The sequence below is a fragment of the Verrucomicrobia bacterium CG1_02_43_26 genome (assembly GCA_001872735.1).
Lineage (GTDB): Bacteria > Verrucomicrobiota > Verrucomicrobiia > Opitutales > CG1-02-43-26 > CG1-02-43-26.
Map to the genome: position 1 here is coordinate 1 of MNWT01000025.1, position 44,099 is coordinate 44,099.

A 44,099-nucleotide genomic window follows, 5' to 3' on the forward strand; every position below is an offset into this window, starting at 1 on the left:
TATCTTCCTGACAACGCCCGTTGCGGCGCACCTAATCGGCAGAACTGCCTATTTATTAAGAATCCCTATGTCCGCGCACACAGTACTTGACCAGTGGAAAGAGCATAGGGATCAAAAGGAAGCCAATCAGAATGCCAATGCTTCTGAAAAATAATTAATAGATTTCTCCCCTAAAAGAGCATAAAAGAAAGTGCCATAACAACCGTTGGGAACAACGCGCTCAAAAGCAACTTTAACGGAGAAACACCCCCCTCAAAATAATGGCTTAAAATGGACTGACCAGCCGGGTTCGGAGCATTAGCAATCACCGTTAAACCACCGCCCGTAACAGCGCCAGCCACGATCGCTTTCTGTAATACAATATTACCTTCAAAACTCGGTACCAATGTGGCTAAAAACGTAATAGCCGCGTTATCATTAAAGGCCGTTAAGACAGTTGCTCCAATAAATAATGGCAACTCACTCAACCCATGTAAAACAGGCTGGATCCACCATTGCTGAAGGCCACCATGAGTGACGAGACCAGCAAGGAACAAACCTACTAACAAAGGACCACGAATGTGCAATTGATTCTGATGGTTCATCGTCACTTGCGTAAACGCGAGGAAGAACAAAAACCCACCAATAAACAACGGAGGATGATGAAGCGTAAAGACTGTCCATGCCAAGAAAATAACGTGAACAAAAGAAATGAATATGGGTACTGGCACTTCCTTTTTATGAACGCGCTCTCCTTCCACAAAAGGGGCATTTGTGCCTCGCTGGTGTCTTACCTTTTTATCTAATTCTCTAAATTCCTTACGAAATACAAAATAGTAAACCGCAGTCGCAATTATGATGCCCGTAACAGCTCTATCTCCAAAATGAAGAAACATAAAGGGGGTATCCCAATTCCAGACATTAGCCACCATTAAAACAGGAGGTGCCGCAAAATGGGTCAATGTACCTCCCACTGAAATATTAACAAATAACAAACCCAAGGTTGCGTAGCAAAAATGCGCAGGCGGCTTTAAGTTATAAAACTGGCGCGCCAAGAGAAGAGCCGCAATCGTCATAGCAGCAGGCTCGGTAATAAATGAACCCAAAAGAGGTGCTATTATTAGTATGGATAACCACCAAGCCCCTGAGGAACACTTCCCTATTTTGGCAAAGATCTTCAAACAGTTTTCTGCCAATTTCAAAATCGGGCGAGTTGAAGCAATCGCCATAATCACCACCACAAACATGGGCTCAGTATAATTCACTTTGCCATCAATGTAGCCGACAAGACTTTTCCATCCAAAAAAGTATATAATAACAATAACTAAGGGAACGAGCCAAATAGCAAAGATAGCCTCAATCTCACCAAAAAAATGACATAGCTCTGATTTGAAGCAAACACTGGTATTAACTTCATTCTCACGGCCACTAGCAATCAGCATATTTTTATGTTTCTTTTTAAAAAACCCCGCTAATCGCTCAAATCGCGTTGCCATAAAGGTATGAATAATAGCACAGAAAAAAATCAATGTCGCAATTAAGTTAAAGGGGTTCACCTCCACACGGTGTTTTAGTATATTCCACAAGTCCGTAATTTGGGCATCACCATAACTATGAATATGCAATGGAAATTCTATTGTTTGTGGGTTCACTTCCTCACCATGACAAGCAACCAGAATAAATACAAAGCTACCCAGTGTTAGCAAAATCCATTTAATATAATTTGTAATCTTCATTATTTCTTATTACTCAAATTCATAATATATTACAGATTTTGAACGGCATCGGCTGCCTTATTCAAAACCTAGACTCACTAAAAAGTCATTAACGACTTTGCTAAATATGTCAATCGATTTATACTTTTGAAGTTTCCAAAAAGCAGGTACAAAAGAGGCAGAAGAGAGCAAACAAGGCAAGTGAAAGGTTTTTAATAGCGTTTTTTACTTGTAATTTAGCCATGCTTACGGTTGTATAATTAGGAACGATTTCAATTGTCATCCCCAAAAACAACCGGTTTTCAACCCTATTTTTTCGCCGTACATAGTTGCCACTATCCTGAATGATTAAAAATAAATCCAGCGGCCTCTTCCTGGAACTCTCCGGCCACTCCATAAAGGTGATCCGGACGAACTCGTTTACCCCACCCATAGTGATTGAAGAGATCTGCGAGTGCGACCCTAGTAACGAAGCCGAGGCTAAAGAATTTATTCACGCTATGATGGGGACCAAAAAGGGTCAGTTTTCCCGGGCCCTCTGCTGTATCTACCCCCCAAGTCGCTTTGTTAGAAAAGTCACTTTAGAAAATGCGCTTAGAGCGAAGGAACCCAATTTCTTTCCTAATTATATTCGCGAGCAACTCCAAATCGACCCGTCAAATTATAAAATCGCTATTCTTAACGCCAAGAATGGTGAAATGTATAACCCGGCTGGCATAATTCAAAAAGATTTGATTTTTTGCGGAGCATTGAGTCACGAACTCTCCGACCTGCAAAATCAATTACTATCCTATGGGGTTTACCCAGAGCGCGTTGAGATCGCTTCGCTTTCAATACTCGGTGGGCTCACCCGCTATAGTACCATCGACAAAAGTCCAACCCTGGCCTTGGAAATTACGCCCAACAGTGCGTCCGTTTACATTGTTAAGGATGATCACCTAGACCTCTCTCGCCCATTAGCCTATGGTCTGAATAGCATGGTTCCTTTAATCCAGAAGCAACTTGGGCTTAAAGATGAATCTTCCGCGCAAAAGCTCCTTTACGCAAATACGTTCGACTTTACAGAAAAAGGCCCCGTACTTTTAAATAAACTCATCCGAGAACTTCAAGCGTCTATCGGTTTTTATGAGGTACAAACTGGCCAGACGCTAGAAACCTTTTTCTTATCCCCCTTGCCTCCTAACCTTGACTGGATCAACCAAACGCTTGTCCAATTTCTGGGCATGAATGTCTTTTCGCCCAATATCGCAAAATGGCTCGCTTCCTTTCAAATTACAGCAAGTGAGCATGTCGACTTAAGCAAACTAGACTACCATTGGTTTGGCCCCGTAAGCCTGCTAACTTCCATCACGCCTCCTCCTGTTATTTCAGAAAAAACTAGTGCAAAAAAGAAATAAAAGTAACCCGTTTTCCAGCGTCCCCTGGCACCCGAATTTCCGAGATACTGAAACGCTCCCGGATACAAAGGTCATACGTACTGAATTTCTGGTTAACATATTCGCGATCACAATCGCACTGCTCCTCCTTGGCTTCTATATTTTTGAAGAAATACAAGCAGGTGTTATTCGCAATGAAAATGAACTTTTGGAAACAAGAATTCAGTCTCTCTCTTTCACAAATAGGCGTTTCCTTAAGACCAGTAGCGAATTTAAACAAGATGCCATCCTCACGCAAGAGCTTCAATACTTCTTTCACCCATCTCTTGACCCTCTCGCGCTATTAATGGAGCTTTCTGAAACAAAGCCAAGCGATATCGTGTATGATTCTATTGCAATTCTCGAAGATCAGCTGGTCACCGATAAAGAGATTAATCGCGTCTACACAGTTAATATAACAGGTGCCGTAAAGGGTGCGTTTGATGAAGCCCTGGAAGCCATGAACCGCTACACTGATATGTTAAAACTTCAACCTGGTTTAATGGAATATCTTGTGAGCATAGAAGTGGTCTCCCTACAACGTGATGCTGCTTCCGAATTATTTAACTATTCATTGAAATTGATTCTGGATCCTTCGCTTCCTCCGCTCAAATCAGAGAAACAGGAGCCTGAAAGCACAAAAGATTCGAGCATTTCCGCATGAACACTCAGCAACTCATTTTAAAAGCAAAACAATACCCTTTCGCCATTGGAGCCGGGCTGCTTTCTCTTATCATAATTCTATTGATTTACTTTCGCTCGGATAGTGTCCCTGAGCTAGAACAACGTTACGATTATCTAAAACGCCAAAATACGATCCTGGATTCAAATAAGATCAATTCACAAGGTTTGGAAGCAGACCTCCAAAAATTAAATACGATCTTGATAAATATCAACGAACGTATGCTCAATCCTTCAGATCGGGCTCGTAACTACCATTATTTCTTTAGTCTCGAGCAAGCTACTAAGGTAAAACTAAAGGATCCTCGGCAAGAGCTTGTAGAGCCTTTTGTTACTCCCGCTAGCAAAAAGAAGAAAAATAAGAAGGACAACAAAGAACAAGCTTTTGTGAGCAACTATTACATCGAAGCCTCGGGTACTTTCCCTGAACTTTTGGAGCTTATTTATCAACTTCAGGTTGGCTACTTCTTCGCAAGAATTACCCGTTGCGTTATATCTCCAGACTCCTCAGCCGATCCTAGTAAACTCAAAATACAATTAAACATCGGCTTCTTTAGCAAAAGCGCAAACTAATACCCATGCGATTTCATCTCTCAGTCACGTTAACCATTCTGCTACTGCCTTTCTTAAGCATGCAAGCCGCCGCAATCCCGTTTGATGCCGCGGGGTTTGAAAAGGTGATCAGCATTAAAGAAAGAGAGGCTATGCTTGCTGAAGGAAATCGAAATATTAATTTGCAAGACCTTCAACCCTACCCTGACTTCGCACTATACCCAAACCCGTTTGTCTTTGAAGCGGTTCGTTATAAAAAAAACCAATCGCAAACTCAGCCAAAGGATATGACACCCGGTAAACAAGGCCCGCCGGATGATGAAATCCTCAAAACCATTATTAGCCTGGTCAACCCAACCGGTTACATGATTCGTGGCGATTATAAAGTTCTCATTTTTGATAAAAACAAAGTAGCGGAAGGAGAATCTTTCATCGCAACCGTAAACTTCCGCCCCTACATTATTGTTGTTGAATCAATCAACAAATCAAATTATATTTTACGTTTAAATAAAGCCACTATTTCAAAAAAGCTCGGCCCCGCAACCCAGGGTACAGTTCGTCTGTCTAGTGAAGATACCCATGATGTTAACATAAACTTTGATAACCCTTATATCAAAAGAGCTAAACCGGAAAATAATAATACCTCAACAGAAGCAACTACCCCTCCCGAGCCAAAACCCGAGCCCGACCAACCCGAAATTTCTAAGCCTTAATGACCTTTATGCGAAAACTCATCCCCTCTCTGGCACTTTTTGTCTTAACGCTTCCTCTGCTCGGCCAGGGATTGCAAAGCGATGAAGAAGCACAACCGGAAATCTCCCCTTCAGTGATCGATTTTTCTTCCGAAAATCAAGCTCCCCTAGAGTCGAAAACAAATTTTCAAAACATCCCAGAGCTCTTTCCTCAACCCACGAGCACAAGTGGCGTCACTCTAGAATTCCCATCAGATACCACGACTCAAGAACCAACTTCTATATCAGATGATGAATTGATTTCCGTTGACTTTCCTGAAGAGGAAATTCGTACCATCATCCGTAATGTCTCAGACCTTTACGAACTCAACGTAATCATCCCAGACAGCCTCATCGGCAGTACTTCCATAAAACTGCGTAACGTCACCTGGCGCCAAATCTTTAAAATCGTCCTGAAACCCGTTGGCTTCACGTTCACTGAGGATAGAAACATTATTTATATCGTTTCCCTCGATGAGTTAAATCAGGAGCCCATGGCTCTGCGCACTTACAGTATTAAATATGCTACCGCAGAAGAGGTTGCCACTTCGCTCAGGCCTCTTATTGAAGGTGGCGGTGGCGGTGGCCAAATTCAGGTCGATAAACGCTCCAATTCCATAATCATTCGTGACCGTCCTTCAACCTTGGCCGAGATTGAACAACTGCTCGCAACTTCCCCTCTCGATAAGCCACGCGAACAAGTGTTAATCGAAACTAAGCTTGTTGAAATGAACGATAACGATGACGGAGCCCTGGGCTTTGACTGGAGTTCTCTTGCCGCTCTAGATGTCTTCAAAACAGGTTTTGATTACCTCTACGAACCGGTTAATGTTGGCTCAAGAACAACAACGAATGCTATTCCGAATTCTCTGATCACCACCCCGATTCCACAACCCAGTGGCACACGCGCACACATCGCTTTCTTTAACGCGAACCAATTTAACGTCCTACTCAATGCCATAGAAACAAAAACGGACAGTAAGCTCGTCTCTAACCCAACTATTATCACCCTTAATAACCAAACGGCCACCATGTTGGTTGCAGATAAATACCCGGTCATCACAACCCGTTTCAATAGCCAAACAGGTACCTACGAAGCTAGTGACCCGATTATTCTCGATCTGGGGTTGACACTAGAGGTCACACCATTTGTTAACATGGGTGCGGACTTGATTACCCTCCACCTTAAGCCAAAAGTGAGCCGAAAAGGAGCAGACGTTGTTTCTTTAGGCGTGACTTATCCGATTGAAGAAGCTCGACAATTTGATACCTGGATAAGTGTTCGCAACGGTTACACAGCTGCCCTGAGCGGTTTCATCCGTCGTGATATCCAAGATGTCGTTAACAAAGTTCCTATTTTTGGTGACATTCCTGGATTAGGAAAACTCTTTTCCTCAAAAGCCAAAGTACATAATAAGCGTAACTTAATTATGTTCATCACCGCCCGAACATTGAGCCCGGAAGGTGCTACGTATAAGGACATTATTGATCCTCGCCTCTTCAACGCTTTAAAGCTCAATGCTAGCGATGTACCCGGCTATGCCTTTGATAATCAAGTTCCCGGTCTAGAGCGCATGTCTCCCGCAGAACGCAAGTTGATCGAAGACCTTCAAAAAGAGCGTAATAAAGAATCTGATGAAAAAGCTAGACTCCAACTGGAAACAAATCTGATTCGTGAAAAACAAGCTTTTGCTTCTGAAATGAAGAAAGTGAAAAACGAAAAAGACAAAAAACGCTCACGAGAGGCTCGCAATAAGAAAAACAAAGCGCAAACCCTCTCCGGCACAGATAGTACAAGTACCGATCAAACCACGGAAACATCCACTTCAAGCCGTTCTCGCAGAAGTCGCAGTCGCTAGGTTTTTACACAATTGCCAACAACAAAAAAGATCATGGTATATACCATGATCTTTTTTTGTTCTTATGAAAGAGCCTAATTATTTCCCTCTGTTGCATTTTGTTGTCCTACAGGGGATTTAAGCAGGTCAACAAACTTCTTAACAGTTCCTTTTATTTCATGGCTTACCTTCTTAACATTCTCATCGAAATCTTTGTTAACATTCCCCCATCTCAAACTCGATTCTTTGCAACAATAATAAAAGGTAACATCCCATATTACAATCCCCCCTTTCATTTTTTATCGCAATTCTCATCCCATTCCGCCATCGTAAATGTTTACTTTAACAAAACATGGCAAACGCATCTCTCGTAGCAAATTCACCCAGAAAATTAAGCTTTACGGATATTATAGGCTCGATTGAACCTCATTTTAAAGCACTCGATCATTTTCTCTCCGCACAGACAAATGAAATTGAGCCCGAGCTTCATGAACTTGCTCAATACTGCATCAACCTGTCCGGTAAGCGTATACGCGCCTCTTTAGTTTTTCTAAGTGGTTGGACTTCAGATAATATTGTATCCAGTGATCTCGTCCATATTGCGGCCATAATCGAATTAGTCCACTTGGCAACTCTTGTCCATGATGATATTTTAGATAAGGCCTTCATCCGAAGGAACAAAGCAACACTGTCTCAAAAATTTGGCAATAATGAAGCCATATTGTTCGGAGACGCTCTGTTCTCACACTCGCTCAAAATAGCGTCCGATTTCCCCACAACCCTCGTCTGTCGATCCATCGCAGAAGCCACTCGCCGCGTTTGTGCCGGCGAAATAGCCCAAACGTTTTTTAAAAACAACACACCCATTTCTCTCACCCAATACTACCGTATCATAGACCTCAAAACAGCTGAGCTCTTTCGCGTAGCCTGCGCTCTGGGAGCTACTTTTTCATCCGATAATCAAGCCTTTCATGAAGCTGCCGCTAACTTCGGCCGCTCACTCGGTATTGCCTACCAAATTTATGATGACTTAATCGACTTCTTTGGTGAAGAAGATACGATCGGTAAAACCCTCGGCACCGACCTCAATGAACGCCGCTACACACTTCCCGTTATTTTGTTAATGGAGAACGTCGCTCCCGAAGACCGCAAGCAACTCCAAACCCTTCTTGCATCCCAGGAAAATTGTTTCGAGCACGTGAAGGCCCTCATGGACAAGCATCAGATTAAGGATGCCGTTGTCCAGTCATTATTACAAGAATTAGAAACGGCGGAAGCGAGCCTCAAACCATTTGAAGCTCTTCCCGCAGTACCAAAGTTGCTAGCGATTAAAGCCTTCCTCCTTCAAAAGGTCCAAGACTTATAAACGAATACTATTCCTCAGTTAGCAAACTTGGATCAATATCAAAGTTTGTGTGTACACTTTTGACATCCTCTAAGTCCTCAAGCTTTTGAAAAAGTTGTAACACTTTTTTCGCCATCTCGGGGTCCGTTACCGCAACTGTAGTATTGGGTATATAGACTAACTCAGCAGCCTCACAGCTTATTTTATTATCTTCAAAAGCCTTTGCTATTTTATCAAAATCATTCACGGCGCACAGCACTTCAAAGTGATCTTCTTCAACTTGAATATCCTCAGCACCCGCTAACAAAGCCACTTCAAACAAGCGCTCTTCATTGACCTTTTCGGCATCAATCAAAAATTGGCCCTTGTGTTGAAAATTATAAGCCAACGCCCCCGCTCCGGCAAGGTTACCCCCAGCCTTAGAAAAGGTGCTGCGAACTTCGGAAGCGCTGCGATTCTTATTGTCAGTCGTCACTTCAACAATAAAACCCACACCACCCGGGCCATAACCCTCATAAAGGAGCTGCAGAATCTCAACGCCTCCTAGCTCCCCAGTTCCTTTTTTAATAGCACGTTCAATATTATCGGCAGGCATATTCGCTGCCTTGGCATTGTTAATCACCGTACGCAAGCGCGAGTTGAACTCGGGGTCGCCCCCGCCCGCACGCGCTGCTATTGTGATTTCCTTGCCGTATATGCTAAAGAGTTTCCCCCTTTTCGCGTCTATTGCTGCCTTATGACGTTTTGTCGTCGCCCACTTACTATGACCAGACATATATTTTAATACTTTAAAAGAATTACTTTTTCTTTGACTTCAGACCTTTTGTCTTCGAATTTTTCCTCTGAGACTTTGTATCAAGCACCACAGGAGCTACTACGACAGGATCCTTCATCTTTTTCATCAGGCTCTGCTGTAGGATAGTCAACAAGTTTTGAACCGTCCAATACAACACCAAACCTGAAGGGAAATTATAACAGAAAATTAGGAAAATAAACGGCATAAGCTGGAATATCTTCTTCTGCATATTGTCCGTTGTAGGCGTAGGCGTCGAACGCATCTGCCAGAACATAGACAACGCCATAATAAACGGCAGTATATTTACAGGGAAGCCCGATACAAAGCCAACGGTATCCGGTACAGAAAGGTCATGTATCCACAGGAAGTTCGCAAAGCGAAGTTCTGAAGAGGTACGTAACATAAAATACAAGCCCAAGAAGATCGGCAACTGCACCAATAATGGTAAACAGCCCGCTGCAGGGTTCACTTTATTCTCTTTGAAGAGACGCATCGTCTCCGTCTGTATTTTCTGAGGGTTATCCTTATACTTCTCCTTAAGCTCTTGCAAAGGCTTTTGTATCTTTGCCATCCGGCTCGCAGAGCGCACTTGTATAGCAGTCAACGGCCACAAAATTAATTTAATGATGACGGTTACGAAAATGATCGTTAAGCCCCAGTTTGGCACAATGCTATGTACCCACTTCATCATCACAAGCAATATCTGGCTTATATAGCGGAAGAAACCAAACTGCATAATCAGGTCTTGCTTCTGCCCCATCGCCTCAAGTCTTGTATACTCCTTAGGCCCTACATAATATTCCATGCCTATCAAGCGGTCTTTGCCAGACTCTATCTGCCCGATGCTAAATTCTAAACTTCCCATCAATCCTTCTTCATAAGAATCCTTACCAAGGTCGATTGTGCTTACATAGATACCATTCGCTGGTATCTCAGGTGTCAATACACTCGTAAAGAACTGGTTTTTAATGGAGCCCCAAATCACCGGACGAACGGATTTATAAACTTCCGTTGCAGCAGATTTCTTTCCAATTCCAAAAAACCCTTTTGAATCATGAAAAGTACCTATTTTGACAAATTCCGCATCATGGCCGTTATAATAACCAAAATTCAAATACTCACCAAAGGTATCCCCTTCCGTTGGAGGGTAAGCACCAATCGCAACAAATAAACTCTTCAAATCAATATCGTCAGAGCTTTTATTAACAAAACGCGTCTCGTGCGACACAATATAAGGATCATTTTTGTCCTCGTTATCAGTAATGCTATACCCGCGATAAATCTCTATGCCTTCCGGGGTTTTTGCGCCAAATAGTATCTTATCGTTGCCTTGACTAATCAATTCAAACTGCGGCGCGTAATCTTTTAAACTACCGTCACTTCCTAGGTAAGCTAAGGCCAAAGCCGCTTTCTTACTGTATTTATTAAATACATACGGATCCGGATCCCCCTGTGCTTCAGGGTATTTCTTAAGCGCAATATCCTTAATGCCGCCACCTCTCGTTGTGAAGCGTACATTTATAAAATCATTCTCTAAACTATAAACCTGCTCTGCAACCTCGGGGAACTCTTTTGCAAGCTCCTTTTCTTCCGAAACCACCCTAAACAAGCCGTTTTCTTCGTCTGTTGGTTGGCTGATTTTCGTAAACCGTTTTCCTTCTCCGGTTAACTTCGGCTCCTTGTCCGTCTCAGTATATGTCTTTATCTCTTGTTCTTGGCTTACCAATGCGCGAGACTGCTCTGCACGTTCGGTTGTTACTTTGCTCTGCCAAAACATGAGTCCAAATGCTGCTACCAGCAACACTGCCCCAATTAAACCATTCTTTTTGTCCATAATATTCAATAAAGTGACTAGTTAACTTCTTTTTTTTAAAAATGTAAAGGTTTTAGGTACCGGATCCTCTCCTCCTTCATGAAATGGCTGGCATTTTGATAACCGTGCCACCATTAGCCACGTGCCTTTTAAGAAACCATGCGCCTTATATGCCTCAATCGCATAGGTGGAACAAGTGGGAGTGAAACGACATCTCACAGAAGCCCCAAATACAGCCACAATAGCAGGAGAAAGCACGTACTGGTACCCCCGCAACAACAGCACCATTATAAATGCCATTGGCTTGCGAATCATGAAGGCATATCCTCATCATTTGGCTTCATCTGCGATGCTTCTTTACTGATGCGGTCACACGCTTTTAAAAAACGCCCTTCAACTTCGCTGTAGGCAGACTCCGTCACCCCGGATCTAGCAATCACCAAGAGATCACAATGCTTAGGCAACTTTTCCTGGTTTAAACGAAAGATCTCCCTAAAAATCCGTTTTGCTCGATTTCTGACAACAGCATTCCCAACTCGGGAAGACGCAACCAGCCCCAACCGTGGCAACCCCGTTTCTTCGGGCCTCAATTGCCACAAAACAACAAAAGACCCACAATTGATCCGTTTTCCTGAACTTTTCAGGCTTACGAAATCAAGTGCACGCCGAATATGTTGGCAATGCCTAAATCGCATTAACTTACCGCGGAACCGCGATTGGATCAAACAGGAGATGCTGCTAAACGAGCACGTCCCTTACGACGCTTATTAGCCAATATCTTGCGCCCAGCGCTTGTCTTTAAATACTTACGGAACCCACATTTACGTGCGCGCCTTAGCTTTGATGGATTATATGTCGGTTTCATAACTTTCTATAAATCTTATTTAACAAATGAAAATACCTATAACAACAGAATTTCGTCGTTTGTCAAGCATCTTATCAAATAGATTCTTAAGTCTTAAAAATGAGCTAAAACAAACCAACAACGATCAATCATCTATCATTTTACCCAATAAGCTCGCACCAAAATCAGTTTCATCTTCCTCGCAAGAAACCACCCTCTTTAGAAAATCTTGCATACTCACTGTTCCCTGCAAAAACCCGAAAATATAGTCTGAATTAAAACGTTGCAGTGCGTTGTCCGCTATTTTACCAGCATCTTCACCATCCAAACCCGTGGCAGTACAAATTTCTTGGCTCACACGCGACTTAGCCCATTCTTCGGCCGTTAAACCCCCTTTAACCTTTTTAGCAAAATAATTCACCACAAAGCTCAAATCAGCATCGTCTTCTTCGGAATCTGCAAAAAATGAACTATCGTCATCGTAAATACCTGTATAAAAATCTGTACTGCAAGAGGAATATGTTTCTTCTTTTTTCTCTTTTAAAACATTCACCGGCGAAACATCTACATTCAATTGCAGATCCGACAACTCCTCAGCTGAAGCATCAAATCCAGAAGCACTTAAGGAAACATTCCTACTCGACATACTTTTCATTTCTGACTTTTCGTTGTTTCGCAAACTGCCAGAAGCAAGCAATCTTCGTGTTGATTCTCCCCTTTCCCTACTTCTACTTCCACAACAATATGAAAACAGACTCAAACTAACACTCCTAACACTAATACCACCAATAACCATATAATATATTTTATTTGCAATTAATATTAAATTAAAACCAAACAATCACCAAGTGTCAACAGGAATAAATACGCAATTGGACTCCCACAAAAGAGGTGAATAGGAATATGAAAAGGCTCCAGCTTTTTTGGTTGACGTTTTCTTTTAATACGCAAGAATAGGCAATTCGAAATGGGGACGTAGCTCAGTTGGAAGAGCGCCACAATGGCATTGTGGAGGTCGTCGGTTCGATCCCGATCGTCTCCACCATTTATCTTGATCTACTCCATTCCATGCAGTAGGTTAAAAGATAGATCCTTTTAATATCCCCTTGAAAGCCAATAAAGCTAGAATAATTGTTGTTGATGATGATTTTGCAGGCTTGGAATTTATGTCCATCAGCCTGGAAATGCTTGGGCTTGATGTGAGTAAAGCCTGTAGCGTAAAAGAAGCTAAAAAGATCATAGAAAAATCTGGAATACATACCTTTGAGTGTGTGTTAACCGATTTTCGCATGCCGGAAGAAAGTGGGCTTGATTTACTGGAATGGGTACAGTTAACAGACCCCGCGCTATCTACTATCATTATTACTGCGGAAGGGGAAAAAGATTTGGTACAGCGTTCTCTACGTGGAGGAGCCCTAGATTTTTTGGAAAAGCCAATTAACCGCAAAGCACTTCAAGAAGCTATTTCTAATGCGATTGAAACCACGCGAAAGAAGCGAGCCACGGCCAATATAACCCAGGGAGTAAAAGAAGCCGGGCAGTATGACCAGATATTCAAGGCGATACGGGCGAGGGAAGTTGAACATCTTCTGAAGTATTTTTTTCACCCCTTATCCGATGTGGGCGGGGACTTTATCAATGTGCTAAAAATAGCAGAAAAAAAGTTTTTGATTCTCGCAGGAGATGTATCCGGGCATGATATACGGGCTGCCTTTGTGTCCGCTTACTTTCAGGGCCTAGCACGCGGACTGTTAAAGAAGTCTGCATCTATTGAAGAGATTGTATCCTATTTTAACACGATATTAAACCGAGAGTGGGCAAACAGTGCTGACCAGGATCTCCCCAGTACTTTTCCGCTATCGGCATCTCTTTGCATATTAGCTTCCACAGTAGATTTTGAGGCAAACACGCTACAAATACTTAATTGTGGCTTTCCAGAGCCTTTTTTTATCGACAAAAACGGGCTAATACAACCCTTTAAGGTAGGCTACCCCCCCCTTGGCTGGATCGAGGGAGAGTCTTATAAAGAAGCGAGTGTAGACATACACCCCCTTGCGTACTTACTAGCAGCAACGGATGGCTTAATAGAATTGGCCAATAATCTGCAGCTCAACTTCATGAGTTTATCCTACTACCTCCTGAATCATTCCTCAGAAAAGGCTAACAGTATTTTGAAAGTTTCTACGGATGATGTGTTGATCTTTAAATTTCAACTAGCGCCAGAACTCACGAAAACAGAACGTTACTTTCCGTTAGTCTATGAGGTGATACCGGGTAATGAATTTCAAATTATTGATTTTTATCAAGAGAAGTGGGAAAAAAGCCTGAAGCTGATTTTTGAAGACAGGTTAGGCGCAAAGTTAGATGATATACTGCACGGCGCACGGGAAGCTGCTCTCTTATCCCTAACCCTTTCCTGCGAGAAACTACAGACGAAGCTTTGTAGCCTCCAAATGGTTTACTGCGAAGCCTTAAATAATATTACAGTTTATGTACGTGATCCCGATGCCCAAATAACGGATCAGGCTAAAAGAGCAGAGCGTATTGAGGCAAAACGCAAGGCAATTGCTTCGTTAATGGAATTTTCAACTTGTTCTATCGAAGAAGCTTACGCCTCAATTAAAATGGAATTTCAACTCGATTTACTCCACCAAAACACCTAAACAAGAGTATATGATACAAAGCAAAATTATCCCCGAATCTCAGCACCTGTGTATCACAATAGATGGCGACTTATTAAGCACAAATGTAAAGACCTATGGTACTTATATCAAAAGAACACTTGATGAAGAAATAGGATATAAGGCTGTGGCTGTCGACCTGAATTCCGCTGAGATACTGGATTCTGTGGGCCTTAATATGCTCGTTAGCCTCGCAAAAATTCTTGCCGAGAAAAGCGTTATCCTAAAAATATTTGTTTCTAGTCCTTCTATCCTTAAAGTAATGCGCTTTTCACGAATAGATAAGGTTGCTGAAATTGTCTATGCAGAAAGAGTGAGCTGAGGGTTTATCTCTGATTTTTTCGCAATCAGCATATCAACGAATCGTTTCATAGATGGGCTTAATACCCTCCCCTTTTTGTAAATAATGGCGAGTGGGCGAGTGAGCTTTTCATCTTTGATTTGGATTTTCACTAACTGCCCTTGATTAATTTCCTGTTCAGCTGTTTTCTCGGGAATAAATGCTATACCGGCGTTGATCTCAACAGCTCGTTTAACGGTCTCAACGTTATCAAATTCCATAACCGGCTGGATATCCAAGCCATGCTCGCTAAACAATTCATCCGTAGCCTTTCGTGTGGGGATATCTTTATCAAAGGCAACAATCGGGTATTCGTATAAATCCTCAACTTCGGCACAAACACAATTTGCCAGCGGATGTTCCGGGCTGCAGACCACTATAAGTTTATCTTCTGAAAATGGTATGGTTTCCAGTAAACGATTTTTCACAGGATAAGCAACAAGGCCAATATCAGCCGATTGGCTTAAAATATCCTCATAAACGAGGTTAGATCGGCGGAATTCTATACGGATGTTAACCGAAGGATATTCCTGCATAAATTGCTTCACATAGGGATGAAGCTCGTGCAGTCCAATGCTGTAAATAGTGGAAATATGAATTGAGCCGCTAATAATCTTTTGCATCTCTTGCAATTCGGCCACCAAGTGCTCATACCGGTGCAAAATTTCCTGAGAAGCTTCGTAGAGCTTTTTGCCCTCAGATGTCAGCTTAAAGTTTTTTTGGTTACGATCTACGACTAAGATGTTAAAATGCTTTTCAATGGACCTAAGCTGTTGGCTCACTGCTGATTGCGTAATCGAGTGAAGTTTTGCCGCCTTAGAAAAGCTTTCGCTCTCTACAAGATCGCAAAAAACTTTTAGATTTTCTATATGCACGGTCTATTGTATAAACATAGCTTATCATCCGTCAAATTATATTTTAGAAACGCTTATAGCAGATGATTTCATACACAGAATTTCAGGAAAATTTAAAAGATCTCAATCAACAGATAGTAGATGCTTGTGCAGCCTGTGGCCGAGAGGCAAGCTCTGTACGCATATTGCCGGTTACCAAAACGTTTCCTGTTGAGGCTGTTGAGTATGCTTATAAAGCCGGCTTCCTTTCAATTGGTGAAAATAGAGTTCAAGAGGCCATTGCAAAGAAAGAGGGCTGTAATGCTTCGATAGAATGGGAACTGATCGGCCATTTACAAAGTAACAAAGTGAATGCCGCCGTGAGTCTATTTGACCGAATACAATCGGTTGACAGCCTAAAACTGCTTTCTAAAATAAACCACGCAGCTGAACTCGAGGGCAAAACAATCCGTATCTTAGTGCAAGTGAATGCAGGAAAGGATCCGGCTAAATTTGGGTTATCAATTAGGGATACCAAACCTTTTTTTCAGGAAGCGCTCACCTTCCGACACCTTAAAATAGAGGGCTTGATGACCATTGCGCCGCTAGATGAGGATCTTTCAGTCGCGCGCGAAGCGTTTTCAAATTTAAGAAAAATCAGAGATCAGTTAGTAACGGAATTTGGCATAGCCTTACCTGAACTCTCTATGGGAATGACGGCAGATTTACAAGAAGCAATACGTGAAGGTAGTACAATGGTGCGCGTCGGCTCAGGGCTGTTTGGATCTCGTACAGCGTAAGTGCTTTCGTGCCAAACAGAAAGAAGTCCGTTAGATTTACAGCTTGCTCGACAGCGCTATCTTTTGTTAAATGAGAATGAGTCAATTATAGCTTTATTATTTAGACCGCATGAGTTCCTCAAACACCGAATATGGGTATAATAGCAAGGTAGAAGGCAACGTCGTTGTTACCCGCGCAGATGCTGTTATTAATTGGGTGCGAAAGCACTCTATATGGCCAATGCCGATGGGGCTTGCTTGCTGCGCGATCGAGCTGATGGCTACCGGTGCATCTAGATTTGATATCAGTCGCTTCGGAATGGAAGTGATGCGTTTTTCGCCACGTCAAGCGGATTGCATGATCGTAGCGGGAACGGTTACCTACAAAATGGCCGGAGCATTGAGACGTATCTATGACCAAATGGCCGAGCCGAAGTGGGTTGTTGCCATGGGAGCATGTGCCTCAACGGGCGGCATGTACCGCTCTTACGCTACCCTTCAGGGCGTTGATCGAATTGTACCCGTGGACATATACATAAGTGGTTGCCCGCCTCGCCCGGAGGCTTTACTTGACGGCATGATGCGTCTACAGGACTTGATTGGAACAGAGCGTTCTGCCCGCAATTTGCTGAAACCTAAAAAATACGCTTCTTCCGGACCTGCATGAATAAAACAACTTTAAGCATATTATTAGAAAAGTTTTCCTATCTCTCCAAAAGGGAAAGCTTGGACTACCCAGCAGTAAATGTCCCACACACATATTTGCACGAACTGTGCTTTTTTGTGAGAGACGAAATGGGATTTGTACACCTTGCAGATCTAACCGCAGTTGATTGGGGTGTAGACAGTGAGCCACGATTCACGACTGTCTATCACTTTTACAATCCTGACAATCACTCCTATCTGCGCGTTGCCTGCGATTGTGATAGCGCTGAAAAACCATCTGTTCCCAGTTTAGTTGACCTATGGCCAGCTGCGAATTGGCATGAGCGCGAAGCATTTGATATGTTTGGAATATGCTTCTTGGGGCACCCGGATTTAAGGCGTATTTTAATGTGGGATGATTATGCGTACTATCCGCTACGCAAAGATTTCCCATTGGCTGGTATTGATACGGAGATTCCCTCTGAAGAAGTCCAGGAACAAACGAGTGCTCGAGTAATCGCAGCTCCAATGGCCGGTGGGCCATTCTGCCCGAAAACAACCACAACAATGCGGCAAAACGAGCCATCAGGTGCAGATCAAAGTTGGTCTGAAAAAGCACCCAAGCCTTCTCATTAAATTTCCATGCAAACAGAAATATTCACAAGCGATACAGCTGGCCGAGTGAGTGATGCTGATGAAGCATTAGTCCAAGAAAAAATGATCCTGAACGTGGGCCCTTCCCACCCAGCAACTCATGGCGTACTGAGGTTACTTCTAGAGCTCAATGGAGACTTTATCACCAAGTGCGACCCTGTCATCGGTTATCTTCACCGGGGAGATGAGAAAATTGCCGAAAACATGACGTACAACCAGTTTGTACCTTATACCGATCGGCTCGATTACTTGGCTCCTCTAGCCAATAACGTGGCTTATGCTATTGCTGTCGAAAAACTAGCCAAACTGGAAGTCCCTCCGCGTTGCCAGGTCATACGGGTGATCATCAGCGAATTGGCGCGTATATCTTCCCACTTGCTGGGCATCGGTGTCTACGCAATGGACTGCGGCGCAATGACCGTCTTTCTATACACGTTTACACAACGGGAAAAGTTATACACACTCTTTGAAGAACTCACCGGAGCTCGATTAACAACCAGCTACACCCGTATAGGTGGCTTGGCTCGTGACATCCCAGATGGGTGGCTAGGGCGAGTGAATAATTTCCTAAACCAATTCCTACCAACAGTTGACGAAGTCAATACCCTGCTGACAAGAAACAGAATTTTTGTTGAGCGGACAGTGGGCATTGGCACTATTTCAAAAGAAGACGCGCTAGCCTATGGCCTAACCGGCCCAAACGCAAGGGCCTCCGGGCTTGAAACGGATCTTCGCCGCGATTGCCCTTATTCCGGATACGAACAATACGACTTCAATATCCCAGTTGGTAGCAAGGGAGATTGTTACGATCGTTACTTAGTCAGAATGGAAGAAATGAAGCAAAGCATGCGCATTATACGCCAGGCAATTGAACTAATGCCGGAAGGACCTTGGTTTGCTGAAGATGCCAAAAAAATATTTCCCCCGCCCAAAGGCAAGGTACTTTCTAGCATGGAGGAATTAATACAGCACTTCATGATCGTCACAGAAGGGCCACAAATGCCGGCTGGAGAAGTTTATTTTGAAGCAGAAAACCCAAAAGGCGCACTTGGTTTTTACGTCGTATCCAAAGGCGGGGGCGTACCTTATCGATTAAAAATTCGGGGTCCTAGTTTTTGCTCACTTTCCATTCTTCCTAAAATTGTCCCTGGCCACATGCTTACGGATTTAACTGTACTGCTCGGCAGCTTAGACTTTGTTATGGGAGAGTGCGATCGTTAACCCCAATAACATTGCCTCATGTCTGATAAGAAAGTTACCAAAAAATCAACCACTCAAAACAACAATTTACCCAAAGATGAAACGGGTAAATTGGGTGGCAAGGACGTTACTAGCAAAAAAACTAAGGAGATGAATGCTATTGTGAAATACATAATAGATATTCATAAACCGATTCCCCTGGAAACGAGGGACTTAAAATATGAAGACCCAAACGATGCTGGCATCCTCGATGAATATCTTACAACGTACAATGGTATTTCACTGATGTTCTTTGGATTAGTGGGAGGAAGCACCATTGTTAAATCCAGATCAAACGAATCCAGCGTGTCGTTCTTAAAACGTTTTGTGCCTCAGATGATCCTCTTTCTGTATGCTGGCTACATGACGCCCAATATTCTTTCCCGCCACGGCAAGGATTTGCTAAATATACTTTCCTATCTCATTACTTTCATAAAAGAAATTCATAGGCCAATCAGATTTGATAATGATGAAGCTAATGACCTTTCTCTGAAGCCGAACTTTATTGGGGCTGTCATTGGCTTACTCCTCGTTGCCTATATGATCAAGAACAAGAGCATAGATCAATCAACTGGAGAATCTCTTATTAGAAAGATAGCAATTACACTAATGGGTGGATATAGTGGGTTCGTGTTGCCCAACGGTCTGAATATCCTAGCCACTCTTTACGGCGGCGATCAACACGACCCTAACTAAACGAACTGCATAAAATCTTTAAGCGGAACTCTTCTTAACCCCCTCTCAAAGAAGGTCTTCCATTGCTCGTTATTTAATTCGGGAATACTAAAGGAAGGTTGTTTAACATCTTCTTTGTTAACCTTTTTGCTAAAAGCAAAAATCATATTTCTGATTTCCTGAGCAGAAAGTTTAAGCAAATCAAAGAAGATAATTATTTCTGGTAGATCAATCAACTCATGTGAATGGTTCAAGAAATTATCATCACTATTTTCAGGTATCAACTTCTTCAATACTTGTTGCGTTTCATCATCCTCCTCACTCAATTTTTTAGACAAGAGCTGAAAAGATTTATTTTCAGCTTTGTTTAAAAAACATTCCCATAAAAGAGTATTAAAAAGCACATTACCCAAGCACAACAACTGCTTTTTCTTTATTTTTCGAGGTCTTAAGTAGATATAATTCAAGAAATAATCTTCGCCAAGAATTGCATCCAAGGAATTATCGATAAACTTCTTTGAATTGAAAAAATATTTAAATTTATCATTTCTCTCTAAAACGCCACGTATGGTATTAATATAGCAAGAAATAATCTTCATATTAATGTCCAAGTTTTCAGGTTCCACCAAGTTCCTGATGCAGTAATTAAAGGCAATTCTACCATCTTTCAAGATATTTTTTAAAACCAATTTATCCTCAATAAGATTTTTAAAGAATGATAAAGCATCCTCTGGACATGGGTATAGCTTCTTAATCGATTGTCCACGTTTATTTTTAAAAAAGGTATCAACATTCCAATTACAAATAGCTTTGCTAAAAACATCCAATCGTTTTAAATCACTTTTATTCATTTCAAAGATACCTTCATCGTGATCCATAAAATCTTTATCCAAATGGCTTTTCAACGGATCGTTTAACGGACGGAAGAACACGGTCGCAAACTGACAAAGATTTAGCAACTTCTCCATAGCGATTGTAATTTCCTCATACTTATTGTGATCAAGCTTTCCGGAAATAATTTCTCCATAAACAACCTCCCCTAAAGCTGCTTGAAAAAATTCTTGGGTTGTATCCCTGCGGGCATTATCATCTTTAATCACGTCTTTTAAATTAGAATCCATCCCTTCGTAAAACGGGATAAAGCATTCAATGCTCTTTTCCAAGCTTTTCAGATAATCCATAAAATTATCATTTTCGCCTAGTAATCGCCCCCTACCTATCTCTTTCTCATTAATTTCGGTGATATACTCGCTCTCATAATCTTTTCCAAAATAACGAACTAATTCATCTTCTGGAACTATTTTACCACCCAAACAAGACAAGGTTGTGCATGCCCTTTTAAGTCGATCAACTAATTCTTTATTCGCTTTAGCTGTTTTTTCCAGTGCAGATGAATTAAAAAAATCCTCCTGAATCACTACTGTTGTAAACGTTTGCGTTTTTTCCTCGTCCGAACTATCACCACTTTCATTATCTACCTCAATATTTAGCCAAACGTTTTTTTTCTCCAAAAACACTTCTTCCTTTTGGTAATCTTTTTTCTCCCCTTTGGAATTCTCTACATTACTTTCCTCTTTGGGATCTTTCTTTTCAGTACTCTTGCTTCCGCCAATTCCGAAAAAATTAAACATGATGCGCCTTTCGTTTTGACTAAATAATTAATCGTTAAAGTAACCGATATAACATTATTCATCTAATACTCGAACTATAACAGAAAAAGACCCGTGCTGACAATGCCTCAAATAAAAAGCCAAAAATGCCTAAAATAGCTTTTGATTCTCTCGCCGGGCAATGAGCAATCTTAAGCTATTCAGACAAACAAATGCCGTGGAGCCTTCATGAGCAAAAACCCCCACATATAAAGGGATCAAGCCAAACACAGCCGCTAACACCATCAGCGAAATAGTACCCAGCGCTATCGTCAAATTTTGGCGTATAATGCGTCTTGCCTTTATGCTAATGGAATATGCATCTAGAAAGCTTTCGATCTTATCATTCATCAAAATAACTTCACTTTGTTCCAGAGCAGCATCACTACCACGCGCCCCCATTGCAACAGGCACATCAGCTACGGCAAGGCTAGGCGCATCATTAACACCATCGCCCACCATTGCGATTTTCTTACCTTGCTTGCGGTACTCTTGCAATGCTGCCACTTTATCCTCTGGCTTAAGGCCATAACGTACTTCTTGAAGACCAATTTCTCTGCCGACTGCTTCGGCAGTCTCTCTGCGGTCACCGGTTAACATCACGGTAAATACGTGCATTTTTTTTAGGGCTGCCAGGAAGGGCTTGGACTCTTTTCTTATTTTATCTTTTAGCAGAATACAACCAATCAAGTCTTTATAGATCACCCAAACTTCCGTAAACGCCTCAGATGGCTGGGGTAATTTATCTGCCCACTCCCGTAATGGACCTTGCTCTAAAAGCTCTCTGCGACCTAGTACGCATACCGCACCATCTACTGCCGCCTGCACGCCACTTCCGGTGAGTGATTCAAATTCATTAATTACTTTTTCGGCAACTCCTGCTTTTTTGCAATACATTGTAATCGCACGGGCAATCGGGTGAGTTGAATTTTTTTCTAATGCAAACGCAAGCTCCAGCACTTCTCCTTCCCTGCCTTTTGGAAAACTCTCTACGGAATTAACCACGAGTTCTCCGGTGGTGAGGGTACCGGTTTTATCGAGCGCAACTAGATTAATTTCGGAAAGCTTTTCAATTGCAGCACCTCCTTTAAATAAAACACCATGGCGGGCTCCCCAAGCAATAGCTGCCAATATGGCCGAAGGAATGGAAAGCACTAAGGCGCAAGGGCTAGCCACGACTAGCAGAGTCATCGCACGATAGAAAGCTGAATAGCCCGCAGATGTGTTTTCAATCGGCGCTATCCCCAAAACTAGCCACCAGAAAAGGAACATAAAGGTGGTAACGCTTAGGATAAGATACGTATACTTTGTTCCGAACTTGTCCGTAAAGCGTTGGCTAGGAGCCTTCAGGTGCTGAGCTTCTTGTATTAACTGAATAATCGTTTGTAATGAACTTTTCTGAGCAGAACGCACCACACGGGTTTTAACAACTCCCCATAAATTAATCGTCCCGCTAAATGTTTCATCGCCTATGCCTTTGTCTACCGGAAGCGATTCTCCTGTAATATTAGATTCATCCGCTGATGTTGTCCCTTCAATAATTTCTCCATCAACCGGAAAGAGATCTCCAGGGCGAACTTTTATAATATCGCCGGGTTTAACAAGATCAACTGGCTTTTCAAACTCATTTCCCTCTTCGTCTACAGCAATTGCCATTTTAGGCGCCAATTTAAATAGACCGTCAATAGCGCTTCTAGTACGGCTCATAGCATACTCCTCGAGCGCTTCGGCAAACGTAAAGAGAAACAGCAAGAGTGCCCCCTCTGCCCAAGCACCGATACTAACTGCTCCAAAGGCAACCGCTAGCATGAGGAAGTGCATATCCAGCTCTCCCTTGGGCAATTTTTTGACTACGGCTAACATAGGCTCCCAGGCACCGGCAATAATCGCAAACGTATAAAACACTAGGCCTAGCCAGGGATAAGCAGAGGAAGTTCCTGTTAAAAAATAACCCAATAGACCAGCAACTCCGCAAAGCCCAGCCATTAAACCGGTAAATTTCCAGTGTCCCTCGCCTTCCTCATGGTCTTTGAGGCGCTTTGGCCACGGTATATCACGCCATTTCCAGTGCAGATAGCTGCCTTCATTTTCATCCTTTTTTAAAAGCAGATCATTTTCTTTCTGGGTAACGAAAACGCCTTCAGGCACGGTATGGTTTTCTCCTTTGCCTTTTATAATCCGATTTTCAATTTCTAGAATCGTTTTTTGAATAAATGTCTCCAGGGCTAGTTGATCCACTTCCTCCAATGTCGCAAAGGAAATTTTTTTATCTTCAGCGTTTACCAGGATAGCTTCGATATTTTTTTCGCGGTGCAAAAAATCCGCAAGCTCGGCTATCCATAAGTCATGTTTTGTATCTTGATCGGCAATCATCGTCATCTGGGGCATTTAATTACAAGAGAGTATAGTACCTTTTTTGCACAAAGATATACTATACTAGCTTGTAAGTGCAAAACAAGCCGTGTTTTCACTGTGTTTAAATAATACGATCGTAAGACCGAACTTAATCTTCAAAATGAAAATCTATTTGGAAAAGCGTTTCGCCACTTCAGAAAAGCGTTTGATACCCATCTTTAATCGATCTTCATCTAGGCTTCCGAAGCTAATTCTCACGTAATTACGAGGGCTGCGCTCCGCAAAGCATAAGTCTCCGGGCACATAAAGAACGTTATTCCCTAAGCATGCTTTACAAAATGCCGATTCTAATGATGTATCTAACCCTTCCGGACCTTTCAACCACGCCATTAATCCACCTTCAGGTTTTTTCCAGCTCCAGCCTATGGTTGATAATTGTTCGTTCTCTAGGGTCTCCTGCAAAACATCTGCCTTTCGTCCATACCAGGCGTGAATATCGTTTAACCACTTGCTATACCAATTATTTGTAATCACTTTTTCTATGATGGCTTGAGAAAAATTGGCGGATCCAAAATCATGATGCCCTTTTACATAAAGCATCTTCTGGAGCCATTCTCGATCTGAACAGCAACCATAACCAATCTTCATTCCACAAGAAAAGGGCTTAGTATAGGTTCCCAAGTACAAGCGAGGGATATCTGCCATTTCCTCCACACTTAGAATACTGGGTACCGGGTAGGGTTCATTAAAATAAAGTTCACGGTAAGCGGAATCTTCTAAAACAGCACTATCTAGTTTGTATTCCTTGATTAATCGCCCCAAAGCCCGTTTATCCTCCCACGAAATACAGCGGCATGAGGGATTCCCGAAATAGCCCATTAAATAAAAGGCCTTAATGCGATTCAGGTTTCCTTCTTTTCTTATCTTATCTAATTGCTGGCGTAGGGCATCGAAATCTATCCCACCATCAGTTAAGCACCGCAGTGTTATTGGGTTGATGCCTAAGCCGTTTAGCAATTCCAGAAAAACAAAATAGCTGGGTCCTTCCACGAACACATAATCCCCAGGATCACACAACACCTGCATTGCTAAGTACAGGGCTTGTTGGGAACCATTGGAAATGATGAAATTTTCCGGCTTCCAGAGATCCGCTTTCTCGTTAGGGTATTGTTTTAAAAAATCCGCCGTCGCTGCGCGCAGGCCTGGTCTGCCTTGGTTCATGCCATATTGCAAATACTCCGCATCTCCTTCTTGGGAAAGAACAGCGTCCACGGCCCGATAAATGATTTCCTTGGGCATGCGGGCATTATCAGTAAAGCCGACTGCTAAAGAAAGCACATCGGGGTGCTCTAGGGCTTTTGTCATTAACTGCGTTACCACTGGCTCGGTTAAATTTTGACCGAGTTTTGAAAACAGTGCCCTCTCTTCTTTCACAAGCATATGATAACGGTGGTTACAACAGACTGAAATTTCATACTGTCGGCTGACCCTTGTTTCGCCTGTGGGCAAGATCTATCTAGTTCAGCCGATTTCGCAAATAGTCGATTAGTTCAATAAAAAATGAGTTATCATTGCCAATAGCCCTACAAACATGGATTGCTTTATCGGAATGATTCATCATCTTCTCTAAAGCAAATTCGAGGCCAAAAATGGAAGGATAAGTGCATTTATTGTTACTGCTATCTATACCAGCCGGTTTACCGAGTTCCTCCTGGCTAGAAGTCATATCCAATATATCATCTATTATCTGATAGGCCATGCCAAGGTGGTAACCCAAATCGCGCCCTAAAGTAACCACAGATGCATCCTGACCAGCAATCTGTAGACCCATAACAATTGCTGCTTGCATGAGAGCTGCTGTTTTCCGCGCGTAAATAGCTTCGATATCTGATTCAGTAGGCACTTTGGATTGCTCGTAATCATTTAAAATATCTAAAACTTGCCCGCCAACTAACTTTTGGGAACCGGCGGCATTACTGACTTCTTTTACCAACTGAACACATAGGGAGGGATGCGCTTTATAATGATCGGCTAATAACTCAAAGGCTAAGGGGATTAAGGCATCTCCGGCAAGAACTGCCGTAGCTTCATCAAATTTCTTATGGCAGGATAATAGGCCTCTTCTATAATCGCTATCGTCCATACAGGGCAAATCGTCATGAATTAAGCTATAGGTATGCACACATTCTAAAGCAACTGCAGCCGGCATAGGATCTATCGATGCAGGCTTAATGGCATGGCTTGCTAGCAGTAGAATAGGCCGCAATCGTTTCCCTCCCGCAAATAGTGAATAATGCATTGCTTCGTGCAATAATTTGGGATCTTCCGTTGACGAGGGTACCCATCGAGTGATCGCCTCATTAATCATCTTGAGATCGTTATTTAGCCTTGCTTTAAATTCCATAAAATTGCTATTATTAAATTGTTAACCTAAGAATTCATTATGCCCATGCCAACCCTAGAAAAAACCATTGATAATGTTCTTGAAGAGAATAATCACCTCCAAAAATTACTAATAGGAGGGATACTTATGTTTATCCCTATAGTCAACATTTTTGCCCTCGGCTACATATTTAGAGCCGGTACCAACATGCTCAGGAACAGTGGTAAATTCAGCCTGCCGGAATGGAATAACTGGCCAGCCTTGTTTATAGACGGGCTGAAATTGGTTGTTATCAGCATACTTTATGCGGGAGTTCCCATGGCACTCGCTTGGGTGATCAGTATTTTCCTTAACACGATCACGATGAAAATGTTAGGCCCAATCCCCTTTTTCCCCATCAGCATCGCCTTTTTAATTGTACCGGCACTTAAATACGCCGCGTTATACCACTTCCAAAAAACCGGTTCATGGGAGAGTTTGCTAGACTTAAAGGAAATTGCCAACTTAATAACGACCCCTTACAAACGACATTTAGCAATCCCTTCAATTGCGCTCGTAGGCTTGTTCTTCATCGGCGCGCCTCTCTTCGGGCTAGCTTTTTTCCTTGGCATGCTCTTGATTTTACCTTATTATTACGGCGTATATTCTTCTTCTGCCCAAACAGTGAAGAAGAGTTCAACGAAGAAATAGTAAGATAAAAATATGCCAACCTACGATTATTCCTGCAAATTGTGTTCTGAAACGTTTGAAATCTTTCACTCCATAAGCGAAGCACCTAAAAAAATGTGCCCAAGCTGCAAGAAAGAAGGTCTAGAGCGTAAGATTAGCTCAGGTGCTGGTATTATATTCAAAGGCAGCGGTTTTTACGAAACGGATTACAAAAAAAGCCCCAGCACAAGTTCGGAGCCTAAAGAGAGCTCAACGAGCAAAAACTGCTCTACGAACTGCGGTTGCGGTAATTAACGTGGAATAACTCGCGCAACCCCCGAAATCGTTTTCACCTCCCCAGTCAACGTTTTAGTCATATACCCCAATAATGAAACCCAGAAATTTTCGCCCTAAAAGCACTGTTGGCATAATCATCAGTGGAATATTAGGTTGTACTTTGGGCTTCTTAATCGCATTTGGGGTACTAGTCGCAAAACCTATTCCGATGGGTTATACTCCCCCAAAGAACTCAGAAAAAAATAATGCCTACATCGTACTGGGTAAAAATACAGGTGGAAGTAATTGGTACGCCCTTCAAAAAGCTTTTTTAAGCCCACAGCAAGTTCGCCTTACAGTAAACGAAGCTTCCCTAAACTTGTGGGTCAAGAATTTATACCGTGGCTACAAGCCCGTGCCTTCTCAAAGCAAGCTGGAGCTTCTCCCCTTGACCCCTAACTTCCACCTATACGACGGCAAACTGCAAATAATCTTTCCTTTACAGCTCAAAGTAGGTGGTAAACAAAAATTAAAGGTAAATTTTGTAACCATTGGCAAAATAGTCGAAGGAAAAGATGGTTTTCGCTTCATACCTGAAAATTCTTATCTCGGATCAGCTTTATTCCCTTCATTTGCAGGAGGTGGAGCCTTCTTTTATGAAAAACTAATGACTGCCTTTAGCGGCTTGTCGGAGTTCCCTATGTACAAAGAAGCGTGGAAAAGTCTTTCACTCGCAGAAATAACCGGCGACTTATTAAAACTAGAACGTTTACAATAATCTTTCTTTCTGTTACTTATTAATTTGTAAATTGCCCCGAATGTGAGCCCCCACACTAATATATACATGCGCGCAAGACTGCGTTTCTGGTTGTTTCTCATCCTGATGCTCGTTTTGCTCATTTTCATGGAATACTACCAACTTAACCAAGGTGGAATTGGTTATTTCTATAAGCGCTACTTTGCCAGCGAATATATCCCAAGCTCAAGCCGTTTCCCTTCCCCTCAATGGAGTTTAAAGGATACTGAAGGAAAAACTTATTCTTCAGAAAACTTAAAGGGTCAGGTCGTATTAATCAATTTCTGGGCAACCTGGAGCACGAAGTCGCTAGATGAATTCCCTGCCTTGATCGATTTACAGGAAAAATTCAAAAACAATGATGTCACCATTCTAGGGGTTTCCATTGACCAAATTGATAACGAAAAACTCGCTAACTTTAAGGAAAAATCTCTGCTCCCCTACCCCAACCTCGTAAGCGACACCGATATGATCGAAAAATTTGGCGTCTTTGACTCCTTGCCTATGACTTTTTTAATTGACCAAAACGGTAATATCGTACGTTTTTACAAGGGTAAAATATCTTCCGCTGAACTCAGTCGAGTGATCGAAGATTTACTCACCCCAACTAGCCCGTAAATCTCTATGAAAACGCTCACCCTTTTTCGACACGCCAAATCAGATTGGGGAAACAATGATATCAAAGACTTTGATCGTCCGCTCAATGAACGTGGCCAAAAAGAGGCTCCTATCATGGGAAAAGTTCTTCATAATAAAGAACATTCCCCAGACTTAATAATTTCCAGCTCAGCTCTGCGTGCTTTTACCACCGCACAACTTGTTGCTAAGGAGCTCGACTACCCGGAAACTAATATTCAAGTCATCAACGAGCTCTACAACGCCCCAGCCGGCATGATGTTACGAATCATTCAACGCACAGATGATAGCGTAAATCATTTATTCGTCTTTGGGCACAACCCAGGCATCTCAGATCTCGCATGCCAATACATTGGAGAACGATCCGTCGGATTGCGCACTTCAGAAGCAGTTACGATTACATTTAACGTAGACAGCTGGAAATCCTGCCAGATTCGAACAGGGAAGCTGCTACACTATTTTGCAAATCCTTCCAACGCGGATTATAAAATATAGGGCTAGTCACCCAACATTTTTCTAAACACAGCTTCATCGATAATAGCAACACCAAGCTCTTCCGCTTTTTTAAGCTTTGAGCCCGGATCCGCCCCGGCCAACACATAATCTGTCTTTTTACTCACGCTAGAAGTCACTTTGCCGCCGGCGTTTTCTATAAGAGTTTTTGCTTCATCACGCGTCATACTCGGCAATGTCCCTGTTAGGACAAACGTCTTATCCGCTAGATCAGAGTTCTGGTAACCCTGTGCCTGTTGGCCTCTATGGTCTTTTGTATTTAAACCATAATCGATCAACCGTTGAATGATCTTAGCATTCTCTTCGGTCTTAAAAAACTTGATAATACTCTCTGCCACAATCTTCCCAACACCGTCTACTTCTAGCAAGTCTACTTCCTTGGCGTTCATCAATGCCTCTAGGCTCTTAAACGCTTTTGCTAGATCTTTTGCCGATTGCGCCCCCACTTGCGGTATCCCAAGTCCATGGAGTAACCGCCACAGCTCCTGTTGCTTACTGTTTTCAATCGCTTGTACCAGATTTTTAGACGACTTTTCAGCAAACCCTTCTAGGGCGAGTAAGTCTTTTTCGTTGAGTTCATACAAATCGGCCATATTAGCGCATAGCGATTTATCAACAAGTTGGTCAACCACCGCTTTGCCTAGGTTCTCTATATCCATGGCTTGCCTTGATCCAAAGTGCAAAATCCGGCGTCTCACTTGAGGCGGGCAACTCACGTTCGGGCAGCGCCAAGCAGCTTCCTCGGGTAAACGAATCGCCTCCGCGCCACACTCAGGGCATGTTTTCGGAAACGTATAGGGTTTACTATCTGCTTTACGCTTCTCAACTACCACGCGTACCACGGCAGGAATCACCTCACCTGCTTTTTCGATAATAACGGTATCGCCTATACGAATATCTTTTCGTTTAATTTCATCTTCGTTATGCAGGGTAGCGCGTGAAATCGTAGAGCCTGCTAAACTAACGGGTCTTAATTCAGCAACAGGGGTCAACACTCCTGTTCGTCCTACTTGTATCGTTATATCGCCTAAAACAGTTTCCGCTTGCTCGGCTGAAAACTTGTAGGCCACGGCCCATCTCGGCGCTTTTGCTGTCTGTCCTAACCGTTTACGCAGCGCTATATTATTTACTTTAACAACAGCGCCATCGGTTCCGTATTTAAATTCATGTCTCAATGTATCTATTTCTTCAATACTTTTGCAAACATCTTCAATCCCTTTAGCAACCCAATATTTCTCAAGCGTGGGTAATCCCCAGTCTTTTAGCTGATCAAAAAAATCTGCATCGTTTTCAAATCGCTTGGGCTCGCAATAGCCAAACCCAAAGAGAACTATGCTGAGCTTGCGTCTTCTGGCTTCTGCGGCATCGAGTAGTTTTACCGTACCGGCAGCCAGATTACGGGGGTTTGCGTACGGGGGAAGGTCTTGTTCTTCGCGTTCTTTGTTGACGAGGGTAAATGCATCTTCTGTCATATAGACTTCGCCGCGTATCTCAATCACCTCGGGCACGTTTTTCCCTTTGAGAGCATGGGGCAGCCCGTGTATTGTACGTATATTGTGGGTAATATCATCTCCTTCCACACCATTACCGCGTGTCAGCGCACGTACCAGCTTTCCTTTTTCGTATGTCAGAGATACCGCTACGCCGTCAATTTTTGGTTCCACAACATACTCAAGGGGCTCTTCTCTCAAAACCCTGTGTATTCGTTTTTCGAATTCAACGACTTCGCCCATGCTGTAGCTATTATCAATACTCAACATGGGTTCGCGGTGAGTATATGATTGAAAGGACTCAATTCGATCGTCGCCTACTTTTTTCGCTTCTGCGAATTCCGGATAACGTGCTTCCAGCGCTTCTAGCTCTTGTACTAATCGATCATACTCAAAATCAGAAATCTCAGGCGCTGCTTTTCGATAATACAATTCATCATGGCGGGCAATTTCTGCTCGCAGAGAGTGTATCTTCTTATCAACTTCCTTCAACGTCATATCATCAATCATATCTCAAGGCGGCGAATTTCAGGACAACATTATCCGACTTTTTAAGCGTGAAGGCAAATATTTTTAGCCACTTCGTCCGCTTTTGCTTTGCCAGCCAGCTGCTCCAAAATGGCCAGGCCGAAGTCAACCGCTGTTCCGGGTCCTTGTGAGGTAATTACTTTACCATCGATGACAACTTTTTTATCAAAGGTTGCTTTCGGAAGTTCTTCTTTCACGGAAAAATGGCAGGTATGCTTCTTTCCTTCCAATAAACCGGCATCGTCTAAGACAAGTGGTCCGGCACAAATCGCTGCTACCCATCTGTCAGAGTGCGCTGTACCTTGCAGGAAATCAATCAAACTGGACGATTTCCTAAAGGTAGCCACTCCTGCCCCTCCTGGAATCATCACACAATCATAGACTTCATCCACAGCGTCACTTAAAGTGCAATCAGCCTCTATGAGCAATCCGTTTGCACCACGTGCTTTTCTGTGATCGGTCAGGGATGCTACCGTTACCGCCAAACCACCTCGGCGCAAAATATCGATCGGCGCCACGGCTTCTAATTCTTCTGTTCCATCTGTTATCACGACTAATACTGATTGTTCACTCATATCGTTTTTCTCTATTTAGTTGTTCTTTTTTGATTGTTTTCAGAAAGGAATTCACAGCTACCCAATAGCCTGCAGGGTCTTTTTCCACCAGGTTGTTGTGGCCCGCGCCGTTTACCCAAAATTTTCTCTTTGGGCGCAATGCTGCTTCATATAATTTCTCTCCATGCCAGAAGGGAACTACGCTATCTTCCGTTCCGTGTATCATGAGCATCGGCGCGTTGATCTCTTTTATTTTATCGATGTTGTTAAAATTATCCCAAAAGAGGAGCGGATAAACAGTTACCACTCGAAACGCGCTTACAAAAGCTCCTTCAAGGATCACGCCTCCTACATCATACTTCAAAGCCAATTCAACCGCTGGTCCACCACCTAAAGAACGCCCATACAATATAATGCGCTCGCCGGGAATCTTGAGCTCATTAATCGCGTATTCATAAACACTCTGTATTGATGCATAGGCGTTCTTCTCCGTAGGCTGCCCTGTACTGGTTCCGTATCCAGGATATTCATACGCAAGCATGGAATAGCCTTCTTGATTAAAAGCCGAAACCACATCTGAAATTGTCCCAAGGTCTTCTCTATTTCCGTGGCTATACAAAATCGTAAAATAAGGGTTCTGTACAGGAACATATTTTATGGAAATTTTTTCTCCCGAAGGGAGTGCTAGCTTACGAATACTCGCATCGTCCACATAGCTCGAGGTCGGTACGGGAAAAATCATCGCATTCGCGAAAAAATATGCGAATGCAATCAATCCCGCATATCCTAAAACCACAGCAAGCAACAAGATTCTATAAAATCTCAATAAACTTGCTACGATTTTCTTCATCAAAAGGGTATTAAAGCGCTGCGTCCACTGAGGAGTTCGTGCAGCGTTTTTCAGCGTTCTTGGCGCATTCTACAAGCTCTATAAAAGAACGTGCGTCTAATGCAGCTCCTCCAATCAAGCCGCCGTTAATATCGGGTTGCTCCAATAGGGCTGGTGCGTTGCTCGCTTTCATTGAGCCACCATATAGTATGGGTACTTTCTTGGCAATAGATGGGCTATATAGATCAGCAATCTTTTGCCTGATAGCCGCATGCACTTCTTGCGCCATCTCAGGTGTTGCCGTCACTCCTGTTCCAATCGCCCAAACGGGTTCATAAGCAATCATCAAGCGATCCATCTGCTTTTCGGAAATCCAGGCTAAGCCGCCTTCTAGCTGCTGGTGTATGACGTTTAGTGTTTGGTTATTATCGCGTTCTTCTCCTGTCTCACCCACGCATAGGATCGGCCGCATGTTAGATTCTAATGCCGCTTTTACTTTTTTATTAATAAAATCGTCCGTCTCGGCAAAATACTGGCGTCGCTCACTGTGCCCTAATATGACATATGAGACAAAGAAGTCTCTTAGCATTTCAGCCGATATCTCGCCTGTAAAAGCGCCTCTGGCTTCGTAATGCATATTTTGAGCGCCTAACGAAACATTTGAATTCTCCAATAACTTGCTCACCGAGGATAACGCGGTAAAGGGCGGGCATAGGACAACGTTCACCGTTGTCTCATCGTTATACTCCAAGACGATTTGCTCAGCCAGCGCTATCGCCTCGGCCGTATTCTTGTTCATCTTCCAGTTACCTGCGATCGTATATTTTATATTACTTTTTGTCATAATTTTACTAAATTTTTATTTAACGCAGCTACTCCGGGGAGTTCTTTACCTTCGAGCAACTCCAGGCTAGCTCCACCGCCGGTACTCATAAACGAAACTTTATCCGCGTATCCGCTTTCATTTATAGCTTTTACGGAATCACCTCCGCCTATAATAGAAACTGCGGACGCGTTTGCCGCTACTGCCTTAGCGATTTCTCGTGTCCCTTGCGCGCTTTTTTCAATTTCAAAAAGGCCCATAGGTCCGTTCCACAAAATCGTCTTCGCTTTTGCTATTTCCTCAGAAAAGGCTTTCACAGTCTTGGGTCCAATATCTATCCCTTCCCAGCCGTTCGGTATATTACTGATAATGTACTCCGTTGTGCCTAGTTTGCGTTCTTTAAAGTTAATATCGTCTGTTATTAAATTATCCAGGGGCAACAGCATACGTACTCCTTTTCTCTTTGCCTTATCCATGGCTTCTAAGGCGATATCTACTTTGTCTTGCTCTACCGGGCTATTGCCGACTTTTCGTCCTTCTGCCAACGCAAAGGTATACGCCATAGCGCCCCCAATCAACATACAGCTCGCTTTGTCTAAAAGCGCGTTAATCACGTTTATCTTATCACTGACCTTTGCCCCTCCTAGTATAACCACAAATGGTTTCTCCGGGTTATTTAACTCTCCGCCCAAGTAATCTAACTCCTTCGCCATCAGTTTTCCGGCAACGGCTATGGGTAAAAAATGGGTCACTCCAACGGTTGAGGCATGTGCGCGGTGCGCCGTCCCAAAGGCGTCATTCACATAGGCTTCCGCTAATTGCGCCAGTGCTTTGGAAAAGTGTTCATCATTAGCCTCTTCCTCTTTATGGAAACGCAGGTTTTCTAGAAGCGCAATATCACCGGCATGCATATCGTCTATCGTTTTCTTTGCCGCTTCTCCAATACACTCGTCAACAAAAGTGACGGGCCGTTTGATCAGTTTGGAGAGTTCCGCAGCCACGGGCTTTAATGAATATTTCATATTTCGCTCCCCTTTGGGTCGCCCTAAGTGACTACATAGAATCACTTTAGCTCCCTGATCCACCAGCTTTTGAATGGTCGGTAACGCTGCTACAATTCTTGTGTTATCGGCAACATTACCTTTCTCATCTAAAGGAACGTTAAAATCAACTCGCACAAGTACTTTTTTACCAGCGAGATCAACATCATCAATCGTTTTTACGTTGGGCATAATGCATTGTACCGCCAATTGGCCCCTCTTTTGAACAAAAAAAAGCCAAACCGGCAAAATAGTTACGTTTTCAAGCAAAGGTAAACTTCAAACCTATGCACAAAATTACACCATAAAACAGGGGTAGCAAGGCGGATACCGCCGTCCACCTTATGCTCTTTGTTTCTTTGTAAATCGTGTACAAAGTCGTGGAGCAAGGGTTATGGCTTAGGCTAAAAACCATCAAACACACAGCCGTCAGAGCAGTCCAACCGGCATTCTTTAGAAAACCGCGCAGGTTTTCTTGGTTAGTAAATTCAAATAGTACGCCGTTTTCGGGCACAATGCCTAGCTCTGGATTCAGCAATACGGTCAGCATCAAAATCGCAGGGATGACGAGTTCATTTGCCGGAATAGCAATAACATATGCTAGCAAAATAATCCCACTTAACCCCATCGCCGCGCCAAAGGGATTCAAGAAAGTAGCCACCATACCAGCTATCGGGTCTCCGCTCACCGTTATATGGACTAGTAGCCAGGTAACCGCCCCGGCTGGGAGCGCAAATAATATAGCTCTCAACAATACAAATAGCGTACGGTCTATCATCGAACGATAGATCACGCTCCCTATTTTTGGTCTTCTATAGGGAGGCAATTCCAGAACAAAAAAGGTGCTTTTTCCTTTTAAAACCGTTTTAGATAACATCATGCCGCTCAACAATGTTAAGAAAAGCCCGAGCGAAACAATGGCCAAAATAGCGCCCGCAGCCACAAAACTGGCTATTCCGGAGGGAAATAGCGCGCCTATAAAAATAGTCGCCAGCAATATCTGTAGGGGCCATCGCCCGTTACAAATAGCAAAATTGTTGGTAATAATTGCCAACAAGCGTTCTCGTGGAGATTCTATGATCCGTGCCGCTATCACGCCCGCGGCATTGCACCCATAGCCCATGGCCATCGTCAGTGCCTGTTTCCCGTTCCCACCGGCCTTTTTAAACAGCGCGTCCATGTTAAACGCCACGCGGGGCAAATATCCAAAGTCTTCTAATAGGGTAAATAATGGGAAAAAGATCAATATCGGGGGCAGCATCACCGCCACAACCCAGGCTGTGGAAAGATATAGTCCATCAACTAGAAAACTCCACAGGCCGCTCATAAAGCTGTTCTGAAAGCGAACGGCACTGAGTTTGCCATAAAGCACATCAATCAACCCATAATGCAGAAAGTCCGATGGGTAGTTTGCCCCTATTATTGTTATCCAAAACACGCCTGCTAAAATGACGAGCATGATGGGTATGCCCGTCCATTTAGAAGTCAGCCAACCGTCCAGCTTCTGCTGCCATAAAACTTTGCTCGATTGCGTTGTCTCTTCCCGCAAAACATATCTCCCCTGCAATTCCGCTGAAAATCGATACAAACATTCCAGATTATCCGTCTTATGATCTAAGGGTTCAAAATCAAATAACACCCCATCTGCTTCCAATAAACCTCCCAAAATCGCTCCTATAGTCCTTTTAAGCTCGGGAATACCTTTCTTTTCGCGTGCAATTAAGGGCAAAATAGGTACCCTAAGCTCGGTGCTCAATCCCCGAAAGTCAATCGTCACACCATGCTTCTCCGCTTCATCCATCAGGTTAACAACGGCCATAACGGGTTTCCCTTGTCTCAATGCCATCACTTGCGTCAGTAGATTCAAGCTTCTGCCGAGTCTCATAGGATCCATCACAACAATAGCCAAATCAATCTCTTCTTCTTTTAAATAACGTTCTGTAGCACTCTCATCTAGTGACGTAGATCGCAGGGTATACACTCCTGGCAAATCCACAATACGTACATCTTGGCCATTAAGGGAACACAGCCCAGCATAGCTCGAGGATGTCTTGCCTGGCCAATTCCCCGTATGTTGGCGCAAACCGGTCAATGTATTAAACAAAGTCGACTTCCCTACATTCGGCGCTCCTACTAACGCAACAACCCGCACACCGCTCTGTTTTACTAACACGGGGCAATTGCTACAATTATGTTCTAACACACCCTTCATATAATTAACTCACCATTCTATACTCCTCTCGTACATAAAAAAAGCCCAACTTTCATCAGGCTTGGATTCTAAAAAAAAGTGTGTAATAATGTTATTATACAAAATCGATTAAACCGTGAGAAGACATAAGGATACCCCTTTCCCAAACAGAACACCCGTTCATGATACCACTTCCCCTTTCCCCGAACCCGGAGAATACTGGGAGGGCGCTATGGGCGAAACCAAACTCGCACGCTGGCGAAAACACCTTTTCTTCAAACGCATAATCTGGCGCATCACCTTTGGCGGCGCGGAGACCATTAAGCGTTTGCTCGATATTATCATATCTGCTGCTGCCTTAATCGCTTCTACTCCTATCTTTATCATATTCTCTATTCTCATAAAACTCGAGGATCGCGGCCCCGTCTTCTTCAAACAACCTCGCGTCGGTAAGGGTGGCAAAATATTCCATATTTGGAAATTTCGCTCAATGATCATAAACGCTGAAAAACTACGGCAAGAATTAGATAAACACAACGTTCACAAACAAAGTCAAATAACCTTTAAAATGAAGGATGATCCGCGTATCACAAAAATCGGCAAATTCATTCGCAAGTATTCCGTCGATGAAATTCCCCAATTCATTAATGTTTTATTAGGGGACATGTCACTCGTAGGCCCACGTCCTCCCATACTCAGCGAAGTTACTGCCTATAAGGCTTCCCAGTTGAGACGTCTTCAGGTCAAACCTGGCATCACTTGTCTCTGGCAAATACAGGGACGTGGCAATATTGACTTCGAGGGCCAAGTGCGTCTAGACCTTCAATACATCTCTTCTCAAACCATCTGGACTGATATAAAGATTTTGATTAAAACCATCCCTGCCGTCTTATTCGGTCGTGGTTCCTATTGATTCCTATAGCTTTCTTTGCTATTGTACAAAACGTTACCTACTAGCATGGATACTCTTACCCTCACGCTCCCCGATTGGTCTCGGTTTGATACGCTCGTCAAATCAGAGCTTCCTTACGCCTTATGGCAGGTGGGAGACCAACCTCTCCTCTACCACTGGCTGGATTACGCCGTGAACCAAGGCGCCACAAGGGTTATTATTTTATGCTATGATCGTCCCGGTTTCGTCAAAGAGTATATGGAGAAGGCTACTCTCTGGCCTATTAAATTTCATATCAAATCTATTCCCGCAGACTACAGGGAAAAGGATAGTCTTTGGGTCGCCAGCTTGCCTTATTCAAAAAACCCAAATCCTACCATCAATAGCGAGTGGGATTTACTAGACCACTGGTTCTTCACTTATAAAGAATGGTTTGATTATGTTTTTAATGATGAAAAATCCGAGCTGGGCACTCTGGCAATCGGTCGCTTTTGCTCAATTCACCCAACGGCCAGACTGCGCATGCCGATCTGGATAGGCGACTACGTGTCCATCGGCCCGGGCTGCATCATCGGCCCCTATGCCAGCATTGGTGAGGGGAGCATCCTCGAGGGTCCCAGTTCTATAAAATACGCGGTCATCAGTCAGCAAACCTATCTAACGGGTAACACCGAACTCAACCACGCTTTCTTAATCGGTTGCATGTTGATTAATCTCAAATACAAAGCCTGTATTGAAAACATCGATCCTCGTATCGCTAACCCTTTAGAGCGAGCTAAGGACAAACCGATTCTTATCGAGCGTTTCGGTGCCTTATTCCTCTATTTCTTGTTCCGTTTCATGGCGCTTTTCGCCAAACGTAAGGAACGGCACGAATGGAAAGGCATCAATGGCCTTAATTATATCGAATACGATGGTTCCCTTTGGCTTGCTCGGCGTCACTGGCTAAAATACGTCTGGTTAGGAAAGATGCGTCTGGTTGGTATCTTGCCTAGAACGGAATCTCAACTGCTAGAGCTCCCCAAGGAATGGCATAATCTGATTTCTAAGATTCCGCCGGGTGTCTACGCTTACTCAGATTTGCACGGCTGTCACTCGGCTGAAAATGGTCAAGAACACATCCACGCCATTTATCAAGCTATCCAAGCAGCTAACTGGATCACTTGGCGTGTCTTAAGAAACATTTTCTCCATTTTCAGAAAAAAACACATCTCACAGAAGCACGCTAAAGACGAATAACTCTCCTCAGCCAGATTAATTAACCCCTGCCAGATTCGCAGTTATTAACTCATCTCCCAGCGGTTTTCCCGTCATGAGATAATTCTGTACATAATCACGCACCGCTTCTTCTAATGGGTAAATTTCTTTATCATAACCGGTTGCTCTCAGTTTACTGATGTCCGCACAGGTATAATACTGGTACTTGGAGCGCAGTGTCTCTGGCATGTCGATAAACTCAATGTTCATTTTTTTATTCAAGGCTTTGAAGATCGCGCTTGCAAGATCAAGCCAGGTATGAGCTTTTCCGGATCCCAGGTTAAAGAGACCGTTCGCTTTATTGTTTTCGGCAAGATGAATCGTCATCTCCACGGCATCTTTCACGTATAGAAAATCGCGCATCTGCTCCCCGTCTTTGTACTCGGGTAAATAGCTTTTAAAGAGTTTTATGATTCCTGTTTCTTCTATCTGGCCAAACGCTTTGTGCACTACGCTGCGCATATCTTCTTTATGCCCTTCGTTTGGTCCGTAAACATTAAAATATTTTAGCCCCACCATCTGGTTTAACATCTGGTGCTTCCACGCAAACAAATCAAACATATGCTTGGAATAACCATACATATTCAAGGGGCGTAGCTTGCTGATGTCTTCATCTCTATCGTCCATGCCTTGCGCGCCGTCCCCATAAGTCGCGGCTGAGGATGCATACACAAAGCGCGCCTTGTTTCCCATTGCCCAACTGGCCAAATTTTTTGTGTACTCGAAATTATTTTCGATCAAGTACCGGCAGTTCTTTTCCGTTGTGCTTGAACATGCCCCTAGGTGGAATACCGTAGTCACATCCCTAAAGAGATTGCCGGAGGCATGCGAAAGCATGGCCATAAACTGGTCTCCTTCTAAATAATCCCGATAGCGCAGGGGCACCAGGTTCTTAAATTTTTCATCGTGCCCAAGAAAATCGGTCACGTAAATATTTTCAATGCCGCGCTGGTTTAATGCCCATATCAGGGCGCTACCAATAAATCCCGCCCCGCCTGTTACGAGGACAGCTCCTTTTGTAATATCATGCATAATGAATGTGTCTTCTTACTTTTGCAAACGCTCAAGAGCAGATATCATGGTCTCTTCCATAATGTCCTGCAAGCCTCTTTCTCTCATTTTCTTGAGGGCTACTTCCGTACACCCACCCGCAGAGGTAACACTATCTCTTAACTGCTCCAGTGTCTTTCCGGATTGCGCTAACAACATACCTGTCCCTAACACAAGGTGATCCAGCGCGGGCAGTGCCATTTCAGGATCAAGCCCGAGTTTTTTAGCCGCTTTTATATACGAATCTAAAAACTCCATAAAGATGCCAGGTCCGCTACCGAATAATATTGTAAAGGAATCCATCTGTTCTTCTTTCACTTGTAGTGCTGTCCCACTGGGCATAACAATTCGTCTAAAGGGTTTTTGATCCACCGCTTTGGGTTCTTTCTCAAAGCAAAAGGTTGTTATACTGGCTCCTACTTCAGCTAGTATATTGGGCATAATGCGTATAATCCCTCTCGCGCTTGAGAAAAACTTAGCCAATTCTGCCAGGGTAACGCCTGCTAGCATAGAAACAAGTAGGTGATCTTTCACAAGTGGCGCTAGCTCTCCCGCCAGGCCTTCTAGATCTTTAGGTTTGCAGGCGAGTATGATGACATCCACTTTCTCTGCAAATTCTTCTAAATTTTTTGCGGTCTCTATCCCCGTCGCTTTCGCCAACATTCTTTCGCTTTCATGGTGCTTACTGATACAAACAATATCTTCCGGCTTATTCTCTTCGCTTGTAAGCATTCCTTTAACAAGGGCGCTTGCCATATTTCCAGCACCAATAATTCCAATTTTTTCTCTTTTCATAATGCTTCTTTGTTTAATGGTAATTTAATGGTAGCGCATGTGCCGCCTTCTTCTCGTGGATGAAGTTCCAGCGTCCCGCCTACGTTTTTGATAAAATGTTTTGCTAGTGTCAAACCGAGCCCACGGCCCACCCCTGCGTGCCTTGTCGAAAAGGGTTCGTATAAGGTGTCCAATAACTCCGTAGAGATACCTTTTCCCCAGTCGTTAATCTTTATCTGCGCAAACCCATCTTCTTGCTCTAAATCTATTTCTACTCTTCGGGCTTCATCAGCAACTTCGTCCCCATAGGACTCCCAGGCATTGATCAATAGGTTACTGATCGCGTTCTGCACCAGCTCCGGGCAGCTATTGATCATTACTCCGGCCGTTCCTTTACTATTAATAGGAATTTCCGTAGCGTTGGAGTGCTCTTCCATAAAATACTGTACGCCCATTTTTACCAATTTCGCCAACAGGATATCCGAAGTCATATAATTTTGCGTGATCGATATCGTCCGCAATTTATTCACAATCTCCACCATCCGGTGGATCGCTTCATCCATCTTTTCCATGTGGTAAATCGATTTCTCTTCTTGCGTATTTAAAATGCGCAAGAGGTCTAGGTGCCCTTTTATCCCGCCGAGCAAATTATTAATATTGTGCGCTATCCCTTCCGTAATAGAGCCAATGGCCACATTGCGGCGCGCTTCACCGAGTTCTTTTTGTAAATTAATATTCTCTTTATAAACCTTTTGTAGCTTTAACTGTGTCTTAATACGCGCCAGTGCTTCCTGGAATTCTATCGGTTTCGTAATATAGTCCACCGCGCCCACACTCAGGCCTTCAAGCTTGTGTTCTTTGGATTGTTTAGCCGTTATAAAAATAATTGGCGTAGTTGCCGTTTCTTCATGTGCCTGTAACTGTTTACAGATTTCCAGCCCATCACAGTCGGGCATCATTACATCCAATAGAATCAAGTTCGGTTTCAATTGAAGCGCTTTTTCCACACCGGCAGCGCCTGTCATAGCTGTCTCTACGGTAAACCCTTCAAACGTCAGGTATTTCTCTAATACCTGCAAGCTCACGGGTTCATCATCTACAACTAATATTAATGGGGGTTTCAAAGCTATGGGAATCTATTCCTGAGAATAACGTCTTTTTCCCAAATTTCAAACTTTTAGAAACGATTCTCGTTTTGGTGATGATCACAACTCAAATGTTTTTTCAAACAGGTGAACATCACCAAAACTATACTTAAATTCGTTACTTATTTTACTTGACTTTTCCGATTTGGCTAGCGTATAATCCTTTATTGCCAAAAAATGCTTGCAGCATGTCCCAATAAAGGATTATACGCTAGCTAAATAAAATTTCCTCCTTATCCCCACCTTACCGCTTCGAGATACGGGCGGTGTGCTCGTAACGAGAGGAGTCGCTAAACGTGTCCACCAAAGCCTTGGCGTAGGCCGGGCCGAATCGCCAATATCAAATCATTCGAGAGATAGCTATTACCCTCGTTTGATGAAAAAAGATCCCGCTCTTATCAGGAAACCGTCATTCCAATGTTGGACAAAATGCGCTCCAATTCTTCATGGCTCTTGTACTGTATCACAAGTTTACCTTTGCTTCCTTTGGCTTTCACTTCCACTTTCGTGGATAAAAATTTGGCAAGTTGTTGCTCAAGATCCCTAACTGCCGTCTCGTGTTGCACTTGGCGGTTTGTTTTAAAATCATTTCTTGAGGGAGATGTGCTTTTATAGGTCTTCACCGTTCGCTCAGCTTCCCGAACACTCATCCCTTGCTCAATAATTTTTCTCGCTAACAAAACACGGTGCTCGGATTCCGCTAAACTTAAGATCACTTTCGCGTGGCCGACAGATAGGATCCCTTTTCCCAAATACCCTTGTATCTCTTTGTCTAAATTAAGCAATCGTAACGCATTCGCCACAGAGGCACGTCCTTTACCGACACGTTCCGCTACCGCTTCTTGCGTTAAATTAAAATCATTCATCAGGCTGGCGTAACCGAAGGACTCATCTATCGGGTTCAGATCCTCCCGCTGTAAATTTTCAATCAATGCCATCACCGCCGTAGAGGCATCCCCTGCTTCAATAATACGGGCCGGTATACGCGGGAGTCGTAAATACTCAAACGCCCGCATGCGTCTCTCTCCTGCAATCAGGCTGTACTTGTCCCCTTGCTTGCGAACAATTATCGGCTGCAAAAGGCCTTCAGAACGTATACTCTCTGCGAGATCATGGATCGTTTCATCACTAAATGCTTTTCTAGGCTGGTACGGGTTACGCTCTATCAGGGAAAGCGATAACTCTAAAAAAATCTCCCGGGGCTCTTCTTGTTCCACAATAACCGTCTTTTCAATCATCTCGGGTGTCGAAATGGCTTTCTCTATAATCGCCTCTTCTACCTTAGGCGTACGTGAAGGCTTCTTCTTCGCTTGCTTCGGCTTGTTTATAGGAGCCTGCTTAACGGGCTTTTTCGCCACGGGAGGTCTCTTGGCAGCTTGTGCCTTCTTCTTGGTGTCTCCTTTAGTGGTCGCACCGGACATGCCTCCGGCGATTAAATTCCCTAAACCTCGTCCTAAACGACTTTTCGTTACCTTTTTAGATGCCATTGTATCAATTTTTTTGTGGTATAAAAATCTTCTCCCCAGAGCGTAAACCCCTCGGATTGCCTATTTCATTAGCGACCTGCAGCTCATTCACGTTCGAATTATACTTATCCGCTATCTTGGAAAGGGTATCGCCGGGCTGCACCGTATACTCAAAGCCTTCTTTTGCATAGGTCGCTGCCATTCCACCCTTACGGTCACTCTTTTTGGAAACTTGTTGAGATAGCCCGTCAATCGCAGCCTGCGTCTGTGCTGCCAACTTCTGTATCTGCTGGCTCACTTGCGTAATAATATCTTTTCGTTGGGCCTCGTTTAACGCCTTCCACTCCTTCTCCATCTCTTTAATCGTAACAACAAGCTTTTTCTGCTCATTTTGCACAAACACCAGGCTCCGCTTAAGCTCTGCTATATCTTTCTTTAAGGACTCGTTGTCTAAGCGCATTTGCCCCACACGGTAGCGTAGCTCTTCTACATCTTGCACCAACCCTGCCAACCGAGGGTCACTAGTTGCCTGGGTCTGCCGAACGGGCTGCTGGTAAAGCTCTGCACGGGCAAACTGTCCCAACGGAACAACATTTACGATAACTAATAATGTAATGGAAATAATGGTGCGCACGTGCAAAATTCTTGGTTCAATAATCTTACAAAGTATAGGTTTATATCCCTACCTGGGTCAACGCCATAATACAACACATATTATCCCCTTCTCTTCACTCAAAACAATCCATCTCAAGCGATTATCGGGTTACACAGACATAAAAAAACACCCCGCCTAACAACGTTAAAACGGGGTGCGACAAAATCGTTATCTTACACGATATATTTACAGATCCTTTTTATTCTCAACAGAACGTTCTTCTAGTTTCTTCATGCTCCTTTCTACTGGTGTCTCGCTACAGAAGTTAGTAATTACGAAAGTTATCACCGTGCCTAAGCCGCAACAAAGCCCCCCTAATATAAACGAAGCTCCTACTTGCTGTACCGGCAGCCCAAGTATAAAACCTACACTACCTGGAATTGCACCAACCTTTAGGCTTCTCGAAGTAAGACCTGTAACATGATCACCCACCTCACTCCATGTATTTTCACTGAGTAGCTCCGTAACATCTTTTTTCAGATTGATGACGCTCTGCGTGTCAGCATACTGACTATTCTTATTTGAATTTATTCCCTTCTCCAAAAGGTCCAATACCGTCAAAATATTAGCACGTGCTCGATCAGAGGTACTGAC

General features: G+C 43.3%; 44 protein-coding genes, 1 tRNA gene and 1 pseudogene. 21 read left to right on the forward strand and 25 right to left on the reverse strand.

The window, feature by feature from the left end:
* Positions 1–170: 170 nt before the first annotated feature.
* Positions 171–1,715 (reverse strand): hypothetical protein, encoded by a 1,545-nt coding sequence (locus AUJ82_08460; GenBank protein OIO58545.1) that lies wholly within the window; start codon positions 1,713–1,715, stop codon positions 171–173.
* Between the two features lie 118 nt (positions 1,716–1,833).
* Positions 1,834–2,127: a hypothetical protein gene (locus AUJ82_08465; GenBank protein ID OIO58546.1), complete on the reverse strand. Its 294-nt coding sequence runs from the start codon at positions 2,125–2,127 to the stop codon at positions 1,834–1,836.
* A 1-nt stretch (position 2,128) separates the two neighbouring features.
* Here AUJ82_08465 and AUJ82_08470 point away from each other — a divergent pair, with 1 nt between their 5' ends.
* Genes AUJ82_08470 through AUJ82_08490 form a run of 5 tightly spaced genes read left to right on the forward strand, consistent with a single transcriptional unit; the run spans position 2,129 to position 6,932 of the window.
* The gene (locus AUJ82_08470) at positions 2,129–3,091 is read left to right on the forward strand and encodes a hypothetical protein (protein ID OIO58547.1); all 963 of its coding nucleotides are present in this window, start codon (positions 2,129–2,131) and stop codon (positions 3,089–3,091) included.
* On the forward strand, positions 3,075–3,773 hold the full coding sequence (locus AUJ82_08475; GenBank protein OIO58548.1) for a hypothetical protein: 699 nt from the start codon (positions 3,075–3,077) through the stop codon (positions 3,771–3,773). Before AUJ82_08470 ends, AUJ82_08475 begins: the two co-directional genes overlap by 17 nt.
* The gene (locus tag AUJ82_08480) at positions 3,770–4,363 is read left to right on the forward strand and encodes a hypothetical protein (GenBank protein ID OIO58549.1); all 594 of its coding nucleotides are present in this window, start codon (positions 3,770–3,772) and stop codon (positions 4,361–4,363) included. Before AUJ82_08475 ends, AUJ82_08480 begins: the two co-directional genes overlap by 4 nt.
* A 59-nt stretch (positions 4,364–4,422) precedes the next feature.
* A complete protein-coding gene (locus AUJ82_08485; protein ID OIO58550.1) occupies positions 4,423–5,055 on the forward strand; it encodes a hypothetical protein in 633 nt (210 codons plus the stop codon).
* Complete coding sequence (locus AUJ82_08490) at positions 5,055–6,932, forward strand: hypothetical protein (GenBank protein OIO58551.1); 1,878 nt, start codon at positions 5,055–5,057, stop codon at positions 6,930–6,932. Before AUJ82_08485 ends, AUJ82_08490 begins: the two co-directional genes overlap by 1 nt.
* 74 nt (positions 6,933–7,006) lie before the next feature.
* Here the strand turns inward: AUJ82_08490 and AUJ82_08495 are convergent, their stop codons facing one another.
* Entirely contained in the window at positions 7,007–7,207 is a 201-nt protein-coding gene (locus AUJ82_08495; GenBank protein OIO58552.1) for a hypothetical protein, read from the reverse strand.
* A gap of 56 nt (positions 7,208–7,263) precedes the next feature.
* Here AUJ82_08495 and AUJ82_08500 point away from each other — a divergent pair, with 56 nt between their 5' ends.
* Positions 7,264–8,277 carry a hypothetical protein gene (locus AUJ82_08500; protein ID OIO58553.1) on the forward strand — a complete coding sequence of 338 codons (1,014 nt, stop codon included), beginning with the start codon at positions 7,264–7,266 and terminating at the stop codon, positions 8,275–8,277.
* Between the two features lie 7 nt (positions 8,278–8,284).
* Here AUJ82_08500 and AUJ82_08505 read toward each other — a convergent pair whose 3' ends face one another.
* From AUJ82_08505 to AUJ82_08525, 5 genes are all read right to left on the reverse strand, one after another.
* Complete coding sequence (locus AUJ82_08505; GenBank protein OIO58554.1) at positions 8,285–9,031, reverse strand: transcriptional regulator; 747 nt, start codon at positions 9,029–9,031, stop codon at positions 8,285–8,287.
* 22 nt (positions 9,032–9,053) lie between these two features.
* A complete protein-coding gene (locus AUJ82_08510) occupies positions 9,054–10,886 on the reverse strand; it encodes a hypothetical protein (protein OIO58555.1) in 1,833 nt (610 codons plus the stop codon).
* Between the two features lie 21 nt (positions 10,887–10,907).
* Positions 10,908–11,180, reverse strand: coding sequence for a membrane protein insertion efficiency factor YidD (locus AUJ82_08515; GenBank protein OIO58556.1), 273 nt, complete (start codon positions 11,178–11,180; stop codon positions 10,908–10,910).
* On the reverse strand, positions 11,177–11,560 hold the full coding sequence (locus AUJ82_08520; GenBank protein OIO58557.1) for a ribonuclease P protein component: 384 nt from the start codon (positions 11,558–11,560) through the stop codon (positions 11,177–11,179). Before AUJ82_08520 ends, AUJ82_08515 begins: the two co-directional genes overlap by 4 nt.
* Positions 11,561–11,854: 294 nt before the next feature.
* Complete coding sequence (locus AUJ82_08525; GenBank protein ID OIO58558.1) at positions 11,855–12,355, reverse strand: hypothetical protein; 501 nt, start codon at positions 12,353–12,355, stop codon at positions 11,855–11,857.
* Between the two features lie 323 nt (positions 12,356–12,678).
* On the opposite strand from AUJ82_08525, the gene AUJ82_08530 reads away from it, so the two are divergent.
* From AUJ82_08530 to AUJ82_08540, 3 genes are all read left to right on the forward strand, one after another.
* Positions 12,679–12,754: transfer RNA gene (locus AUJ82_08530), tRNA-Ala, on the forward strand.
* 61 nt (positions 12,755–12,815) lie between these two features.
* Positions 12,816–14,372 (forward strand): hypothetical protein, encoded by a 1,557-nt coding sequence (locus AUJ82_08535; GenBank protein OIO58559.1) that lies wholly within the window; start codon positions 12,816–12,818, stop codon positions 14,370–14,372.
* 10 nt (positions 14,373–14,382) lie between these two features.
* The gene (locus tag AUJ82_08540; GenBank protein OIO58560.1) at positions 14,383–14,712 is read left to right on the forward strand and encodes a hypothetical protein; all 330 of its coding nucleotides are present in this window, start codon (positions 14,383–14,385) and stop codon (positions 14,710–14,712) included.
* On the opposite strand, the gene AUJ82_08545 is transcribed toward AUJ82_08540, so the two are convergent.
* Entirely contained in the window at positions 14,691–15,605 is a 915-nt protein-coding gene (locus AUJ82_08545; GenBank protein OIO58561.1) for a LysR family transcriptional regulator, read from the reverse strand. The genes AUJ82_08540 and AUJ82_08545 overlap by 22 nt on opposite strands.
* Before the next feature lie 62 nt (positions 15,606–15,667).
* On the opposite strand from AUJ82_08545, the gene AUJ82_08550 reads away from it, so the two are divergent.
* From AUJ82_08550 to AUJ82_08570, 5 genes are all read left to right on the forward strand, one after another.
* Entirely contained in the window at positions 15,668–16,363 is a 696-nt protein-coding gene (locus AUJ82_08550) for a YggS family pyridoxal phosphate enzyme (GenBank protein ID OIO58562.1), read from the forward strand.
* Between the two features lie 109 nt (positions 16,364–16,472).
* Positions 16,473–17,009, forward strand: a complete 537-nt coding sequence (locus AUJ82_08555) for an NADH-quinone oxidoreductase subunit B (GenBank protein OIO58563.1) — start codon at positions 16,473–16,475, stop codon at positions 17,007–17,009.
* Entirely contained in the window at positions 17,006–17,623 is a 618-nt protein-coding gene (locus AUJ82_08560) for a hypothetical protein (protein ID OIO58564.1), read from the forward strand. The genes AUJ82_08555 and AUJ82_08560 overlap by 4 nt, the downstream gene beginning before the upstream one ends.
* A gap of 6 nt (positions 17,624–17,629) precedes the next feature.
* Positions 17,630–18,862 carry an NADH dehydrogenase (quinone) subunit D gene (locus tag AUJ82_08565; GenBank protein ID OIO58565.1) on the forward strand — a complete coding sequence of 411 codons (1,233 nt, stop codon included), beginning with the start codon at positions 17,630–17,632 and terminating at the stop codon, positions 18,860–18,862.
* Between the two features lie 18 nt (positions 18,863–18,880).
* Positions 18,881–19,576: a hypothetical protein gene (locus tag AUJ82_08570; protein ID OIO58566.1), complete on the forward strand. Its 696-nt coding sequence runs from the start codon at positions 18,881–18,883 to the stop codon at positions 19,574–19,576.
* Here the strand turns inward: AUJ82_08570 and AUJ82_08575 are convergent.
* From AUJ82_08575 to AUJ82_08590, 4 genes are all read right to left on the reverse strand, one after another.
* A complete protein-coding gene (locus AUJ82_08575; GenBank protein ID OIO58567.1) occupies positions 19,573–21,186 on the reverse strand; it encodes a hypothetical protein in 1,614 nt (537 codons plus the stop codon). The two genes, AUJ82_08570 and AUJ82_08575, sit on opposite strands and share 4 nt — an antisense overlap.
* A gap of 129 nt (positions 21,187–21,315) precedes the next feature.
* On the reverse strand, positions 21,316–23,577 hold the full coding sequence (locus tag AUJ82_08580; GenBank protein OIO58584.1) for an ATPase: 2,262 nt from the start codon (positions 23,575–23,577) through the stop codon (positions 21,316–21,318).
* Between the two features lie 150 nt (positions 23,578–23,727).
* Positions 23,728–24,999: a hypothetical protein gene (locus AUJ82_08585; protein ID OIO58568.1), complete on the reverse strand. Its 1,272-nt coding sequence runs from the start codon at positions 24,997–24,999 to the stop codon at positions 23,728–23,730.
* Between the two features lie 76 nt (positions 25,000–25,075).
* Positions 25,076–25,963, reverse strand: a complete 888-nt coding sequence (locus tag AUJ82_08590) for a hypothetical protein (GenBank protein OIO58569.1) — start codon at positions 25,961–25,963, stop codon at positions 25,076–25,078.
* A 39-nt stretch (positions 25,964–26,002) separates the two neighbouring features.
* Between AUJ82_08590 and AUJ82_08595 the strand changes: the two genes are divergently transcribed.
* The 5 genes from AUJ82_08595 to AUJ82_08615 all read left to right on the forward strand — a co-directional run bounded on the left by AUJ82_08595 (position 26,003) and on the right by AUJ82_08615 (position 28,793).
* Positions 26,003–26,632, forward strand: coding sequence for a hypothetical protein (locus AUJ82_08595; GenBank protein ID OIO58570.1), 630 nt, complete (start codon positions 26,003–26,005; stop codon positions 26,630–26,632).
* A 12-nt stretch (positions 26,633–26,644) separates the two neighbouring features.
* Positions 26,645–26,905 (forward strand): FmdB family transcriptional regulator, encoded by a 261-nt coding sequence (locus AUJ82_08600; protein ID OIO58571.1) that lies wholly within the window; start codon positions 26,645–26,647, stop codon positions 26,903–26,905.
* A gap of 73 nt (positions 26,906–26,978) precedes the next feature.
* On the forward strand, positions 26,979–27,644 hold the full coding sequence (locus AUJ82_08605; protein ID OIO58572.1) for a hypothetical protein: 666 nt from the start codon (positions 26,979–26,981) through the stop codon (positions 27,642–27,644).
* Positions 27,645–27,710: 66 nt separating this feature from the next.
* The gene (locus AUJ82_08610; GenBank protein ID OIO58573.1) at positions 27,711–28,280 is read left to right on the forward strand and encodes a hypothetical protein; all 570 of its coding nucleotides are present in this window, start codon (positions 27,711–27,713) and stop codon (positions 28,278–28,280) included.
* Positions 28,281–28,286: 6 nt separating this feature from the next.
* Positions 28,287–28,793 (forward strand): hypothetical protein, encoded by a 507-nt coding sequence (locus AUJ82_08615; protein ID OIO58574.1) that lies wholly within the window; start codon positions 28,287–28,289, stop codon positions 28,791–28,793.
* Positions 28,794–28,795: 2 nt separating this feature from the next.
* Here the strand turns inward: AUJ82_08615 and AUJ82_08620 are convergent, their stop codons facing one another.
* From AUJ82_08620 to AUJ82_08645, 6 genes are all read right to left on the reverse strand, one after another.
* On the reverse strand, positions 28,796–30,799 hold the full coding sequence (locus AUJ82_08620; protein OIO58585.1) for a DNA ligase (NAD(+)) LigA: 2,004 nt from the start codon (positions 30,797–30,799) through the stop codon (positions 28,796–28,798).
* Between the two features lie 53 nt (positions 30,800–30,852).
* Positions 30,853–31,404 carry a hypothetical protein gene (locus tag AUJ82_08625; protein OIO58575.1) on the reverse strand — a complete coding sequence of 184 codons (552 nt, stop codon included), beginning with the start codon at positions 31,402–31,404 and terminating at the stop codon, positions 30,853–30,855.
* A complete protein-coding gene (locus AUJ82_08630; GenBank protein OIO58576.1) occupies positions 31,397–32,233 on the reverse strand; it encodes a hypothetical protein in 837 nt (278 codons plus the stop codon). The genes AUJ82_08625 and AUJ82_08630 overlap by 8 nt, the downstream gene beginning before the upstream one ends.
* A gap of 10 nt (positions 32,234–32,243) precedes the next feature.
* Positions 32,244–33,056, reverse strand: a complete 813-nt coding sequence (locus AUJ82_08635) for a triose-phosphate isomerase (protein OIO58577.1) — start codon at positions 33,054–33,056, stop codon at positions 32,244–32,246.
* Positions 33,053–34,267 (reverse strand): phosphoglycerate kinase, encoded by a 1,215-nt coding sequence (locus tag AUJ82_08640; GenBank protein ID OIO58586.1) that lies wholly within the window; start codon positions 34,265–34,267, stop codon positions 33,053–33,055. Before AUJ82_08640 ends, AUJ82_08635 begins: the two co-directional genes overlap by 4 nt.
* Before the next feature lie 70 nt (positions 34,268–34,337).
* Entirely contained in the window at positions 34,338–36,248 is a 1,911-nt protein-coding gene (locus tag AUJ82_08645; GenBank protein OIO58578.1) for a hypothetical protein, read from the reverse strand.
* A 250-nt stretch (positions 36,249–36,498) separates the two neighbouring features.
* Here AUJ82_08645 and AUJ82_08650 point away from each other — a divergent pair, with 250 nt between their 5' ends.
* Positions 36,499–37,179, forward strand: a complete 681-nt coding sequence (locus AUJ82_08650) for a glycosyl transferase (GenBank protein OIO58587.1) — start codon at positions 36,499–36,501, stop codon at positions 37,177–37,179.
* A gap of 45 nt (positions 37,180–37,224) precedes the next feature.
* The gene (locus AUJ82_08655) at positions 37,225–38,397 is read left to right on the forward strand and encodes a hypothetical protein (GenBank protein ID OIO58579.1); all 1,173 of its coding nucleotides are present in this window, start codon (positions 37,225–37,227) and stop codon (positions 38,395–38,397) included.
* A gap of 15 nt (positions 38,398–38,412) precedes the next feature.
* On the opposite strand, the gene AUJ82_08660 is transcribed toward AUJ82_08655, so the two are convergent.
* From AUJ82_08660 to AUJ82_08685, 6 genes and pseudogenes are all read right to left on the reverse strand, one after another.
* Positions 38,413–39,447 carry an ADP-glyceromanno-heptose 6-epimerase gene (locus tag AUJ82_08660; protein ID OIO58580.1) on the reverse strand — a complete coding sequence of 345 codons (1,035 nt, stop codon included), beginning with the start codon at positions 39,445–39,447 and terminating at the stop codon, positions 38,413–38,415.
* Between the two features lie 15 nt (positions 39,448–39,462).
* Positions 39,463–40,260 (reverse strand): pyrroline-5-carboxylate reductase, encoded by a 798-nt coding sequence (locus tag AUJ82_08665; GenBank protein ID OIO58581.1) that lies wholly within the window; start codon positions 40,258–40,260, stop codon positions 39,463–39,465.
* Positions 40,257–41,363, reverse strand: coding sequence for a hypothetical protein (locus AUJ82_08670; GenBank protein ID OIO58582.1), 1,107 nt, complete (start codon positions 41,361–41,363; stop codon positions 40,257–40,259). The genes AUJ82_08665 and AUJ82_08670 overlap by 4 nt, the downstream gene beginning before the upstream one ends.
* A 419-nt stretch (positions 41,364–41,782) precedes the next feature.
* Positions 41,783–42,622 (reverse strand): hypothetical protein, encoded by an 840-nt coding sequence (locus AUJ82_08675; protein ID OIO58588.1) that lies wholly within the window; start codon positions 42,620–42,622, stop codon positions 41,783–41,785.
* 253 nt (positions 42,623–42,875) lie between these two features.
* On the reverse strand, positions 42,876–43,490 hold the full coding sequence (locus AUJ82_08680) for a hypothetical protein (protein ID OIO58583.1): 615 nt from the start codon (positions 43,488–43,490) through the stop codon (positions 42,876–42,878).
* Between the two features lie 201 nt (positions 43,491–43,691).
* Positions 43,692–44,099: pseudogene (locus AUJ82_08685) on the reverse strand (hypothetical protein).

What these genes read in the sequence shown, in the direction of transcription:
- AUJ82_08660 (OIO58580.1), bottom strand. Translation starts at nt 39,447, where the DNA reads ATGCATGATATTACAAAAGGAGCTGTCCTCGTAACAGGCGGGGCGGGA.
- AUJ82_08630 (OIO58576.1), bottom strand. Translation starts at nt 32,233, where the DNA reads ATGAAGAAAATCGTAGCAAGTTTATTGAGATTTTATAGAATCTTGTTG.
- AUJ82_08485 (OIO58550.1), top strand. Translation starts at nt 4,423, where the DNA reads ATGCAAGCCGCCGCAATCCCGTTTGATGCCGCGGGGTTTGAAAAGGTG.
- AUJ82_08580 (OIO58584.1), bottom strand. Translation starts at nt 23,577, where the DNA reads ATGATTGCCGATCAAGATACAAAACATGACTTATGGATAGCCGAGCTT.
- AUJ82_08515 (OIO58556.1), bottom strand. Translation starts at nt 11,180, where the DNA reads ATGATTCGCAAGCCAATGGCATTTATAATGGTGCTGTTGTTGCGGGGG.
- AUJ82_08570 (OIO58566.1), top strand. Translation starts at nt 18,881, where the DNA reads ATGTCTGATAAGAAAGTTACCAAAAAATCAACCACTCAAAACAACAAT.
- AUJ82_08540 (OIO58560.1), top strand. Translation starts at nt 14,383, where the DNA reads ATGATACAAAGCAAAATTATCCCCGAATCTCAGCACCTGTGTATCACA.
- AUJ82_08550 (OIO58562.1), top strand. Translation starts at nt 15,668, where the DNA reads ATGATTTCATACACAGAATTTCAGGAAAATTTAAAAGATCTCAATCAA.
- AUJ82_08605 (OIO58572.1), top strand. Translation starts at nt 26,979, where the DNA reads ATGAAACCCAGAAATTTTCGCCCTAAAAGCACTGTTGGCATAATCATC.
- AUJ82_08640 (OIO58586.1), bottom strand. Translation starts at nt 34,267, where the DNA reads ATGCCCAACGTAAAAACGATTGATGATGTTGATCTCGCTGGTAAAAAA.
- AUJ82_08635 (OIO58577.1), bottom strand. Translation starts at nt 33,056, where the DNA reads ATGACAAAAAGTAATATAAAATATACGATCGCAGGTAACTGGAAGATG.
- AUJ82_08625 (OIO58575.1), bottom strand. Translation starts at nt 31,404, where the DNA reads ATGAGTGAACAATCAGTATTAGTCGTGATAACAGATGGAACAGAAGAA.
- AUJ82_08490 (OIO58551.1), top strand. Translation starts at nt 5,055, where the DNA reads ATGACCTTTATGCGAAAACTCATCCCCTCTCTGGCACTTTTTGTCTTA.
- AUJ82_08560 (OIO58564.1), top strand. Translation starts at nt 17,006, where the DNA reads ATGAATAAAACAACTTTAAGCATATTATTAGAAAAGTTTTCCTATCTC.
- AUJ82_08675 (OIO58588.1), bottom strand. Translation starts at nt 42,622, where the DNA reads ATGATTGAAAAGACGGTTATTGTGGAACAAGAAGAGCCCCGGGAGATT.
- AUJ82_08555 (OIO58563.1), top strand. Translation starts at nt 16,473, where the DNA reads ATGAGTTCCTCAAACACCGAATATGGGTATAATAGCAAGGTAGAAGGC.
- AUJ82_08565 (OIO58565.1), top strand. Translation starts at nt 17,630, where the DNA reads ATGCAAACAGAAATATTCACAAGCGATACAGCTGGCCGAGTGAGTGAT.
- AUJ82_08500 (OIO58553.1), top strand. Translation starts at nt 7,264, where the DNA reads ATGGCAAACGCATCTCTCGTAGCAAATTCACCCAGAAAATTAAGCTTT.
- AUJ82_08585 (OIO58568.1), bottom strand. Translation starts at nt 24,999, where the DNA reads ATGCTTGTGAAAGAAGAGAGGGCACTGTTTTCAAAACTCGGTCAAAAT.
- AUJ82_08480 (OIO58549.1), top strand. Translation starts at nt 3,770, where the DNA reads ATGAACACTCAGCAACTCATTTTAAAAGCAAAACAATACCCTTTCGCC.
- AUJ82_08600 (OIO58571.1), top strand. Translation starts at nt 26,645, where the DNA reads ATGCCAACCTACGATTATTCCTGCAAATTGTGTTCTGAAACGTTTGAA.
- AUJ82_08505 (OIO58554.1), bottom strand. Translation starts at nt 9,031, where the DNA reads ATGTCTGGTCATAGTAAGTGGGCGACGACAAAACGTCATAAGGCAGCA.
- AUJ82_08620 (OIO58585.1), bottom strand. Translation starts at nt 30,799, where the DNA reads ATGACGTTGAAGGAAGTTGATAAGAAGATACACTCTCTGCGAGCAGAA.
- AUJ82_08520 (OIO58557.1), bottom strand. Translation starts at nt 11,560, where the DNA reads ATGCGATTTAGGCATTGCCAACATATTCGGCGTGCACTTGATTTCGTA.
- AUJ82_08665 (OIO58581.1), bottom strand. Translation starts at nt 40,260, where the DNA reads ATGAAAAGAGAAAAAATTGGAATTATTGGTGCTGGAAATATGGCAAGC.
- AUJ82_08495 (OIO58552.1), bottom strand. Translation starts at nt 7,207, where the DNA reads ATGAAAGGGGGGATTGTAATATGGGATGTTACCTTTTATTATTGTTGC.
- AUJ82_08510 (OIO58555.1), bottom strand. Translation starts at nt 10,886, where the DNA reads ATGGACAAAAAGAATGGTTTAATTGGGGCAGTGTTGCTGGTAGCAGCA.
- AUJ82_08615 (OIO58574.1), top strand. Translation starts at nt 28,287, where the DNA reads ATGAAAACGCTCACCCTTTTTCGACACGCCAAATCAGATTGGGGAAAC.
- AUJ82_08460 (OIO58545.1), bottom strand. Translation starts at nt 1,715, where the DNA reads ATGAAGATTACAAATTATATTAAATGGATTTTGCTAACACTGGGTAGC.
- AUJ82_08610 (OIO58573.1), top strand. Translation starts at nt 27,711, where the DNA reads ATGCGCGCAAGACTGCGTTTCTGGTTGTTTCTCATCCTGATGCTCGTT.
- AUJ82_08575 (OIO58567.1), bottom strand. Translation starts at nt 21,186, where the DNA reads ATGTTTAATTTTTTCGGAATTGGCGGAAGCAAGAGTACTGAAAAGAAA.
- AUJ82_08525 (OIO58558.1), bottom strand. Translation starts at nt 12,355, where the DNA reads ATGTCGAGTAGGAATGTTTCCTTAAGTGCTTCTGGATTTGATGCTTCA.
- AUJ82_08595 (OIO58570.1), top strand. Translation starts at nt 26,003, where the DNA reads ATGCCCATGCCAACCCTAGAAAAAACCATTGATAATGTTCTTGAAGAG.
- AUJ82_08465 (OIO58546.1), bottom strand. Translation starts at nt 2,127, where the DNA reads ATGGGTGGGGTAAACGAGTTCGTCCGGATCACCTTTATGGAGTGGCCG.
- AUJ82_08650 (OIO58587.1), top strand. Translation starts at nt 36,499, where the DNA reads ATGGGCGAAACCAAACTCGCACGCTGGCGAAAACACCTTTTCTTCAAA.
- AUJ82_08590 (OIO58569.1), bottom strand. Translation starts at nt 25,963, where the DNA reads ATGGAATTTAAAGCAAGGCTAAATAACGATCTCAAGATGATTAATGAG.
- AUJ82_08655 (OIO58579.1), top strand. Translation starts at nt 37,225, where the DNA reads ATGGATACTCTTACCCTCACGCTCCCCGATTGGTCTCGGTTTGATACG.